This is a genomic window from Variovorax sp. 01N425, assembly GCF_056399465.1.
On sequence record NZ_JBFTRJ010000008.1, the window covers coordinates 115,343 to 172,053 of the forward strand.

Annotated in this window: 47 protein-coding genes and 2 pseudogenes (2 of these 49 running past the window's edge); 22 read left to right on the forward strand and 27 right to left on the reverse strand. The window is 64.0% G+C overall.

Annotated elements, in window-relative coordinates:
- The 7 genes from AC1DSC_RS16035 to AC1DSC_RS16065 form a co-directional block, all read left to right on the forward strand.
- Window positions 1–1,283, forward strand: partial view of an aldehyde dehydrogenase family protein gene (locus AC1DSC_RS16035; protein WP_049826203.1) — the 3' portion only. Its footprint begins 154 nt before the window's first position; the window shows 1,283 of its 1,437 coding nt (coding positions 155–1,437); its start codon lies beyond the left edge, outside the window; it ends in the stop codon at window positions 1,281–1,283.
- Window positions 1,284–1,327: 44 nt separating this feature from the next.
- Window positions 1,328–2,677, forward strand: a complete 1,350-nt coding sequence (locus tag AC1DSC_RS16040) for an amidohydrolase (protein ID WP_015865930.1) — start codon at window positions 1,328–1,330, stop codon at window positions 2,675–2,677.
- Between the two features lie 278 nt (window positions 2,678–2,955).
- Window positions 2,956–4,194, forward strand: a complete 1,239-nt coding sequence (locus AC1DSC_RS16045; RefSeq protein ID WP_015865929.1) for a serine hydrolase domain-containing protein — start codon at window positions 2,956–2,958, stop codon at window positions 4,192–4,194.
- Window positions 4,195–4,245: 51 nt separating this feature from the next.
- A complete protein-coding gene (locus tag AC1DSC_RS16050) occupies window positions 4,246–5,076 on the forward strand; it encodes an alpha/beta fold hydrolase (RefSeq protein ID WP_436042075.1) in 831 nt (276 codons plus the stop codon).
- Between the two features lie 99 nt (window positions 5,077–5,175).
- Window positions 5,176–6,153, forward strand: coding sequence for a LysR family transcriptional regulator (locus AC1DSC_RS16055; protein ID WP_015865927.1), 978 nt, complete (start codon window positions 5,176–5,178; stop codon window positions 6,151–6,153).
- Window positions 6,154–6,383: 230 nt separating this feature from the next.
- Window positions 6,384–6,956 (forward strand): carboxymuconolactone decarboxylase family protein, encoded by a 573-nt coding sequence (locus AC1DSC_RS16060; protein ID WP_015865926.1) that lies wholly within the window; start codon window positions 6,384–6,386, stop codon window positions 6,954–6,956.
- A complete protein-coding gene (locus tag AC1DSC_RS16065) occupies window positions 6,956–7,813 on the forward strand; it encodes an amidohydrolase family protein (protein ID WP_015865925.1) in 858 nt (285 codons plus the stop codon). The genes AC1DSC_RS16060 and AC1DSC_RS16065 overlap by 1 nt, the downstream gene beginning before the upstream one ends.
- A 32-nt stretch (window positions 7,814–7,845) precedes the next feature.
- On the opposite strand, the gene AC1DSC_RS16070 is transcribed toward AC1DSC_RS16065, so the two are convergent.
- The 3 genes from AC1DSC_RS16070 to AC1DSC_RS16080 are packed head-to-tail and all read right to left on the reverse strand — an operon-like array spanning window position 7,846 to window position 10,782.
- Window positions 7,846–8,451 carry a glutathione S-transferase family protein gene (locus tag AC1DSC_RS16070; RefSeq protein ID WP_015865924.1) on the reverse strand — a complete coding sequence of 202 codons (606 nt, stop codon included), beginning with the start codon at window positions 8,449–8,451 and terminating at the stop codon, window positions 7,846–7,848.
- 48 nt (window positions 8,452–8,499) lie between these two features.
- A complete protein-coding gene (locus tag AC1DSC_RS16075) occupies window positions 8,500–9,483 on the reverse strand; it encodes a Bug family tripartite tricarboxylate transporter substrate binding protein (RefSeq protein ID WP_015865923.1) in 984 nt (327 codons plus the stop codon).
- A 30-nt stretch (window positions 9,484–9,513) separates the two neighbouring features.
- Entirely contained in the window at window positions 9,514–10,782 is a 1,269-nt protein-coding gene (locus tag AC1DSC_RS16080) for a CaiB/BaiF CoA transferase family protein (RefSeq protein ID WP_015865922.1), read from the reverse strand.
- 323 nt (window positions 10,783–11,105) lie between these two features.
- On the opposite strand from AC1DSC_RS16080, the gene AC1DSC_RS16085 reads away from it, so the two are divergent.
- Window positions 11,106–11,903: an enoyl-CoA hydratase/isomerase family protein gene (locus AC1DSC_RS16085; RefSeq protein ID WP_436045208.1), complete on the forward strand. Its 798-nt coding sequence runs from the start codon at window positions 11,106–11,108 to the stop codon at window positions 11,901–11,903.
- Between the two features lie 374 nt (window positions 11,904–12,277).
- Here AC1DSC_RS16085 and AC1DSC_RS16090 read toward each other — a convergent pair whose 3' ends face one another.
- Complete coding sequence (locus AC1DSC_RS16090) at window positions 12,278–12,934, reverse strand: TetR/AcrR family transcriptional regulator (RefSeq protein ID WP_015865920.1); 657 nt, start codon at window positions 12,932–12,934, stop codon at window positions 12,278–12,280.
- 211 nt (window positions 12,935–13,145) lie between these two features.
- Here AC1DSC_RS16090 and AC1DSC_RS16095 point away from each other — a divergent pair, with 211 nt between their 5' ends.
- Complete coding sequence (locus tag AC1DSC_RS16095; RefSeq protein ID WP_478129111.1) at window positions 13,146–13,490, forward strand: hypothetical protein; 345 nt, start codon at window positions 13,146–13,148, stop codon at window positions 13,488–13,490.
- Between the two features lie 44 nt (window positions 13,491–13,534).
- On the opposite strand, the gene AC1DSC_RS16100 is transcribed toward AC1DSC_RS16095, so the two are convergent.
- From AC1DSC_RS16100 to AC1DSC_RS16110, 3 genes are read right to left on the reverse strand one after another with little or no spacing between them, the layout of a single operon-like run.
- Window positions 13,535–15,619, reverse strand: coding sequence for a 3-hydroxyacyl-CoA dehydrogenase NAD-binding domain-containing protein (locus AC1DSC_RS16100; RefSeq protein ID WP_015865919.1), 2,085 nt, complete (start codon window positions 15,617–15,619; stop codon window positions 13,535–13,537).
- Window positions 15,620–15,624: 5 nt separating this feature from the next.
- Window positions 15,625–16,830, reverse strand: coding sequence for an acetyl-CoA C-acetyltransferase (locus AC1DSC_RS16105; protein ID WP_015865918.1), 1,206 nt, complete (start codon window positions 16,828–16,830; stop codon window positions 15,625–15,627).
- Window positions 16,831–16,847: 17 nt separating this feature from the next.
- Window positions 16,848–17,777 carry a crotonase/enoyl-CoA hydratase family protein gene (locus AC1DSC_RS16110; RefSeq protein ID WP_015865917.1) on the reverse strand — a complete coding sequence of 310 codons (930 nt, stop codon included), beginning with the start codon at window positions 17,775–17,777 and terminating at the stop codon, window positions 16,848–16,850.
- 477 nt (window positions 17,778–18,254) lie between these two features.
- On the opposite strand from AC1DSC_RS16110, the gene AC1DSC_RS16115 reads away from it, so the two are divergent.
- Both AC1DSC_RS16115 and AC1DSC_RS16120 read left to right on the forward strand, forming a co-directional pair.
- The gene (locus tag AC1DSC_RS16115; RefSeq protein WP_015865916.1) at window positions 18,255–19,892 is read left to right on the forward strand and encodes an AMP-binding protein; all 1,638 of its coding nucleotides are present in this window, start codon (window positions 18,255–18,257) and stop codon (window positions 19,890–19,892) included.
- A gap of 37 nt (window positions 19,893–19,929) precedes the next feature.
- On the forward strand, window positions 19,930–21,162 hold the full coding sequence (locus tag AC1DSC_RS16120; protein ID WP_015865915.1) for a branched-chain amino acid ABC transporter substrate-binding protein: 1,233 nt from the start codon (window positions 19,930–19,932) through the stop codon (window positions 21,160–21,162).
- 132 nt (window positions 21,163–21,294) lie between these two features.
- Here the strand turns inward: AC1DSC_RS16120 and AC1DSC_RS16125 are convergent, their stop codons facing one another.
- Both AC1DSC_RS16125 and AC1DSC_RS16130 read right to left on the reverse strand, forming a co-directional pair.
- A complete protein-coding gene (locus AC1DSC_RS16125; RefSeq protein WP_080515788.1) occupies window positions 21,295–21,669 on the reverse strand; it encodes an FAD-dependent oxidoreductase in 375 nt (124 codons plus the stop codon).
- 117 nt (window positions 21,670–21,786) lie between these two features.
- Window positions 21,787–22,101, reverse strand: coding sequence for a MoaF-related domain-containing protein (locus AC1DSC_RS16130; protein ID WP_015865914.1), 315 nt, complete (start codon window positions 22,099–22,101; stop codon window positions 21,787–21,789).
- 274 nt (window positions 22,102–22,375) lie between these two features.
- Here AC1DSC_RS16130 and AC1DSC_RS16135 point away from each other — a divergent pair, with 274 nt between their 5' ends.
- On the forward strand, window positions 22,376–23,293 hold the full coding sequence (locus tag AC1DSC_RS16135) for a LysR family transcriptional regulator (RefSeq protein WP_015865912.1): 918 nt from the start codon (window positions 22,376–22,378) through the stop codon (window positions 23,291–23,293).
- Between the two features lie 89 nt (window positions 23,294–23,382).
- Here the strand turns inward: AC1DSC_RS16135 and AC1DSC_RS16140 are convergent, their stop codons facing one another.
- Window positions 23,383–23,733: a hypothetical protein gene (locus tag AC1DSC_RS16140; RefSeq protein ID WP_015865911.1), complete on the reverse strand. Its 351-nt coding sequence runs from the start codon at window positions 23,731–23,733 to the stop codon at window positions 23,383–23,385.
- 79 nt (window positions 23,734–23,812) lie between these two features.
- On the opposite strand from AC1DSC_RS16140, the gene AC1DSC_RS16145 reads away from it, so the two are divergent.
- A complete protein-coding gene (locus AC1DSC_RS16145; protein WP_041945794.1) occupies window positions 23,813–24,100 on the forward strand; it encodes a hypothetical protein in 288 nt (95 codons plus the stop codon).
- A gap of 6 nt (window positions 24,101–24,106) precedes the next feature.
- Here the strand turns inward: AC1DSC_RS16145 and AC1DSC_RS16150 are convergent, their stop codons facing one another.
- Complete coding sequence (locus AC1DSC_RS16150; protein ID WP_015865909.1) at window positions 24,107–24,514, reverse strand: hypothetical protein; 408 nt, start codon at window positions 24,512–24,514, stop codon at window positions 24,107–24,109.
- A 31-nt stretch (window positions 24,515–24,545) separates the two neighbouring features.
- The gene (locus AC1DSC_RS16155; RefSeq protein WP_478081921.1) at window positions 24,546–25,022 is read right to left on the reverse strand and encodes a hypothetical protein; all 477 of its coding nucleotides are present in this window, start codon (window positions 25,020–25,022) and stop codon (window positions 24,546–24,548) included.
- Here AC1DSC_RS16155 and AC1DSC_RS16160 point away from each other — a divergent pair.
- On the forward strand, window positions 25,021–25,221 hold the full coding sequence (locus tag AC1DSC_RS16160) for a hypothetical protein (protein WP_015865907.1): 201 nt from the start codon (window positions 25,021–25,023) through the stop codon (window positions 25,219–25,221). The genes AC1DSC_RS16155 and AC1DSC_RS16160 overlap by 2 nt on opposite strands.
- 21 nt (window positions 25,222–25,242) lie before the next feature.
- Window positions 25,243–25,683, forward strand: coding sequence for a helix-turn-helix domain-containing protein (locus tag AC1DSC_RS16165; protein WP_015865906.1), 441 nt, complete (start codon window positions 25,243–25,245; stop codon window positions 25,681–25,683).
- Window positions 25,684–26,020: 337 nt separating this feature from the next.
- Here AC1DSC_RS16165 and AC1DSC_RS16170 read toward each other — a convergent pair whose 3' ends face one another.
- Both AC1DSC_RS16170 and AC1DSC_RS16175 read right to left on the reverse strand, forming a co-directional pair.
- Window positions 26,021–26,725 (reverse strand): hypothetical protein, encoded by a 705-nt coding sequence (locus tag AC1DSC_RS16170; RefSeq protein WP_015865905.1) that lies wholly within the window; start codon window positions 26,723–26,725, stop codon window positions 26,021–26,023.
- Window positions 26,718–27,320, reverse strand: coding sequence for a hypothetical protein (locus tag AC1DSC_RS16175; RefSeq protein WP_015865904.1), 603 nt, complete (start codon window positions 27,318–27,320; stop codon window positions 26,718–26,720). Before AC1DSC_RS16175 ends, AC1DSC_RS16170 begins: the two co-directional genes overlap by 8 nt.
- Window positions 27,321–27,464: 144 nt before the next feature.
- On the opposite strand from AC1DSC_RS16175, the gene AC1DSC_RS16180 reads away from it, so the two are divergent.
- The 3 genes and pseudogenes from AC1DSC_RS16180 to AC1DSC_RS16190 form a co-directional block, all read left to right on the forward strand.
- The gene (locus tag AC1DSC_RS16180; protein ID WP_015865903.1) at window positions 27,465–27,983 is read left to right on the forward strand and encodes a hypothetical protein; all 519 of its coding nucleotides are present in this window, start codon (window positions 27,465–27,467) and stop codon (window positions 27,981–27,983) included.
- The gene (locus tag AC1DSC_RS16185) at window positions 27,980–28,384 is read left to right on the forward strand and encodes a hypothetical protein (protein ID WP_015865902.1); all 405 of its coding nucleotides are present in this window, start codon (window positions 27,980–27,982) and stop codon (window positions 28,382–28,384) included. Before AC1DSC_RS16180 ends, AC1DSC_RS16185 begins: the two co-directional genes overlap by 4 nt.
- A 198-nt stretch (window positions 28,385–28,582) precedes the next feature.
- A pseudogene (locus tag AC1DSC_RS16190) lies at window positions 28,583–28,828 on the forward strand (pyridine nucleotide-disulfide oxidoreductase); the annotation flags it as partial.
- A gap of 18 nt (window positions 28,829–28,846) precedes the next feature.
- Here AC1DSC_RS16190 and AC1DSC_RS16195 read toward each other — a convergent pair.
- From AC1DSC_RS16195 to AC1DSC_RS16210, 4 genes and pseudogenes are all read right to left on the reverse strand, one after another.
- Window positions 28,847–31,933, reverse strand: coding sequence for a TrlF family AAA-like ATPase (locus AC1DSC_RS16195; protein ID WP_015865901.1), 3,087 nt, complete (start codon window positions 31,931–31,933; stop codon window positions 28,847–28,849).
- Between the two features lie 190 nt (window positions 31,934–32,123).
- Window positions 32,124–32,309 (reverse strand): helix-turn-helix domain-containing protein, encoded by a 186-nt coding sequence (locus AC1DSC_RS16200; protein ID WP_041945792.1) that lies wholly within the window; start codon window positions 32,307–32,309, stop codon window positions 32,124–32,126.
- 89 nt (window positions 32,310–32,398) lie between these two features.
- Window positions 32,399–32,599: pseudogene (locus AC1DSC_RS16205) on the reverse strand (AAA-type ATPase lid domain-containing protein); the annotation flags it as partial.
- Window positions 32,596–33,255, reverse strand: coding sequence for a hypothetical protein (locus tag AC1DSC_RS16210; RefSeq protein WP_150106892.1), 660 nt, complete (start codon window positions 33,253–33,255; stop codon window positions 32,596–32,598). The pseudogene AC1DSC_RS16205 and the gene AC1DSC_RS16210, both read right to left, overlap by 4 nt.
- Before the next feature lie 764 nt (window positions 33,256–34,019).
- Here AC1DSC_RS16210 and istA point away from each other — a divergent pair.
- The 4 genes from istA to AC1DSC_RS16230 all read left to right on the forward strand — a co-directional run bounded on the left by istA (window position 34,020) and on the right by AC1DSC_RS16230 (window position 38,121).
- A complete protein-coding gene (gene istA / locus AC1DSC_RS16215) occupies window positions 34,020–35,561 on the forward strand; it encodes an IS21 family transposase (RefSeq protein ID WP_015865898.1) in 1,542 nt (513 codons plus the stop codon).
- Window positions 35,558–36,307, forward strand: a complete 750-nt coding sequence (istB, locus tag AC1DSC_RS16220) for an IS21-like element helper ATPase IstB (protein ID WP_015865897.1) — start codon at window positions 35,558–35,560, stop codon at window positions 36,305–36,307. The genes istA and istB overlap by 4 nt, the downstream gene beginning before the upstream one ends.
- A 669-nt stretch (window positions 36,308–36,976) precedes the next feature.
- Window positions 36,977–37,468 carry a helix-turn-helix domain-containing protein gene (locus tag AC1DSC_RS16225; RefSeq protein WP_026284050.1) on the forward strand — a complete coding sequence of 164 codons (492 nt, stop codon included), beginning with the start codon at window positions 36,977–36,979 and terminating at the stop codon, window positions 37,466–37,468.
- Window positions 37,465–38,121 carry a nucleotidyl transferase AbiEii/AbiGii toxin family protein gene (locus AC1DSC_RS16230; RefSeq protein WP_015865895.1) on the forward strand — a complete coding sequence of 219 codons (657 nt, stop codon included), beginning with the start codon at window positions 37,465–37,467 and terminating at the stop codon, window positions 38,119–38,121. The genes AC1DSC_RS16225 and AC1DSC_RS16230 overlap by 4 nt, the downstream gene beginning before the upstream one ends.
- Before the next feature lie 351 nt (window positions 38,122–38,472).
- Here AC1DSC_RS16230 and AC1DSC_RS16235 read toward each other — a convergent pair whose 3' ends face one another.
- The 9 genes from AC1DSC_RS16235 to AC1DSC_RS16275 all read right to left on the reverse strand — a co-directional run.
- The gene (locus AC1DSC_RS16235) at window positions 38,473–39,225 is read right to left on the reverse strand and encodes an amino acid ABC transporter ATP-binding protein (RefSeq protein ID WP_015865894.1); all 753 of its coding nucleotides are present in this window, start codon (window positions 39,223–39,225) and stop codon (window positions 38,473–38,475) included.
- Window positions 39,226–39,227: 2 nt separating this feature from the next.
- Entirely contained in the window at window positions 39,228–39,815 is a 588-nt protein-coding gene (locus AC1DSC_RS16240) for a TAXI family TRAP transporter solute-binding subunit (RefSeq protein ID WP_015865893.1), read from the reverse strand.
- A gap of 14 nt (window positions 39,816–39,829) precedes the next feature.
- Entirely contained in the window at window positions 39,830–40,510 is a 681-nt protein-coding gene (locus AC1DSC_RS16245) for an ABC transporter permease (RefSeq protein ID WP_015865892.1), read from the reverse strand.
- A 4-nt stretch (window positions 40,511–40,514) separates the two neighbouring features.
- The gene (locus tag AC1DSC_RS16250; protein ID WP_015865891.1) at window positions 40,515–41,186 is read right to left on the reverse strand and encodes an ABC transporter permease subunit; all 672 of its coding nucleotides are present in this window, start codon (window positions 41,184–41,186) and stop codon (window positions 40,515–40,517) included.
- Window positions 41,187–41,201: 15 nt separating this feature from the next.
- Window positions 41,202–41,915, reverse strand: a complete 714-nt coding sequence (locus AC1DSC_RS16255; protein WP_018904959.1) for an ABC transporter substrate-binding protein — start codon at window positions 41,913–41,915, stop codon at window positions 41,202–41,204.
- A gap of 739 nt (window positions 41,916–42,654) precedes the next feature.
- Window positions 42,655–50,847: a GH36-type glycosyl hydrolase domain-containing protein gene (locus tag AC1DSC_RS16260; RefSeq protein WP_015865889.1), complete on the reverse strand. Its 8,193-nt coding sequence runs from the start codon at window positions 50,845–50,847 to the stop codon at window positions 42,655–42,657.
- Between the two features lie 94 nt (window positions 50,848–50,941).
- Complete coding sequence (locus tag AC1DSC_RS16265; protein WP_018904957.1) at window positions 50,942–51,163, reverse strand: hypothetical protein; 222 nt, start codon at window positions 51,161–51,163, stop codon at window positions 50,942–50,944.
- A gap of 981 nt (window positions 51,164–52,144) precedes the next feature.
- Entirely contained in the window at window positions 52,145–55,828 is a 3,684-nt protein-coding gene (locus AC1DSC_RS16270; RefSeq protein WP_015865886.1) for an autotransporter outer membrane beta-barrel domain-containing protein, read from the reverse strand.
- A 507-nt stretch (window positions 55,829–56,335) separates the two neighbouring features.
- Window positions 56,336–56,711: the 3' portion of a hypothetical protein gene (locus tag AC1DSC_RS16275; protein WP_015865885.1), read on the reverse strand. 140 nt of this gene lie beyond the right edge of the window; only the last 376 of its 516 coding nucleotides appear in the window; its start codon lies off the right edge, out of view; its stop codon occupies window positions 56,336–56,338.

The window sequence follows — 56,711 nt, forward strand, 5'->3', positions numbered from 1 at the left end:
TGCCTGGATGGGCCGGCACGCCCATTGCCCAGCGCGTCGAGCTGCTGCGCGCCGCCGCGGCCGTGCTGGACGAAGAAGCGCCGAAGATCGCCGAGTTGATGGCGCTGGAATCGGGCATGCTGATGGCCACCTGCCAGGCCGAGGTCGAAACGGCGGCCCATGTGGTGCGCGACAACGCGGACATGGCGGCCGAATTCCTGCAGCCCCGCCAGTTCGCGGATGCGAACGGTTGGGTCAGCGTCGAAAAGCGCCCCTTCGGCGTGGTGGCGGGCATCGTCTCGTGGAACGCACCAGTCATCCTGACCATGCGTAAGCTGGCGCCTGCGCTGGCCTGCGGCAACACCCTGGTCATCAAGCCTTCGCCGAGCGCCCCCTTGGGGCTGGCGGTGCTGCTCGCGAAGATGGCCGCGCTTTTCCCACCTGGTGTCATCAACGTGCTGCACGGCGGTGCCGACGCTGGCGCGGCGCTGACCGCGCACCCGCTGGTGCGCAAGGTGTCCTTCACCGGCGGCGGCAAGGTGGCCGGCATCATCATGCGCGACGCTGCGGCGTCGATGAAGGATGTGCAGTTCGAGCTGGGCGGTAACGATCCGGCCATCGTGCTCGACGACGTGGACGTCGAGCACGCAGTGACCCGCATCGCCATCGGCGCTTTCCGGCGGGCCGGGCAGTTCTGTTTTGCGGTCAAGCGCGTGTACGTGCCCGAATCCATCTACGACCGCTTCTTCGACCGGCTGTCCGCCGAGGTCGGGAAATTCAGGATCGGGCATCCGCTGGACCCGCGCAGCACGATGGGGCCGATGAACAACCGCGCGCAGTGGACCTTCGTGAAGGACCTTCTAGCGCGGGCGCGCGCTGAAGGCGCCGACATCGTCGAGCTGGGCGAGTTGCTCGACCCGCAGGCCACGAACGAAGGCTACTACCTGCGCCCGACGCTCGTGCGCCGCGCGGCGCCGCAGTCGGAAATCGTGGCTGTGGAGCAGTTCGGCCCGGTACTGCCGGTCGTCGCCTATCAGGATGAGGCGCAGGCCGTGCGCCTGGCCAACGACAGCGAGCTGGGCCTGGGTTCGAGCGTCTGGTCTGCCAGCCGCACGCGCGCCCTCGGGATCGCGCGCCAGCTGGAGGCGGGAATGACCTTCATCAACCAGGCGGGGGCGTCACGCGTCGGCCAGCGGCACGCACCTTTCGGCGGCGTCAAGCAGAGCGGTATCGGGCGCGAAAGCTCGGAAGTTGGCATGGCTGAGTACGTGGAATACCACAGCATCCACGGCGATGCGCTGTGAGGCCAAAGTGAGCTGGATTCATTTGAGATGAAGGAAATAGAACCATGACAAGACCGATTCATCCGTTGCTCGCTTTGCTGACCAGCGCCGCGCTCAGCGTCGCAAGCCTGGAAGCGAAGGCCTCGACGACATCGCCCGTGCCGCTCCATCTCACAACTGTCGAGCAGCGCAGCGCCGGCCTGCAGCCTCGGCTCGTCGAATGGCGTCGCGATTTTCATCGGCACCCCGAACTGTCGGGCCAGGAGGAAAGAACCGCACGGAAAGTCGCCGAGCACCTGCGATCTCTCGGACTGGAAGTGACCACGGGCGTTGGCGGGCATGGCGTGGTCGGCCTTCTCAAGGGCGCGTTGCCAGGAAAAGTCGTGGCACTGCGTGCCGACATGGACGCGCTGCCAGTGGTCGAGGAAACAGACTTGCCGTTCGCTTCCCGGGTGGTCGCCGACTACATGGGCAAGCCGACGCCGGTGATGCATGCATGCGGCCACGACGGACACACTGCCATCTTGATGGGGGTGGCCGAATTGCTGTCTCAGATGAGGTCCCAACTCAAGGGCACCGTGAAGTTCATCTTCCAGCCGGCGGAGGAAGGAATTCCTGACAGTACCGGGGCTAGGGAAGGCGCGTCCTGGGGAGCGAAAGCCATGATCGAGCAGGGTGTCCTTCAGAATCCCCGCGTCGATGCGATCTTCGGCCTGCACATCAATCCCGGTCTGCCGAGTGGAAGTATTGGGTATCGAAGTGGACCGCTCATGGCCGGCGCCGACGAAATCCACATCCACGTCGAAGGAAAGCAGGCCCACGGCGCCTCACCATGGAATGGTGTGGACCCGATCGTGGTGTCGTCCCAGATCATTCTGGGCCTCCAGACCATCGTCAGCAGGCAGCTCAACATCAGCCAGGAGCCCGCGGTGATCAGCATCGGAGCCATTGCGGGTGGCAATCGGTCGAATATCGTCCCGGAATCCGTCAAGCTGCTTGGAACCCTGCGAACGTTCGACGAGCCGATGAGGAACGATGCCAAACAACGCATAGCCCGAACCGCTAACCTGATCGCTGAGTCTGCGGGCGCCAGAGCCAAGGTCAACTTCGGCCCCCTCAACTATTCGGTAACGACCAACGATGCCTCCTTGACCGAGGCGTCCCTGCCGGTTCTCAACCAAATGACGGGCAACAGGGTGTCGGTGATTCCCAAGCGGAGCGCATCAGAGGATTTTTCCGAGTACCAGCGATTGGTACCGGGAATGTTCTTCCTTCTTGGCGCGATGCCGGAAGGCAAGTCACTGGAGACGGTTGCACCCAATCATTCACCGAAGTTCGATTTCAACGAGGACGCGATGGCGGTCGGAGTGCGGTCCTTGTCCGCGTTGGCGATCGACTATTTGAACCGGCACTGAGCTCCGGGCACTTGGGAAAAGTGGCTGTCGCCGATCCGACTCCCAGTGCACGCCAGCGTCGACGCTGTACGGTATTTGGGGCCTGGCTGGAGCGGCATAGCAGGTCTGATCCGCGCGGCACTAGCACTGGTGCACTTGGATTCTTAGTCTCGAAGCTCTTGAGGAGGCGCGTGACCACGCGCACTAAATCAGGAGAAGCACCATGACCGAGGAGAGGTATGCAACCTTCCTGAGCCCATGCGCGCCGAATCAGAAAAACCTATTCCATGGAGACAAAGATGACTATTCGACCTTCGACCGCCACCGCCCGCACCGGGCTGTCCGTGCTTCTGAGTTGTGTGTTGCTGGCGGGTTGCGCGACAGCGCCACAGGCCACGGCCGACCTGCCGTTCGTCGAGGGCACGCCTTCGGCGACGCTCCTGGCCGTTCGCCGCGCCAAGTCGGACCCGGCGGTGAATTATCTGACCTATCAGCACATGGACCAGCTGTTCGGGGTCTCGCGCTTGACTGCGTCACCTCGGCCGACACCGATCGCCGGCCGCGCGCAATGGTCCAGTGGCGACTTCCGTCTATCCACCGGCGGCACGACTGAAAGCTTCGACACCTTTCTCGAGCGGCACCGCATGAACGCGATCGTGGTGCTGCAAGATGGGAAGATCGTCAAGGAGACCTACCGCAACGGCAGCGGGCCGGCGACGCCCTTCATCGGCTACTCGATGTCCAAGTCAGTCATCGCCATGTTGATCGGTATCGCCATCCAGGAAGGACGCATCAAGAGCGTCAACGACCCCATCGTCCAGTACCTGCCGGAACTCAAGGGCACGGGCTACGACCCGGTCACCGTGCGCAACCTGCTGATGATGCGCGCTGGCACCGACTGGAAGGAAATCTACACACCCGGCAGCGAGCTCGACCGGCACCGCGACCAATCGCTCAACGAGGCCAAGGTGTACTACGAGGACTATGCATTCAAGGCCAAGTCGCTGCTCCCGCCAGGCACGCGCTTCAACTATTCGACGCTCGATACCAACCTCGCAGGCTGGCTGCTTGAACGTGCCGTTGGCATGCCGTTGTCGACTTACATGGCGACGCGGCTCTGGCATCCGATGGGGGCCGAGGCCGACGCCTATTGGGTGAACCAGGGGCCGGGTCAGGCGCAGCGTCCGTTCTACGGTGCCGGAATGGCGGCCAGCCTGCGCGACTGGGCTCGCATCGGGCAGGTTGCGCTGGACGATGGTCGGGCACAAGGAGCCCAACTGGTCCCGGCCGCCTGGATGAAGGAATCCACCTCGCGCCTGAACGATCAGCCCGGCTATGGCTACTTCTGGTGGACCATCGGCGACAAGGGTTACGGCGCCCTCGGCGTCAACGGCCAGGCGATCTACGTGCAGCCTGCCACGCGCGTGGTGATCGCGGTCGCTGGCTATTGGAAGGGCGCCACGGACGACACGCTCAGTGACGAACGCACTGCCTTCTTCGAGGCCGTCGCGGCCTCCGTGGCCAAAGGAGGCCGCTGAGTGGTCACGCGACAAGGAACACGGGGCGGGCGCCGAGGATGGCTAGCAGCGTTGAGTCTCATCGCGGTGCTGCCCGCGTGCGCGCTGCGTTCGGGCGAAATTGCGGCGCGCCGACGCGAGTTGGTACGCGATGGAGATGTGCAGTTGGATGTGATCGTCGAGGGCGCCGGGCCGACGATCGTGCTACTGCCTTCGCAGCAACGCGACTCGGAGGACTACGACGAACTTGCGCGCCAGCTCGCCTCGAAGGGATTCAAGGTGCTGCGCCCGCAACCGCGCGGGATGGGCGCGAGCCGCGGTCCCCTGGAGGGGATCACGCTGGACACTTTCGCGGCCGACGTGGCGCTCGTCGTGCGACGCCTGGGCGGCGGGCGCGCGGTGATCGCAGGCCATGCCTATGGCCACTTCGTGGCGCGCGTGGCCGACCTTCGCTATCCGGAGCTGGTTCGCGGCGTGGTGGTGCTCGCATCTGCGGCGCGAACGATTCCGCCGGGCGTGCAGGCGTCGCTGATCATCGCGGGCAATCCTAAGCAATCCCGCGAGGCACGGCTGGCGGCGCTGCGCCACGCCTTCTTCGCGCCTGGCAGTGATCCCACGCCATGGCTGGAGGGCTGGTACCCCGAGCTTCTGCCCGCCTACCGCGACGCGATGACGAGTCCACCCAAGGATCAATGGTGGCCGGTCACTCACGCCCCCATCCTGGACCTGCTGGGCGGCAGCGACCCGTGGCGGCCGCCGTCCAGCCGGGACGAGTTGAAGGCGGCGCTGGGTAGCAAGGTGACGGTAGAGGTCATCGCCGGTGCCAGCCACGCGATGGTGCCGGAGCAGCCGCAGGCGGTGGCGGTGGCCATTGCGCGATGGGCGAACGGGCTTGCGCCTTGAACGCGTGCGCGCACGGTCGATGTCCCGACCCTGCGCCAGGCCGGGTTGCCTGGGGTGCGCCGGCGACGCAGCCGGATAATCCGGCTGCAGGAGACATGCATGCAGACAGCAAAAGCCACAGACATACGACTCGCCCTGGCCAGCGACCTGACGATCTGGCGCTCGTTCCTGGCGATCGCGGAGCTGGGCAGCCTGACCCGCGCCGCGCTCTATCTGGACAGCAACCAGTCGCTGCTGAGTCGGCAGATCAACGCGCTGGAACGCCAGTGCGGCTGCCGCCTCTTCACGCGCACAGGGCGTGGCGTGGAGCTGTCGGAAACCGGCACCCGCATCCTGGAACAGGTGCGAGAGTTGCTGCAGGGCGCGCAGCAGCTCGAGACCGATATTCGCAGCAACCTGCAGCAGCCAGCCGGGCGTGTCACCCTGGGACTGCTGCCCTCCATCTCGTCGGCGCTGGTCGGGCAGTTGTTCTCGCACATGCGTGAGCACCACCCGGCGGTGCAGCTGAAGATCCTGGAAGGCTCCAGTGGCCAGGTCGAAGAATGGCTGACGGATGCGCGCGTGGACTTGGCCATCCTGTACCGGTACGCTACGCTGCCCGAGCACGAGCAGAAGCTGGCGACGGTGGACAGCTACCTCGTCGGCCCAGCGGGCGATGCACTCACGGGCGGCGGTGACATCCCGGTGTCGGCCCTGGCCGGTTTGCCCTACATCCTGCCCAGTGCGCCCAACGGCCTGCGCAACGCGCTCGATGCCGTAGCACGCCAGGACAAGCTGGCCGTCGTGCCGGTGATCGAGGCTGATTCGCTGCCGCTGTTCAAGTCCCTGGCTGAGCAGGAGCACCTGTACTCGGTGCTCCCGCTGCATGCGGTGTGGCACGAGATCGAGGAAGGCCGGCTGCAGGCCGCCAAGATCGCCGATGCGCGCCTGCAACGCAGCATCACCATGGCCATGTCCAAGAGCAAGGGGCCGGCACGCGCGGTGCAGGTGGTGGCCGCGGCTATCTGCACCATCGTCGACGAGTTGGGGCGCCGCGGCATGTGGCATTCCACGGCGCAGGACATCTCCATGGCCTGATGCTGCCAGGCGTGCGGCGCTTCCATGTCCCGGCACGCAAGCCAGCTTTGCACGGCGCCCGCTAGCGGCTGACCGGGGCGCGGCCTAGAGTAGCGCTTCCCGCACCCGGCGGGCCGAACGAACGCCTGCCCGACAGCGTCGACCAAAAGGAGGGCATGAACGTGTTCCTGGAAAAACGCCAGCCGGCCTATCGCGGCGCCTGAGCCGACCCATTTCCCCGAGAAAGACCCATGCCACGCATTTCCCTGCCCACTCCCGACACCATGACGCCCGAGCAACTGGCGGTCCATCAGAAGGTGGTCTCCGGCCCGCGCGGAGAAATCAAGGGCCCACTGCGCGCCGCGCTGCACAATGCCGAGTTGGCCGACCGCTGGCAAGCGTTAGGCGCGCTGCTGCGCTATGGCACCTCGATGACACCGCGCCAGTCGGAATTGGCCATCCTGGTGACCGGGCGGCACTGCCGCTCGCCTTTTGAATGGTTCGCGCACCGGCCCGAAGGTGCCAAGGCCGGGCTGTCGGACGACACGCTGGACGACCTGCTAGCGCAGCGCCAGCCGCGCGGGCTGGACGCCACTGACCAGGTCATCTACCGCTATGCGCTGGAGCTCAACCGCTCGCACTCGGTCAGCGACGCCACCCATGCCGCCGCGGTGCAGTTGCTGGGCGAAAAAGGCGTGGTGGAACTCACGGCCTTGGTGGGTTACTACACCATGGTCGCCATGACGCTCAACGCGCACGAGATCCCGTTCCCGCCCGGCGCGGAACCGGCGTTCAAGCTGCCGCAACAAGAAGAATTGAAGTGATGGGCGAAGCCATCGACACCGAGGGCGGCTGGGACTGCCACGCCCACGTCTTCGGCCCTTATGGCCGCTATCCGCTGGCGGCCGAGCGCGCCTACACTCCGCCCGAAGCGCCCCTGCCCGCGTACCGGGCGCACCTTGCCACGCTGGGCCTGACCCACGGCGTGCTGGGCCTGACCCACGGCGTGCTGGTGCATCCCAGCGCCTATGGCGTGGACCATGGGCTGGTGCTGGACACCCTGGACGCGCAACCGAATCTGCGTGGCGTGCTGGTGGCGCGGCCTCACACCCTGCCTTCGCTCGCCGGACTGCATGAACGCCGCGTGCGCGCCTTGCGCTTCAGCGCGCGCGGTGGCGCGGCCCGCAACTTCGGCGGCAGCGCCAGCTTCGAGGAATTGCAGGCCATGGCCGGCAAAATGGCCGACGCAGGCCTCCACGCCGAGCTGTGGACCGACCGCCATGTGCTGCCGGGCATCGCCGCCCAGATCCGGGCGCTGCCAGTGCCTGTGGTCATCGACCACATGGCCGGCTTCGATGCTGCCGCCGGCGTGGACGAGCCGGGCTTTCGCAGCCTGCTCGATCTGCTGGCCGAAGGCCGGGTGTGGGTGAAGCTGTGCGCCTACCGCAACCTGCTGGCCATACTCGACCGCACGCGCTGGGCGGAGCTACTGGCGCCTTTTCAGCAAGCCCTGCAGCAAGCCAACCCGCGGCAGTTGGTGTGGGGCAGCGACTGGCCCTACCTCAACGTGAAGGAACCGCCGAGCGGCGGCGACTTGCTGCAGCTGCTCCACGAGTCCGTGAGCGATGTGGCCATCGGCCGGGCCATCCTGCAGGACAACCCGGCGCGGCTCTACGCCTGATGGCTGCCCCACCTGCATTCGAGGGTGACGACTTAGCCTTCTGCCACCTCGGTCGCCACGAAAGATGGCCGCTTCGAAAGTTCGGCGAACCAGTGAGTCAGCTGGGGCGCGCGGCTGCGCCATTCCAAGCTTGCGAACCGGTAGTCGGTATAGCCCAGCGCGCAACCGATAGCGACGTGACCAATGGACAGCGGGGCCTTGGCAAGCATCTCCACTTCCTGCTCCAGCAGCATCAGGCTGGCCTTGGTCTTGAGCGCGAAGGCGTCCTGCAGTGCGCCCAATGGCACCTCGCGCTCACGCTCGTTGCGCCAAAGGATCAGCACATCCAGCAGGCCGTTGCCCAGCGCATGCCAGCGCAGCGCCCGCCAGCGTGCGTCGCCTTCGCGCGGAAAAAGGCTACCGCCGGCCAAATGGTCGAGGTACTCGCAGATGACGACCGAATCGAACAACGTGCGGCCGTCGTCCAGCATCAGCGTCGGAATCTTGGACAAAGGGTTGTCCGCCATGAGTTGAGGATTGGGTTTGAGCATGGCCGCCACCGAGCGAACCAGCGTGAGCTGGCCGGCGATGTCCAACTCATGGGCGCAGACCATGACTTTGCGGACGAACGGTGACTTGGGGGACCAATGGAGTTTCATGGTGTGTGTGTATTTTCTGAGCTCATTCGTCTTTGTGATCCATTCGAATTATTCGAGCTGAACCTTGACCGCCTTGACAACCGCAGACCACTTACGGCGGTCCTGGTCGATGACCTTGGCGAATTCTTCAGGGCTGCTGTACAGCGGCTGGATGCCCAGGGGCTTGAGCGAGGCTGCCATGGCCGGCTCGCGCATCACCGTGACCAGACGTCGATTGAGGTAGCGCACGATCTCGGGCGAGGTACCGGCTGGCACCAGCACGCCCAGCCACAGCGACACGTCGTAGTCGGTGAAGCCCGGAGTTTCGGCCATGGCGGGCACTTCGGGCATCGTGTCCAGGCGCTTGCGCGAGGTGACGGCCAGCGGCCGCAGTTTGCCGGCCTTGATGTGATCGACGAAATTGGACGCGGTGTCGAAGGTCATCTCGATACGGCCGGACAGCAGGTCCGGCAGCCCGGCGGCCGTGCCCTTGTAGGGAACATGCAGAAGGTCGACTTTGGCGACCGACATGAACAGTTCGCCTGACAGGTGGCTGCTGGTGCCGTTGCCCGCCGAGCTGAAGCTCAGCGTGCCCGGTTTGCTGCGCGCCAGCGCCACGAGTTCGGCGACGGACTTCGCGCCCACTTGCGGGTTGACCACCAGCAGGTTGGATGTGACGTGAGTCAGCGCGACCGGGCTGAAGCTGGTGGCCGGGTCGTACTTCGGGTTGCGGTAGAGGCTGGGGTTGATGGTGAGCACGCCCATCGTTGAATACAGCAGGGTATGGCCGTCCTTTGGTGCGGCGGCAGCGGCCTCGGCACCGATGCTGCCACCAGCGCCCGCGCGGTTGTCGATTACCACCGGCTGGCCGATGGCCTCGGACAGCTTCTGCGCCATGCCGCGGGCCATCAGGTCGGTGGCTCCGCCCGCCAGGAAGGGCACGATCAGCCGGACCGGCTTGTCCGGGTAGCCGCCGGGGCCGTCACCGGCATGAGCGCTCGTCAGTGCCAGTGAAGCCAGCATCAGGCTGGACAGGAAGGTCTTGCGTTGCATGCCAGTTCTTTTTTTTCTGCGGCGGCAACTTCAGATAACGCCCGCGCTGCGCAAGGCCGCAATGCGCTCATCGTCGTAGCCCAGTTCGCGCAGCACCTCGTGCGAGTGCTCACCCAGCAGCGGCGGCGGGCGGCGGTATTGGATGGGGGCATCGGCAAAGCGCATTGGGCTGGCCACCTGCGGCACGTCCACGCCGGCCGGGTGCGGCAGTTTCATGAGCATGCCGCGGGCCTGCACCTGCGGCTCGTCGAAGACCTCAGACACGCTGTTGATGGCGCCGCTGGGCACGCCGGCCGCGTCCAGCGCTGCGATGACTTCGGCACGCTGGCGTGCACCGAAGGCCTGGCGCAGCAAGGCCGACAGTTCGCCACTGTTTCGCACGCGCTGGGCATTGGTGCGAAAGCGCTCGTCCTGCGCCCATTCGCCGTGGCCCAGTACGTCGGCCAGCTTGGCGAACTGGCCGTCGTTGCCTACCACCAGGATCATGTCGCCGTCGGCGCAGGCGAACACGTCCTGCGGCTGGATGTTCGGATGAGCGTTGCCGTTGCGCTGAGGCGTCTTGCCCGACACCAGGAAATTCATCGCTTGGTTGGCCAACGTGGCCACCTGCACGTCGAGCATGCCGATGTCGATGGTGTCGCCAGTTCCGGTCTGGTTGCGCCGCGCCACCGCCGCCAACACCGACACCGCGGTGTACATGCCGGTCATTAGGTCCACGATGGGCACACCCACCTTCTGCGGCCCGCCGCCAGGGCGGCCGTCCCGCTCGCCGGTGACGCTCATCAGGCCACCCATGGCCTGGATCAGGAAGTCGTAAGCGGGTTGGTCGCGGCGCGGGCCGGTCTGGCCGAAGCCGGTGACCGAGCAATAGATCAGACGCGGGTTGATCTTGCGCAGGCTGGCTTGGTCCAAACCATAGCGCTCCAGTGTGCCGGCCTTGTAGTTCTCCAGCACGATGTCTGCCTGCGCTGCCATGTCGCGCACGATCTGCTGGCCTTCGGACGTGTCGATGCTGACGGTGATGGAACGCTTACCGCGGTTGACCGCCAAGTAGTAGCCGGCTTCGCAGGTGTCCTGGCCGCTGGCGTCCTTCAGGAAGGGCGGCCCCCACGAACGGGTGTCGTCGCCGGCGCCGGGACGCTCGACCTTGATGACCTCGGCGCCCAGGTCGGCCAGGATCTGACCGGCCCAGGGCGCCGCGAGGATGCGGCTGAGGTCCAGCACCCGCAGGTGCGACAACGGACCGCTGCGGTTGGATGTGGAAGGGGCTGTGCTTTCAGCGGCGGAAGCTGCGCTCATGCTGTCTCCAGGCTGCTTGTATCGGGTGGATGCCCGCACCGCGCTCATGAGAGTCGGGGTGCGGTGCGGGCTTGCGACAGACTGTAGGCGGTCAAAGTGGGCCGACCTAGGTGTGCCGGCGGCAATGCAGACATGCTGCTGGGAGCACAACGCAGCGCGCGCATAGCAGCTTTGCCTTCAGACGGCTATCGGGCGGGGGCGGCCGGCGCTAGAGTCATTTGGCCGGCCATATCGACACCCGCACGACGCCCTTGGCATCGCAGGAGGTTGGCGTACGGTAATTTTGCGGCCTCTTTTCCCTCCATATCCATCCGATGCCCACCATGCAAGAATCATTCGCCTCTCTCGCAGAACTCCAGGTACACATCGTGGATCAGCACATCGCCGTGCTGACCCTGAACAGCCCACCGGTCAACGCACTCACCCGACGCCTCAACGATGAATTGATCTGGGCGCTGGACCGTATCTCCGAGCTCGACGAGCTAAGGGCGGTCGTGCTGACCGGTGCGGGCAAGATTTTCTGCGCTGGCGCCGACCTGAAGGGCCGCGCCGAGGTCATCAAGGAGCCAGGCGATCTGCGTGCGCATTCGCGCCGCACCCGCGAGTGCTTCCACGCCATCCGGGAATGCTCCAAGCCGGTGGTGGCCGCCATCAACGGTGCCGCGTTGGGTTCGGGGCTGGCCATGGTGGCGTCCAGTGACGTACTGATCGCCTCCGAACGCGCGAGCCTGGGTCTGCCCGAGGTGGACGTGGGCCTGCTTGGCGGCTGCAGCCACGCGATGCGCTTGTTCGGCCATTCCCGCGTGCGGCGCATGATGCTGACCGGCTGGCGCGTTCCGGCCGACGAGCTGTACCGCACCGGCGTGGTGGAGGTTTGCACGCCCCATGACGAGCTGATGCCCACCGCGCTGGAAATGGCCCGCACCATCGCCGCGAAGAGCCCGGTGTCCACCCGCATGGGCAAGCACGCGCTCAACACGCTGGAAGACATGGGCGCATCCTTGCGCGACGGCTACCGCTACGAACAGGACATGACCGCGCAGATCGGCCAAACTGCCGACGCCAAGGAAGCGCAAGCTGCCTTTCGCGAAAAGCGCGCCCCTGTTTTCATCGGCCGCTGATCCCTTTTGCATACGCCTGTGTCTTGGAACGAGCCGCCGGTTGCCATTACCTTTTTATGACGCGCTTCCATACCGTCCAACCCATGTATAACGCCGCTGCGTTGGAAGTTGGCGCGATACATAGCGCCGCCGCAAGGACTACCCGGGAAGTGCATCGAGAATGCCAGCTACGTGCGTGATGAAGAGGCCATAGCCGCCGATGAGGTTCCGCCACCGTCGAACTTGGATTTTGGCGGTGTCATCATGAATATTCGTGCGTACGAGTGTTCTCAGGGGCCAAGCGGGTGCAGCTCTCCATAGTCGTTGTCATGGGCTGAACTCATCCCGCTGTGACGGGCCGTGGAAGCCTAAAGAAGGCGGTTCGAGCTGAGCGGTCAGGTGGTGGAGGTATCGTCCAACATGATCCGAATCGCTCTCAGCCAGGTGGTCATCTGCTTCTGTCGCTGAGATGGCCTTCCGCTGATGATTCCGGTCACCGCCTGTCCCCGCAAAAAGGCGAGTGTCGATCCCATTACCTCAGCGGCGTCAGGGCGTTCTGCTATGGAGGGAAACAGCATCCGCATCACTCGGTCACTCTCTTTGCGTGCGCCGCGCTCTGCAGCCTGAAGGGCGGTGCGAAGTTCGATGTCCGTACGGGAAATCGCCCACAGTTCCAGTTCGGCGAGATAGGCCGGTTTTGCCATCGTGGTGGCCAGCACCTTCACCGCCCTCTCGAATGGATCTTCAGCAACACCGACTTTGGCAAGCGCCTCGTGGACTGCTGCTTCGTTTCTTCGGACAAGTTCCTGCACCGTCGAAGACAGCAACTCCGCATGAGTTGGAAAGTGATGGAGTAGGGCGCCGCGGCTTACACCTGCGCGTCGCTGGACCGCCAAGGTGGTGGTGCGAGCCGTGCCTTGCTCAATCAGCAGCTCGACAGCAGCGTTCAGGATTCGGGGTTTGATTGCAACTTCTGGAGCTGCCAATGCATTTGCAAGCTGACTACTGACAACCCCGCTGCTTCGCATTCGAATAGGTTTAATTGCTTCCATACGAGTCTCTGAATCAAACCGACGAACGTGGCTTGCCGGAGGGAGTTTACAGGTGCATCGCAGTACGGAAGATGAAAGTACATATCAGCCGAGTCCCGCCTCACAAGGTTCAAGAATGCAAGTTACCTATGACCTGAACACATTGTGAACCGAGGCTCTTGGATTCCGTCGATCTCTGCCCCTACGTGTGCGTGATGGGCGTTTGAAGGACATGATCATCCGCGGCGGTGAGAACATCTACCCAGCAGATCTCGAGGTTCGACTGCTCGAACATTCGGACATCGTCAACGTTACTGTGATTGGAGCAGACCACGATGGAGGGAGATTGTGTGCGCGGCCAGCAGAACTGCTGCGACACGACGTGCTGCATGCCGACGAGACCCCTGTGGCGATGCTCAAGCCCGGAGCGGGCAAGACGCGGGCCAATCGCGCTCGGTCGCTAGAACTGGCTGTTCGCCGGATCCCTGCGCGCAGGCAAACGAGCCGCCGCCGTCATGAGCCTGGTCCACACGGCGCTATGCCGCGCACGGCATCGCCGATTGCACAAGGTTCATGACAATCGCCGTGCGCGGGCCAGCCAATTCGCCGACCGGTGTGCATTCACGGCGTGAATCGCCCACCATGAGCTGCAGCAAGCGCATGGGCTTGCGCCATGAACCTGTCCCGGCCCATTGCTGCGACGTATTGGAGTACGCCACCTGTCCATGCGGGGAATCCGAAGCCCAAGACCGAGCCGACATTGGCGTCATGTGCATGCGTCACCACGCCTTCGGCCTCGCAGCGCAACGCCTCGACAGCCTGACGCATTAGTAGGCGCTCGCTCAATGCAGCGAGCGTCCACGACGTTTCGGGGCGCTCAAACGCTTTCAAGCCCGGCCAGAGTGTCTTAGGTGCGTCCTCGGTATAGTCGTAGTAACCGCCCCCAAGAACGCGTCCCTTGCGACCGTGTTGCCTGCATAGCGCAATCATGAAGCGCTCGCCCACGTCCAACGCATCACTGGCGTTCTGCTCCATAATTTTCGCCAGCGTGACCAGCGAAATCTCGTCCGCCACGGTCAGCGGACCCACCGGCATGCCGGCGTCACGGCCGGCCAGTTCCACCACCGTCGCCGGAATGCCCTCGGCCAGCATCTGCGCACCTTCAGCCATGTAGGAGCCGACGGTTCGGCTGGTAAAGAAGCCGCGGGCGTCACGCACCACGATTGGTGTCTTGCCGATCTGCAGCACGAAGTCGTAGGCCCTGGCTAACGTCTCGGCACTGGTCTTCTCGGCAACGACGATCTCCACGAGCTCCATCCTGTCGGCAGGTGAAAAGAAGTGCAGGCCGATGAAGCGCTCGGGCATGCTGACCGCTTCGGCTAGCCCGGTGATGGGCAGGGTCGACGTGTTGCTCGCGAAGACGCCGTCTGGACGCAGGCACGGCTCGGCTTCGCCGGTCGCGCGGCCTTTGAGCGCGCGATCCTCGAACACCGTCTCGATAATGAGGTCGCTGCCGTCCAACGCCGACACCTCGGCGGCGGGCTCGATGCGCTCCAGAATCGCAGCCTGCTGAGACGGCGTCATGCGCCCCGCATGCACACGCTGATCGGTCAGACGGCGGACACGCTCCTTGCCGGCCTCGGCAAATTCGATGCTCACATCCTTCAACACCACGTTCAGACTGTGCGCTGCACAGACCTGCGCGATCCCGGCCCCCATCATGCCCGCCCCCAGGATGCTTACCTTGCCCGCTTGCCACGGCGCGACACCCTGTGGGCGTGACCGCCCCCGCCTGACGGCATTGCGGTCGAAGAAGAGTTGGATCAGGTTGCGCGTGACAGGGTGTGTCAGCAGGCCGACGAGCGCTCGCGTTTCCAGCCGCAGCGCGGTGTCCACATCCAATTGCGCCCCTTCCACCATGCAACTCAAGGCCGCTTCAGCGGCTGGGTATCTCCCCCTCGTCTTTTGGAAAAGCATCGCCGGCGCCAGCATCTGCAGCGGTGCCAGCTTCGGACAGCCCGGCGCGCCGCCGGGGATGCGGTGTCCCTTGACCTCCCAAGGCTGCTGCGCCTGTGGATGGGCCTCGATCCACGCCAATGCAGCCTCGCGCAGCGCTGCGGCGGCGCCGAGACCGGACGGCACCACGGCGTGTACGAGACCAGCATCTCGTGCTGCGCTCGGACTCATCACTCGGCTCTCCAGGATGTACGGCATGGCGGACTCGAGCCCTAGCAGACGCACGAGTTTGGTCACGCCTCCCCCCGCGGGAATCAGGCCGAGGCCAACCTCCGGAAAGCCGAGTTGCACTCTGGCATCGTCGACAACCACGCGGTGGTGCGCGCACAGTGCGAGCTCGAAGCCGCCGCCCAGTGCGCTGCCGGCAATGCACGCCACCACCGGACAGCCCAAGGTTTCCAGTCGGCGCAGCAGCTTCTTGCCCGCCTCGGTGCGCGCAAACACCTGCGCGGGATCGGCGGGCCACTGCGCAAGCACGTCCTTCAAGTTGGCGCCGGCAAAGAACGTGTCCTTGGCGGAAGCGAGGATGACACCGCGTGGCCGGCTGCCCCCTTCGCTCATGCGATCGAGCGCGGCTTGCATGTCGGTCCGCCAAGCATCGTTGAAAGTATTGACAGAGGCATCGAGATCGTCGAAGGTCAGTGTGACAACGCCAGTGCCGGTGTCGAGGTCGTACTGAAGAGTCTTCATGGAGTTCAGATCCGTTCGAAGATGGAGGCGATGCCCATGCCGGCGCCGACGCACAGCGTGACCAGTCCATAGCGCAGCTGGCGCCGTTCCAGCTCATCTAACAGTGTGGTGACGAGGATCGCGCCGGTAGCGCCCAGCGGGTGCCCCAATGCGATCGCACCACCGTTGACGTTGACCTTCTCGTGCGGCACCTTCATGTGCTTCATGAAATGCAGGGGTACGCTCGCAAACGCCTCGTTGACTTCGAACAGGTCGATCTGGTCGACCGTGAGGCCGGCGCGCTGCAGCGCTTTGCGCGCGGCTGGCACCGGACCGGTCAACATGAGGGTCGGTTCACTGCCGGTGAGCGCAACTGCCACGACGCGCGCGCGCGGCGTCCATCCCAGCGCAGCGCCCACACGCTCATTGCCGACCAACACCGCAGCGGCGCCATCCACGACGCCCGAACTGTTCCCTGGGGTGTGTACGTGCCGGACGCGGTCGAGCTGCGGATAGCGGCGCAGCGCGACGGCGTCGAAGCCCATATGGCCGGCCTGCTCGAACGAAGGCTTGAGCGCCGCCAAGCCAGCCATCGTGCTGTCAGGCCGCACGAATTCATCGTGGTCCAGGATCATCAAGCCGTTGCCATCGCGAATGGGTACGACGCTGCGTGCGAAGCGTCCTTCGGCCAGCGCCCTTGCGGCGCGTTGCTGCGAAGCAAGTGCATAGGCATCCACGTCCTCACGGGTGAATCCCTCAGTCGATGCAATAAGGTCGGCGGAGATACCTTGCGGCACAAAAGCGTTGTCGATGCTCGTGCGCGGGTCCAGCGCCCACGCTGTTCCATCGCTGCCCATGGGCACCCGACTCATGCTTTCGATGCCTCCCGCGACGATCAAGTCATCCCATCCCGAGCGCACGCGCTGCGCGGCTTGGTTGATGGCATCCAGGCCGGAAGCGCAGAAGCGGTTGATCTGGATGCCACTGGCGTTCCAGTCCCAGCCCGCCGCAAGCGCCGCGATCTTCGGCAGACAGCCCCCCTGGTCTCCTACGGGTGTCACGATGCCCATGACCACATCGTCCACGCGAGCCGTGTCCAGGCTGGTGCGCTGCTGCAAGGCCCGCAGCAATCCGACAGCTAGTGTGATCGGCTTGACCTCGTGCAGCGAGCCGTCGGTCTTGCCCTTGCCGCGCGGAGTGCGAACGGCGTCGTAAACAAAGGCCTCATTCATAGGAAGTGCGGCTGAAGCTATTCGCCACGCCGGGCTTCGATGTCACGAATCAAGGCACGCGCCTCGTCGCCTTCCGGGATGGGCTTGCCGCTGTCGCGCCACTGGATTGCAGCCTTGAAGCCCGCCTCCTGCGCATAACGGCGGAACCATAGGCCCTCGGGGTTGTGGCGCGTGACGCCGTCGAACACAGTCGCGAACATCTGTGTCTGCTCTAGGCCCATCGTCAACATTGCCTGATTCACTACCATCTTGTGCATGGCCAGATGGCTGCGCGGCACGCCGGCGATGCGCAAGGCCAACTGCATCGTGCGCTCCTCGAGTTCGACGGGCGGAGCCACGAGATTGGCCAGGCCCCAATCCGCGGCCGTGCGGCCGTCGAGCACATCGCCGGTGAACATCAACTGCTTGGCCCGCGCCGGCCCGAGTCGGTAGGTCCACATGGCGGTGGTGGGACAGCCCCACACCCGCGTGGGCATGTAGCCGATGCGCGCGTCCTCGGCCATGACCAGCAGATCGCAGCACAGGGCGATGTCGCTGCCGCCGGCCACTGCCGCGCCGTGCACCTTGGCAATCGTGGGTTTGGGGCTGCGCCACAGACTCATGAAGTCCTCGGTGTAGCGCTTCATGCAGGCGTAGTCCACCATCGGATCCCACGGGTACCGCTCCTGCTGGCAGGGATGATCGGCCTGCTGCTCGGCAGTGTCTACGAGGTCGTAGCCACCGCAGAAGCCCTTGCCGGTTCCCTCGACGACGATGACATGCACCTCGTCGTTCGCATTGGCCCATTCGACCGCCGCTCGGATTTCACCGGGCATCGCATGACTGATGGCGTTGAACCGCTCTGGGCGGCTAAGAAGCAGACGGGCGACACGCGGGGATTGCGCGTCCTGTTCGATGGTCAGGGTGGAAAAGGTGGGCACGGGATTCCTGTCTCTGGGATGGTTCATTTCAGCATCAGGCCACTGCGCCTCCGTCGGAGAGCAACTACGCAGTCAGCTATGACTGTTTTTAACAGTCACTTGTGACTGTTATCGTCTCTTTTGTGACATGTCGATGTGGTGGTACTTCATAAACTGCCCCACGATGACAGTTCAATCACTCCTCCCAGTGACGGCATTGCCCAAAGGCCGATTCCGATACCGCAGTGCCAGCGGTCCCAATCGAGACTATGGGCGGTCGCACGTGCCGAGGCAGGGGTGGCGCGATGCTGAAGGCCGAGCGCAAGGCCCGCAAGTACGGCGATGGGGCGGTGCATTCAATGTTTTCATCCATCGATGCGTGCCCCGCCCAGGCGGCTATCGCGACCATGACCTGGAATTCCTGCGCAGCTTGGCGCTGTCCAGCGTCCTGCGCAGTCCTGTGAAACGGCAGCAACTGATCACGCAATGGGTCCACGCGGCCCGGATTCTTCTGGAGACAATGCCATGAGCCACGACTTTCCCGACCCGACACTGTCGCACCTGCCTGCTGACACTTCGGTACCTCTGCTCCTAATGACCACCGGCGATGCCTTGCGGGACGCGGCACGACGCCATCCGGAGCGCATCGCCTTGGTCGAAGTCATGCCGCCGGGCCTGCCGTCGCTCACAGGCGCGAGCGACACGGCGCGCCGCTGGACGTATGCGGAACTGCTTGCTCAGGCCGAACAATGCGCGCACTGGTTGCTTACGCGCTTCACTCCTGGCGAGCGCGTCTGTCTCTGGGCGCCCAACGTGCCTGAGTGGGTCATCCTGCAATACGGCGTGGCACTGGCAGGTCTGGTGCTCGTTACTGCCAACCCGGCGCTGCGCAGCGCCGAACTGCGCTACGCGTTGCGCCAGTCCCGCTGCACCGGGCTGCTGTACACGGCTGAATTCCGCGGCACCGACATGGCCGCAGTCGCGCGTGAGGTGGCAGGAGAAGTGCGCGAGACCTTCTGTCTGCTGAATTGGCAGACCGAGGTCCGCACGCACTCAGCCCGAGGCGAGCTACCGCATGTGCAAGCGCTGGATCCGGCCCAGATCCAGTACACCTCTGGCACCACCGGCAACCCCAAAGGAGCACTGCTGCATCACGCGGGCCTGGTTACAAGTGCCAGGCTGACATGCAACCGGGCCGGCATCGAGGCCAGCGTCGTAATCAGCCCCATGCCGCTGTTCCACACCGCAGGTGCAGTACTCAGTTCCCTGGGCTGTGTGACAACCGGATCGACCTACGTGCTGCCGCTGCTGTTTGAGCCTGAAACGCTCATGCGGGCGATCGCATTAGAGCGCTGCGACGTGTTCTATGGTGTTCCGACCATGCAGATCGCGATGCTTGATCACCCCAAGCGCGACCAGTACGACCTCAGCACTCTGCGTGTTGCCATCTCCGGCGGCGCCCCCGTTCCGCCCGAGCTGCTGCACCGCATCGAAACCGGCTTTCATTGCGATCTGCTGACGCTCTACGGACAGACCGAATGCAGCCCGACGATCAGCATGGTCGGCCCCAACGACAACCAGGAGGACAAAGCAACGACAGTGGGCCAACCTCTGCCACAAGTCGAAATTCGCATCGCGGATCCCGCCTCGGGAAAAACCCAATCCGTCGGAGCTGAAGGGGAAATCGAAGTGCGCGGCCCTCAGTGCATGCTTGGCTATTTCGAGATGCCAGAGGAAACTGCCCAGACAATGCGGCCCGATGGCTGGTTGCGCACTGGCGATCTCGGCACCCTGGACCGGCGCGGCTATCTACGGGTCACAGGCCGACTCAAGGACATGATCATTCGCGGTGGCGAGAACATCTATCCCGCCGAGGTCGAGGCGCGTCTGATGGAGCATGCCACCGTTGCCATGGCTGTGGTATTCGGCATCCCTGACGCCAGATGGGGCGAGGTGGTGGGCGCGGCCGTGCAGATCCGAGCGGGTATGCCGCTGCCGGCGGCCGAGGCGCTGCGCGCGCACTGCCTCTCAATGCTTGCGCCTCAAAAGCTGCCGACTGTCTGGTTCAGTTGCGACGCCTTTCCGCTGACGGCGTCGGGGAAGGTGCAGAAATTCCGCCTGCGGGAACTCGCCGAGACGAATCAGCTGACTCAAATGGTTTAGCCCAGACCAGATCAACTTTCTTGACAGGAGACATCCCATGAAGCTTGCCATCAAAATTGCTACGGCAATCGCCGCCTTAGCCTATGCCACTGCTGCCTCCGCGCAGAGGGGAGAAACCGTCAAGATCGCCTGGATCGACCCCCTGTCAGGTCTGATGGCACCCTCGGGCTCGAACGCGGTCAAGACCTTCCAGTTCTTTGCCGACAAGTTCAGCGGCTCGAACAACCCGGCTGGTGTGAGGTTCGAGGTAGTGCCGTTCGACAGCAAGCTCAGCCCCGCCGAGAGCCTCAATGCGCTCAAGAGTGCCTCAGACAAGGGTATTCGCTACATCACAGCCGGGGGCGGCTCAGCGGCGGTCGCTGCGTTGATAGATGGCGTGAACAAGCACAACGCTCGTAATCCGGGCAAGGAGGTTCTGCTCCTTAACTATGCCGCAGTCGATCCGGATCTCACCGACAGCAAATGCAGCTACTGGCATTTCCGCTTCGACGCCAACACCGCCATGAAGATGGAGGCGCTAACCACTTTCCTGAAGGACGACAAGGACATCAGGAAGGTCTACCTGTTCAACCAGAACTACGCGCACGGCCACCAGATGGTGCGCCTCGCGAAGGAAAACCTGGCGCGCAAGCGGCCCGATGTTGAGATCGTCGGTGAAGACCTGCACCCCTTGGCGCAGGTACGGGACTTCGCACCCTACATTGCCAAGATCAAGGCCTCGGGTGCAGATACGGTGATTTCCGGCAATTGGGGCTCGGACCTAGCGCTGCTGATCAAGGCCGCCAACGAGAGCGGCTTCGACGGCAAGTTCTATACCCTTTACGCCGGCATGACGGGCACCCCTGCCGCTTTGGGAGAGGGCGGCGGCGGCCGTGTGTTTCAGATCGCCAACAACCATTACAACATGGGCGGCGACATAGGCAAGTGGACAGCCGAGTTCAAGGAACGGTTCAAGGAGGATCTGTATTTTTCCCAGGTCAGCCACGTGTTCATGAGCCTGGGCGAAACCATGGCCAAAACCCGATCCACGGATCCTGTAAAAGTCGCCGCAGCGATGGAGGGCCTGCGCTTCAAGGGTTTCAACGGAGAGGTCGAGATGCGCAAGACCGATCATCAAATGCAGCAGTCGCTGTTTATGACGGTCTGGCAGAAAGCCGACGACAAATATCCTTACAGTGTCGAGAACACTGGAATGACGTTGGCACCGGCCCGAGCGTTTCCGGCCTACATCGCGAGCACACCGACTAGTTGCCAGATGAAGCGGCCCTGATGCCAGCGACGGGGCCGGTGCAACGCTTGGGCGTAAGCATAGATAGGAATCGCGTGCCGTGGTCACGCAGCTACGGGCGTAAACGATGTCAATTGGAACCGGCGTGCCGGTCGATCTTTTGCCAACCATCGGTCATCTTCCCGTTTTTGGACGAGACAAACGCCGAGGCGAGATGAGCACCCAGAATCGATCGATGAACCTGTTCGATTTTTTCGACGACCGACGCCCCACAAAACGGTAGCGATTGCTGTGGTACGGCATCAGATCGATAGCCGGAGCACGATCTAGAACCAAGTCAGAAATTACCTGGGCTGAGCCGCATGCCATCGTCCAACCCATTGCACCGTGGCCGCAGTTGAGCCAGAGATTTCGATGCTTCGCCGATCCAAGAAAGGGCAGATTGTCCGGACTCATCGGGCGCCTGCCGACCCATTTGGAAGGCGCGCCACACGCGGAAGAGGAGAAGGTCGGAGAAGGTCGTCCAATACCCGTGGCGCGCGCAGCAATGTGATGTCGGGAAAATCGTTCATATGGATCGAGAGATTGCGAGCGGCAGACGTATGACTGGTTCGACCAACTTGTCGCCGCTACCGCTCGGCTGCGTGCGAAGCCTCGTCGAGGTAGCTAAATTCTTTGTACCGTGCCCTGAAGCACCACGCGTTGGCCGCCGGGAAGCACCAGGACTGTGTTGACCGAGCCTGCGTCGTAGTTGACAACCTGCGCCACGACCAGACCGTCGGCCTCGGTCCATGACAACAGATGCTGTTCGGGGTGCAGCGGTACGCGGTCGACGACTTCCTTTCCCTCACGGCCCTTGTTCTCGCCGGCTACGCAGCGCCAGCGCAACGCATCATCGTCGTCGACATCCACTTCGTAGACGACGCCCCCTGGGTACTCGAAACGGAAACGGCCCAGATGCGGGGCTGCAGGTGCGGTCATTATTTTTCTCCTATTAAGAGGCAAGATTGGAAGGCCCGGCGATCCATGCTGGTGCCTTTGCGGGGCGTGCAAGGCAACTACGTCAACCTCGGCGAGAGGCTCACTGGCACCGCAGTCAGAAGGCAGGAAGGACCGTTTGTCGCCGCGGGCGCCACGAGAATCAGAGTCGGTCAAACCTTCTTCCACCCTGTGAAGTCCCGAGTGTTCACGAAGAGCCTTTCTTGAACAATCAGCTAATATTGATCGGTCTTCAACCTGTGCTTGATAATCCAACATGCCGCTGACCCGATTTACGTTGCGCCAGTTGGAGGCTTTCACGTCGGTCGCCGAGATGCGCAGTTTCAGCACAGCGGCAGGCCAAATGGGACTGACAGTTCAAGCTGTGAGCCAGCTGGTTGCAGAGCTCGAGGCGACTGTGGGTTTCAGGCTGTTGGAGCGCACCACGAGGCGCGTGGAACTCAGCAGCGCGGGGCGGGACTATCTCGCCTCGGCCAAGACCGTGCTGCGCCACGTGGGAGACGCAGAGATGGCGGCCAACGATGTCCGGAACCGCGCGTCTGGGCTGGTACGGGTGGGCGCTCCGCTGGTGCTCGCTTCCATGGCACTGCCGCAGGCAATCTCCCGATATTCCCGTGATCGGCCGAAGGTTGTCGTTCGCATTCGGGACGTGGCTGTGGATCGTCTGGTGGACGCCGTCTCTTCCGGTGACGTCGACATCGCCGTCGGTCCTGATCGCGCACTTGGCGGCGCCGTGGCGGCTCAGACGCTGTTTGACAGTCCCTGGGTGCTTTGGTGCGCACCGTCGCACCCCTTGGCATCGCGCAAGCGCGTTCGCTGGGCCGATCTGCGCAATGTTCCTCTGGTCGTTACGGGAAGAGATCACGAATTGGGCGTGGAACGCATGCGGCTGAACGCACCTGACGAAGAGCGTGTAACACCAGTCGAAATTGTCGATAACACCACCACGGCATTTGGTATTTCGGCGCAGGGCTTTGCCGCCACACTGGCCCCCGACTACGTCGGCGTGCTGGCGACAGCATTCGGACTGGTCATGCTGCGTGTGGTCGAACCAGAGACAGTGCGCAAGGTATGTCTGTATCGGCCTCTTGGAAGGTCGCTCTCGCCGGCGGCGCAGGACTTCGCAGATTTTTTGGCGATGGAGTTGAAGCAGCAGAACGTTGCCAGCTCCTAGAACCCCCGTGTGCGGCGGATCCTTTTTTTTGAAGGAGACTTAGCTCCTGCCCAGGCAAAGACAACGGACAAGCGTGATCGCTATCCGTGTTAGCCGCTGTCGCTGCTCACGCCCAACTCCAATCCGCCGCCTCGCAACGCAGCTTGCAGCGATGCGCTTTCCTCAGCAGAAAATCCATCGAAGTAGATCTGCAGCGTCTCCCCGCAGCTGAGAAACAGATCCTTGTCCGGCGCGGCCCAAAGCTGGATCCCATGTCCGGCCGCCGCTGCAAGGAAAGCGAAGGCTTCTTCTGGCGACATCAGGATGATTTCCTCGCCTTGATTGCTCCAGCCCGTGATCTTGGCGCTGATGGGATGCTCGAACCTCCATCCCAATATTTGCAGGACCTCAAGCAGCTGTGCGCAGCTCTCCGGCGGGAGACGGGCAATCTCTTTGGTCATGGCCAGAAATCGTAGCTGCTACGGCGCGACGCGCGAAAGTTGACCGCATCGTGAACGATTTCCAGCAGGTTGACGAACGTTGACATTCCTGTCGGCCGCGCCCGCTTACAACATCTTCTCGACAACAGGGGAGATCAAGATGAGTCAGATGGCGGTCATGGTGAGCGAGTCGGAGCCCGGCGAATTCCGCTTCTCGCTCTTGGGTTCGGTCAGCGGTCCGACCGGGCTGTTGAGCTTTCGGCCGTTCGTCTCCGACCAGACAGCGCACTCCAGCGAGATGGAAGCCTGGATTGCCGGCGCGTGCGCGGTCGCAGACTACCTTGTGCGTCCAGTCACGCGCCCAAATGAGCCGGCGCAAATTGATTGAGCGTCCTCACACAGGACGTACCGCGAAATAGGCTTCGTCGGTATCGCCCAGATCGCGAAAGCCCGCCGTTCTGGCCACGTCGAAAGCTTTGATCCAGCGCTTGGCCAGCGCGATCTCGTCTTTGGTGAGATCGCTCTCGCCCGACTCGCTCGCGTTCTGGAACGCGCGCAGCGCCGGCACCAGCTCATGGCCCAGTTGCCGGTCGAGCTCACGCCGGAAGCGCTGCTCCGCCACCTTGACCGCCTCGGCCGCCGAATGCGGATAGTCCGCGAGCCGCACCAGGTAGGCGACGCGCGGTTCCGGTTCCACCTCTTCGAACCGGAATGGCACGTCGTCATCGCTGGCCTCCTGCGGCGCGACATTAACCGGTGCCGCAGGCACCGGCCGCGGGAAGAAGAGTTCAGCTTGGTCCATGGTCATCTCCTTGAGCAAGTTCGGCAACGCGTTACGCACTTCCACCGAGCCCGGAACCACCGCGGCGCGATGGCCAGCGCTGCAGCGCCTTGGCGATCATTTCGCCGTGGCGCTGCGCCTCCAGCCGAGCCGCCTTCGCATCGGGCGGGGCGGGCCGCGGCACCGGCCGGCAGAACCAGCGCTGCGGGTAGGTGTCCGTCTTGATGTTCTTGAGCGCCCGTCCGCGCGGATTGATCTCGGTGCCTTCGATGAAGAAGCCGCCGCGTACCTCGAGCATGGACGCGCGGTTGAGCAACGGGATCACATAGCTCTCCTGGTCGTCGGCCAGCAGCATGGCGATCATCAGGCTGCGGCCCGGGCGCGGGTCATGGATGCGCGGCACGTAGAGCAGCTCTCCGATGCGGCGCGTGTGCTTCACCGCCTCCTTGGTGGACAGCGCCTGGCCCTCGAACCGGTATCTAAACACTTCGCAGTACACCTGTATGAATATACAGTAGTATGGCGGCATGGAAGACGACATTCCGACCGATCTGTGGATCTACTACTGTGCGCAGCAGCTCAAGCGCCATTGGCGGACGGTGGATCCTGAGCAGCTAGAGGAGCTGGCCACCGACCTGGCTTGCGAGGCGCATCTGCGCACGCTGTCGCCGAGGGCGGCGGCACTCAAATGGCTCGAGCCGGTGATGACGCCAGGAGAGGCCAGGTAGCTGGAACGGCACAATGCGCCGATGCCAAACATAGCCTCGATCCTCAAAGCCGAAATCTCCCGCGTCGCTCGCAAAGAAGTGCGCGTCGAGATCGAAACCCTCAAGAAAGCATCAGTCGCGCATCGCGCCTCGATTGCCGAACTGCGTCGCCAGGTGAGCGCGCTTGAGAAGGAGCTGCGTCGTGTCGCGAAGGGCGCGGCGCGGTTCGAGGCGGCGCCTGGTTCAGACGCTGAAGCGGCAACGGGCACGAAGCGCCGCTTCAGTGCAACCAGGTTGGCTGCGCATCGGGCCAAGCTCGGGCTGTCCGCGGCGATCTATGGACGGCTGGTAGGCGTCTCCGGGCAGACGATTTACCACTGGGAACAAGGCAAGGCACGACCGCGGACAACGCAGCTCGAAAGCCTTGCGGCAGTAAGGGACCTGGGTGCACGCGAAGTTCTGGAACGGCTAGCCACGCGTTAGCGCGGGAAGACACGAAGAGTCAGATGTCTGATTCGAAGCTACGCGCTTCAGTTGCTACTCAGCGGATTCGCATCCACTGGCAGCACATTAGGGTCGTTCGCACTTATCGACGTTGCTGGCAGGACCGATTGGGCATGTTGTACTCGTGCCAGCGGTTGTACTGTCCAGGTCTGCGGCGTGGATCGGCGTCCCAGAACTTGAAAAGAGTGTCGGTTCCAAGCGCGACGTGGTTCAGCGCGAGCCGGGATCGCCCTCTGCAAGCTCAGCCAGGGGCGTTGACCAGTCAGCGCCTCGAGCGGCGGGCCCGCGAGATTGGAAGTCTTCATTTTGAATCGAGCTAGCCGAAGACGGCGCGGCCGAGCTTGTACAGCACGACCACTGTTGCACTGCCGGCGATGACTACCGGCCACACCAGCGACATTGATGACTTCGAGTTTGCCAAGGCGAACCGGCGCGCGCTCCAAATCATCGATTTCAGCCGCCTCGTGTCGATATAGATGTTCACCTGTTGCTGATTCACGTACACGCCCCCGCCGCCCGGCAGCCACTCAGCCGTCATAGTCATCATGTGATTACCTTGGTTGATCGCAGGCATGGGTCCCGTGAAGGTCACCTTCTCGGGTCCACGGCCCAGCTGTTGGGCCAAGGTGTGCGGAACGAGTTGCGCGTACGCGGCAGAGAGTTGCGGGTGAACGTCCGCCGGAAAAGCCCCGCTCTGGAACCACTTGGTGACGTCGGTCATGTAAACATCGCCAAAGAGTTTCTTGTACCGCGACACGACGCTTTCTGTGAAGAGTCTTGTCGCTTGCTCGACCTCATCAGACCATCGATACCGCCAGCTCATGTAGCCGAGTACCACCAGCGCAGCAACCCAGACTTTCCAGGTCGATAGCTGCACCACGGCTCCGGGCGTTCCTGCTTGGCTCTTGACCGAGAAGAGCCGTTCGAGCACATCAGGTAGTGACACATCGAACCAGGCGACGCCGATGATGATGGCGCTGGTGACAACGAGGTTGCGGCGGATCTTGTCATCGTCATCCATTTTCTGCACCTTCCCCGGCCTTCAACTCGTTGGTCTGCTTCATTGAACGCTCTTCTGCCTGAGTCAGTCCGGGCAACTGCACCGCCTGCACGAGTACATCCCCCGCTCGCATGATCTCTTGATGGCGAGCTTCCATGGTTGGCGTGTGCCCGGTTCCATGGTTTCTCATACCCCCAACATCCTGCCGGACAGAAGGCGCAAGGAAGTAGGCGATCGAAAAGGCATTTCTCGCCTCAGGCTCGAGGTACAAGCAGTTTTCGTCCCACCATCGTTGGCATTCTTCCACCACCGAATTGACGTCGCCGTTCCATAGAACGCCGACCAGCTTTCTCCACAGCGTGAACGCCTCTTGATGTGCCTGCAACCTCTTATCGATCGCGGCCACGCGAAGCTGGTTGTGCGACTTCAAGGACTCCAACAACTGGGCGTTCTGGTGCTTGATGTCTTCGACGATGCGCGTGAGTTCTGGCAAGTCTTCGCGATCCGCTGCGTTTCCGCCCTTCTTCGTTCCATATCCTGTGCCGAAGCTGCGTAGGACGAGGTACGCCATGCCGATGAGGTTCAGCACGATGAGGGTGATTGCGGTAGCGACCATGTTCGAGATTCTCCTGATGCGGCATTGTCCGAGAGCCTTTTGCAGTCACCGTTCCTCGCACTGTCGCAACCCCCGAGTACACCATTTTGTTACGAGTTGCTGCACAATCCATCTCAACAAGACTCACGCAGCAGATCATCGAAAATGAAAGACCATCTCCTGCGAAATTTTTTGAGCTTCTCCGGCGCGTCGGTAGTGATCGGCGTCCTCGGATTTGTGTCTGCTGCAACGGGAATGTTTGTAGACGTGAACTCAAGTATTTCCGTCAAATGGCTTCTCTTTTTGCTGCTTGTACTCGGCACGATAATTGTCATCTTACTTAAGGTGATATTTGACATCTCAAGTCAAAACACCATCCCTGACAATTTTGAGAAGCCTTTCAAATCAATCGCTTCGGAAGAAATATTTCTTATTCACCGAAACGAAAACTTCGCGACAAGCATCGTGGTGGGCGGCTATATCGAATCCGACGAGATCGAGAGGCTCGCGTACATAGCCGTGGTCCATCACGTTCAGGCCAAGTACATCCAAATCAAGGTTGTGAAGGACATGGGTCTGCTTACGAAATTGCCAAGTACGACTGAAGAACTCCGCAATCTAACCTTCCGATCCGTGATACCAACCGACGCAATCCCTCTTCTCACCGGAACACTCACGTCATGACCCGATACTTAGGACAAGTTGTCAAGGTGCTCGATCCTTTCACGGTGGTAGTCAACATAGGCACAGATCAAGGCGTAAAGCCAGACAGCAAGTTTTTAATAGTTGGGCTTGCGGATTTGATAGTCGACCCGACTACAGGAAAAGAACTCGAGCGGCTCGAAATTGTTCGAGGCAAAGTCGGGGTGCAGCATGCCCAGCCTTCGATTGCGACATTGCGGTCGATCGAATGGGATAGATCACCAGACAGTCGAGAAATCAAGAAGGTAACGGGCCGTGGCGCAGGCGGGTTGAGTAACATTTTTGGAAATCAAGACACCGTCACGGAACTGATCACTCCAGGCGACGAAAAATTGCGCCCACTGAGTGAGATCCAAGTTGGCGATCATGTTCTTCGCGCTTAGGTTATATATGGGCGGATGCCGCACGCCGGCCCTCCCATGACGGTAGGCCTAGGGGCCAACTCCCTGCTGCGATCCTCGCGCGAGTCAGAGCTGAATAGCGTTCTTCAAGAGCCCGGCGCTCTTCGCGCGTAAAAACACGCGGTGCTGTCGATCAGGTGGTAGCACCCAGGGCTGCAGCCGTGCGGCCGCATCTCGGCCACCGCTCGCGAATTCGACGCTGTGATCTGGTGCACAGGCTTTCGCGCGGCCTTGGACCATCTCATATCGCTCGACGCTGTCGGGGACGGAAAGGTCCCGGTCGCAGGAACTCGCTCGCGCGACGTGCCCGGCCTGTGGCTGGTGGGTTATGGAGAATGGACCGGCCCGGCCTCGGCAACGCTCATCGGAGTCATGCGCGCGGCCAGAAGCACCGCGGTCGAGATCGGCGGTTTTTTGGGAGTTTGAACAGGCAGCTGCGCGCGCTCAGTGGTACTTGATGCGGCGATTGTTGAACGCCGGCATCGTGCCTTCCAGAACATTGACGACGTGCCCGTTGATGGCTGGGTTCTCGATGGAGCCGGCGAGATAGGAGATCTTCGATGCATTCTTCCGATCGAATACCGACCAGATAACCTGCTCCGCATCACAGACGACCGCGAGATTCGGATTGTGGGTGACCATAATGATCTGCCGACGTTTCTTAGCCTCGGTCAAGACTGGGACCAGTAAGCTCACCACAGTCTCGTTGTCTAGATTCTCCTCAGGCTGATCCAGAATGATCGGATTGCGCCCCTTATCGACCAGCAAATAGAAGATGAGAAGTAGCGCGCCGCGTTGACCAGGTGACAGTTGCTCGATTTGTGCATCTTGGAAAAGCAACGAGTAACGCGGCTCAAGGAATGAAAGCCCGAAGAGCAAATCGTAAACATCGCTTGCCAGCTTGTCTTTTCTCAACACAGGGCCGATGCCGACGGTATCCTTGTTACCGCCGGACGCAGCCACGACAATCTTTCCGTGCAGCGCTTCAACGAAGCTGAGCACGTCTGCTCGCGTGTTGAAGTCGTACTCTTCGGCCAGTTTTCGTACGGTGCCGTAGCTCTCGTCTTCGCCCCGAAATTCCTTTGAGTTCTGTTTAATTAGGTCGAAGAGAGACGTCGCAACTCCGTCTGCTGAGCCACCCAGTGTCGCTTGGAACTGGAGCTTGTACTCGTCGCGGATCAGGCTGTTGCTATGGATCAAGTCTTGAACGGGTTTGAAGAGAGACTCGCGCGCCTTCCGCTGAGCATCCAGAATGTCAAAAATCTCTCCAGCCAACGTCGCGCGATGTTCCCTGTGCGTTTGCAGAAGGTCGGGCAGGCTATCAATCTGCGCGATACGCGTTTGCAACCCCTTCAATGTCTCTGGCGCATCAGGTGTACCAGTCAGCTCTGCGAGTTTGGCCTCCCAGTCGACCAAGGATTTCAGGTTTTGCTGGTACAGAAGCTGCGGCGCATTGAGTTTTGCGTTGAGCGCTGTCTGCTCCGCAAGCAAATTGGCTCGCTGAGTGACGACATCGCCAGCCGACGCCACAGTTTTTGCTTGCTCGTCAGGAATCGAAACCGAAATCTTGTCGAGTGGCTGGTGATTCAGTTCAATCGTCACGAGGTCAGACGCCTGCAAACCGAGAGTGGTGAGATCCGTCGCCGTGTCTTCGAGAAATTGCGTACGAGAGCGGTCGAGTAGGCGCAAGCGCTCGCGCACGTTCTGGATTGCCTTGAGCTTGCCGGCAAGTGCCAGGGCGGTGGCGGCATTCGAGGCCGCGGATTTCTCGAGGTTTTGCATCTGGTTCGAGATGGCCTCCAGCGAGGCCGCCGCTTGCTGCTGCTCGAGCGACAACTCGACGGCAGGTTTTTCCATCACCGCTGGCTTGATCTTGATGTGCTCCTCAATCTGGCGATTCTTGATGGCCAGTTGCTCTTGGATCGCACTTCGAACCTCAGGTTGAAGCTGCGTCTCGTAGCCCGCAATTTCCTGGTTCACTCTTCGCAGGTCTTTTCTGAATTCGTTGAGCTGATGTCGAAAGCTGCTCTCCTGCTCCTCGATAAGCTGGTCAAAGTCGAGTGCACCAAGGCGGATTGAAGCATCTGTGTGGGAGAAGATGACTGCTCGCAGTTCGTTTTCGAAGGCATTGGAACGACCAGTGACATGCGCGTTGCACAATTCTTCGAAATGACCTTGGGGAATGTATCGGACGAGTTCCACCTTTTCCTCCGGTGGATCGTCGTTAAGGTTTCGATCCTCCGTGCTGCCATCGAGCCATGACAGCGTTGCGGTGAAGTGCTTTGCAGGGTCCCCAGACTTCCCCCTGAATCTCTCCTTCTTCAAGAAGGAGAAATGAGCTTTCTGTCGCGAGTTGCCAAGCAGCGCGATCACGTCAGCGAGCGCGCTTTTCCCGCTGCCCTTGTTTCCGATGATCGCCACCAGATCAGGGTTCAGCGGCAGATTGGTGCCAGCAAGCCACGCTCCACCTGTTGTGGATCCCGGGATCTTAGTGATTGAGACGCTGTCGATGAAGAACGTCTTGTTTTTGGAAATTTCGGTCTTCTTTTCCGGGCGCTCGCCGATGTAGGAACGTTTTGCCGGCTCCATGATGGCCTGAAGAAGACCATGAAACGAAGGGTCAGCCTTGATCCAGGTCGCCTTTCCGGACGGGTAATCCCCATAGCCACGTCTGTCGTTGTCCCCCTTCACGCCCACGAAGCAGTGGGCGTCACTTCCAGAGACGACAAGCCTGGGAACGTTGCATAGGGCGTTCTGAAAGCTCTTGATGAACTTCGAATTGCCGGGCGTGACCTCACCGACGAAAGCGCCGCGGAGGTCGATGTTCCGAGACTCGAAGATAGGCGAAGTCTTGAACAGGCCTAGGAAATACGCATAGTGCTCATGCCATTTGACCTCGGCGAGACCGTCACTTGTATCCCATGGCATGAACCCGATCGCATGCCCGTGTGGCACCTTCTCGATTGCGTTCTTGTAGCTGTCACAGTTGATCTCCGCAATCTTGGAGCCGGCCAAGAGCGCCTTTTCATCGTCGGCATCGACTTCAACTTTCTTGAAACCATGGATCTTCAGCTTGTCGTCCGACGCGGCGCGCCCTAGCAGCACAAGGGATGCATCCGACAGCGGCCGACCCACGACTTCGACGAGCAGCGCCGCTTTGAAATCGTGCAGAACCTGATCTGCAACGGCATCAGAGAAAAGAACGTGAGCATTGAGGCGGCCCGGCATCGGAGCTACTAGCCGCAGTTCGATTCCCGGAAAGATGGTCTTCGTGAGTTTGGGAGCCCCTGGTTCTTTGAGCCGTCGTCGCAGTGCAAACCAGCCGTCAAAGGTCCAGTAATCCATCAACGCGAAGACCGTTGGTTCTGCGGCATTGAACGCAGCGATCATTTCGTCGATGAGCAAGCGGTTCTCATCCGAGTTGGGGTCGGCATTGAACCTCTTTCCTCGCCAATGAAACGAGGCGGGCGTATGGACATGCAGATCCCACTGCCGCCACTCGGAGCCTCGCTCAAATTTTTCTTGATTCATTACCTCATGCCTGCTCGTTGTTTTTCGTTCTAGGTGGCTACATGGGACTCGGACTGCCAGACGATCTCCATCGCACCGGCAGCTTGACGAGTCTCAACCCGCGTACTCCCATCAACTCCCAAAGTCGATGGCAATCTAAAGTTCTGGTGCAGATTGTTTCGGGCTCGAGCCTCTCACTGTGCTCAAGTCGTCAGCGTTCTGCCCCAGGCTGACTCAATTCGAATTCAACCGTCTTCATCTTGAGTCGTTTCATCTTTTCCCAGAGTGTCTTGCGGCTGGTGCCGAGGAGATCGGCAGTCTCGGAGATGCTCCCGCCTGTGCGCTCCAGTGCCCGTTGAATGTGCAGCCGTTCCGCCTCCTCGATCCTGGTTTGCAAGGGTGCGAAGGCGCCGCCAAGTTCACCAGACCGCTCTTCAGCGCTCGAGCCCGTGCCTCCGATCGGGAGATCGATAATTCCTTCATCGCCAGCGCGACCGCTTGCTCGAGGTAACAACGCAGTTGCTTGGCATTGCCCTTCCAGGTTCGGCCGAGCACATCGCGCATGAACGGGTCTGAGACGGCGCTGGGCCTTCGGTGTTCCCGCCTAAGCTGCGCGAGAGTTCGCTCGGTCTGCCAACGAATGTCTTCGGGCCGTTCTCGTCGCGGCGGGAGCCACAGATTGATCATCGCTGCCTTAGAGCACCGCGATACCAGCTCGAAAAGGGTCCGTCGAGAGGAGTGCTTTTTGACATCCCAACCCACTGAAAATCCCTTCCACGCAGAAGTTTGGATTTTGCTGGCAAGGCTAGTTGCATTTGATCGTGGACTCCTACCCACTGCTCATATCGTTCGTCAATAAGCTCGATGACCGCCTCAATCACGGGAGGGATTTCCGGGTTTTTGAGCAGATAGTTTTGCATCATGAAATAACAGGCGTGCGCCGCTCTTCGAAGCCCGATCGAAGGTGGCTTTGCCTCGGCCTTAGCCAGCAGCACCACGACCGCTGTCAGCGCTTCGAAAGTTCCCACCTCGGCAAGAGCCTTCGCAACCTTGCCGTCGAGGTAATACAGCCGTTTAATAAACTGGCGGTGTGGCCGGCCCGGGACGGCCCTCGACTCGAAAATCAATTGCCGAATGTCGTCAGACATGGCCCAAAGCAGATCGTCAGCCTCGGCGACTGTGAGCGCACGTCCTTTGAGTAGGGGCCAAATGACCGAATCAAAAAAGAAGGCCGTTCCGGGGAAGGCCTCTTCAGCCAGGTCGACGGGGTAGCTTTTTCCAACGATCCTGCTGGGGACTCGCGAGCCATCCTGGTACCGACAATATTTGCTGGGACGAAGCATTCCGTCTTCGCGAGGGCGGACGAGGTCTGGCTGCAGCCGTCGCTCGAGGGCGTCGGAGGACGGAAGGCCGCTCTTTATCAGGGTCCCTCCAAGCCAAAACTGTGTGCGCACCTGATCCACCGGATCGCGGCAAGGACGCCCAACACGTGTCCGCTCAGGATTAGAGGCCATCCCGGAAGCGTACAGAAATTCCGGATTTTTAGCGAGGTGGACTCCAAACGAACTCCGGCGAACACTACGAGACCTCGCCGCACTAGAAAAGAACTCATGACGCCTTCCGCCCTGGACTCGTCTTCATTCGAGGCACTTCACATGGAACTAAGGGAAGCACTCGAGGCGAAGCATGGTCCTCTGCTGGGCGGGCGAGCACTGGTGACGTCTATGGGTCACAACACCTCGGCGGGCCTGCGGCAAGCCCAGAAACGTGGGCAGGTGCCGGTTGCATTGTTCAACTTGCCCAATCGACGGGGGTATTTCGCCCTCACGAGTGATGTCGCGGCATGGCTCGCAAGAGCACGCCTCACCGGCGCCCCTGCGTCCAAGAAAGGACAGCCTATAGAGACGAGTTAAAAAACATCCGTCCTAAACGCAAAAGCCCGAGGCGGCAACCACGGGCTTAAGCGTCCGGCCGAGCCAGACAAGGTGAAACATGTATGGCAGGAGTATCGGTCGGCGAATTCCGCGAGTCAAGTACCCGCGGATGCTGAGGGCTAAGCTCGTCTCGCCACCTGCCTCCGGTGGCCTAATCGCCGGAGGAAAGCCCAATGAGGCTTGACATTCGTCTGCAGCGCGAAGTCGCGCGCTTGCACTTTTACGACACGTCTCAGTCGAACCGTGCCATCGCAAAGAGCGTCGGCATATCTCCTGGCGCCGTCGCCAGCGTACGGACCTTGCTGAAAGCGCAAACACTCGGTTGGAACGCGCTGAAAGAGCTCGACGACGAGCAATGGTGTCGCGCCATCGGTTCAGCCGACCGATCAGTACAGCGCCAGAAGGCCACCCCGGATTGGAGTTGGATCCACGAGGAGATGGGGCGCCCTGATGCCACGAGGCATCAACTGTGGCAGGAATGGAAAGAGACTTGCCCGGATGGAATCGAGTACTCACAGTTCACCGAGAAATACAGAGAGTGGATCAAGGCGCAACACATCGTGTTGCGGCGCACGCACCGCCCCGGAGAGGAGCTCTTCGTCGATTTTGCGGGGCGGACGGTTGAAATCCGAGATCGTGCGGGTGGACCTTCGAAGTTTGCCCAGATCTTTGTCGCCGTACTCGGCTGTTCCAACTTCACCTACGTGCAAGCCACAGCGAGTCAGACCACGGCCGACTGGCTGCTCTGCCACATCAACTGCTTCGAGGCGATGGGTGGGGTGCCCAAGTGGGTCGTGTGCGACAACCTTAAGGCCGCAGTCGTGCGGCGTACCCGGGATGACATCACCCTAAATCCGGCCTATCGCGAGATGCTTCGCCACTACGACTGTGTGGCGAAGCCTGCGGGACCCCGCAAACCGAAACACAAAGCGAAGGCCGAGGTCGGTGTCCAGATCGCGCAACGAATCATTCTCTTCAAGCTGCGCAATCGCGTGTTCTTCAATTTAGAAGAACTCAACAGTGACCTCCGGCACCTCACTGTTTCGCTCAATGATCACCCTTTCAAGAAGATGTCGGGTTGCCGCCGCGAGCGGTTTGAATCAACTGATAGGCCCGCGTTAAAACCGCTGCCAGAGCAGCCGTTCGAAATTTGCGAGTGGCGCTACGCTGTGCGTGTTGGTGAGGATCATCACTTCGAACACGCTCGCTGTTTCTACTCGGTTCCATTTGCTTACGCCCGAGATCGTGTCGACCTGCGCATCACTTCTACCGTGATCGAGGCATTTTCCAAGGGGCGCCGCATTGCAATGCACGCGCTCCTCCAGACGGACGGTGAAGTCAGCACGGTACAAGATCATCGCCCGATTGTTCACATGCACGTCCTCGAAGGTGAGCCCAAAGCCTTGAGTTCATGGGCCGAGTCTGTCGGGCCAAACGCCGCCAAGATGATTCGCTACCACTTGCAGGAACGCAGCGACGCAACCAATGGGATCAAAGCCGCTCGCCGGATGCGCGACTTGGCACGGACGTACGGCGAAGAGCGCTTTGAAGCGGTTTGCGCGTATGCGCTTCCGCTAAATATCACCGCATTGCGCAGCATCACCTCAATCCTGTCGAATCAGGCGGATCTGCGGGTCCGGCCTCTGCCGGCTGCCACACCTCGCCCTGAACACGTCAACCTTCGCGGCCCACATTACTTTGGAGACGAATCATGAGCACGACAGAACAGACGACTTCCCGGTTGCGCGAGCTTCGCCTGACGACAATGGCGGAGACATATGAGCTTCAGGCGGAGCAATCCAAGCTTCATCAGCTAACGTTTGACGAGCGATTTGGACTATTGGTAGAAGCAGAAATAGCGGCGCGGGAAAGTCGGAAGCTGAACCGCCTTGTACGTGGGGCTTCGCTGCCAGAGAACGCAGCGTTCGAGGAGTTGGACAATCGCCCGACTCGTGGAATGGACAAGGCACTTCTGTCTTCGCTCTCTAGTTGCGGCTGGATCCGCCATCAGCAAAATCTGATCATCGTCGGAGCAACTGGTGTCGGAAAGACTTGGCTGGCGTGCGCGTTTGGTCATCAAGCCTGTCGCCTGAAGATCCCAGCGGCCTTCTATCGAGCCAGCGATCTGTTTTCCTCTATCGGCGAGGCAACCCATGATGGCTCGTTGCCCAAGCTCCGACTGGCGCTCTCCAAGCCGAGTTTGCTCATCCTTGATGATTTCGGGATCGGTGAAATGTCTTCAACCGCGGCTCAGGTGTTGTTGGATGTCGTTGATCGTCGGATGCGGACCGGTTCCCTGCTAATCACTTCGCAGTACCCAACAGACAAGTGGCATTCGTTCTTCCCTGATCCCACCATCGCTGATGCCGTCCTCGATCGTGTGGTCCATCAGGCGCACCGCATACAGCTAAAAGGTGAGTCGATGCGCAAGTTGCGGGGGCGCAAGCTGCTAGAAGGTTGAGGACGCAACCTAATACGTCATGCTTGACCAACCCAGAACAGAGACGGTAATTAGTTAAGGCTGAAATCGGTGACCGACTCCGACGGAAACCGACGACCTCGTCGTATCGGAATCGGTGACCACGTCGAACCGGAATCGGTGACCACGTCGAACCGGAATCGGTGATCACGTCGGATCGGAATCGGTGACCACGTCGGATCGGAATCGGTGACCACCTCGGATCGGAATCAGTGACCACCTCGGATCGGAATCAGTGTCCACGTCGGACCGGAATACGCACTGGGCCAAGTTGCTGGCGACCGGGAGCTCCGTGCCTTGGGACGACGCGAAGAAATATCTGGCTGCTCGAGGGCGAGGCGAGAAACCCGTAAAGCCGACCGCGCGAAAGCTCGAGTAGCAAGGCATGAGGTCCATGAGATCCTCGGCCGCGCTGGACTTGCGCCGTCTCGCCATCGATTCCCCTCCTCCGAAACCGCCGATCAGCGGATTTGGTAAACATTCAGCAACAAAGCTGAAAGGCATTTGCCAGTGAATCGAAGGGAGTTCCCCCATCAGTGCATTTCCAAATGCGCGTCAGGAGGCGGGGAAGACATGGCCCTTGTTCTTGCAAGTGGGGATGGCAGGCGTAATATGTCTAATATTTTAGACAACATCTGGCTGTGCTCTGCCATGAACCTCATCGACATCGGCCATGCCGTACGAGCCCGACGTGCCGAACTGGGCTTGTCCCAAGCGCAGTTGGCGCACCTGAGCGGCCTGTCCCGGCAAACCCTGGTTGGCTTGGAAACCGGCGTCCTGGGCGATCTGGGTGTCAATCGCGTGGGACAGGTGATGGCAGTGCTGGGGCTGGACAGTCTCAAGCCGGATACGCTGGCGCGGCGCAAGAAGCGTGGCCTGTGGATGGCGGCCAAGACGGCCAGTGTCAGCTATGCGAGTGAAATGGCGCCCGAGGCGCTCGAGCAAGCCCTGGCGAGCGGCGACGTGCCGCCTCCATTCGCCCCGCACCTGACTCATTTGCTTGACGAAGCGCCTGTGCCGATCATCGTGATGGCAGTGGAGGAGACGGCCTCGCGCGCGCACCTGCCGCCGCGGCAGATCTGGCGCAACGTGGCGAAGTTGGCCGAATCCTTGTCCGTGCACCGGCGGGCGCTGTGGGCATGAAGCCCGAGGCATTGCCCGGCGGTCCCTGGGAAAAGCTGTTCCCGCGGGCACTGGCGCTGATCGACGAGATCAGCCGATACGGTGGGATCGCCGATCCGTTCTGGACCTTCGGCGGCGGGACTGTGCTGATGTTCCGCTACCACCATAGGTTGAGCAAAGACATAGACATCTTCGTGCCCGATCCGCAGTACCTCGGCTTTGTCACGCCTCGGTTGAGCGACACGGCGGCGGACCTGACGCAGGACTACACCGAGCAGCCTGGCACCTTTGTCAAGCTGCAATTCGAGGAAGGCGAAATCGACTTCGTGGCCGCTCCCAACCTGCTGGCCGAGGCTTGGGAAACCTGGGACATCGGTGGCCGCTCCGTGAAGGTGGAGACGGCCGCCGAGATCATTGCCAAGAAGATGTACCACCGTGGCGACCGGGCCACGGCGCGCGATCTGTTCGACCTTGCGCTCGTGATCGAGCGCGAGCCGTCCCAGCTCCGAGCGGCAACGCCGTTCCTGCTGCGCCACCGGGAGGCATTCCTGTCTCAGATTCGGCAGCCGCATGCCGGCTTGCGCGCTGCGTTCGACGCCATCGCCACGCTGGACTACACGCCGGGCTTCGACCATTGCGTGACCGTCGTTGGGGAGTTCCTGGTCAGCATGTAGTTTCGGACAGTGCGAGATCGACCTTCGCGCAGGCCATTGCTGGGTTTGAAGTGGTAGCACACGACTCTCTGTCGCTTTGTGCTGAATGGGTCTGGTGTCCTGGCCGAGCGAGCCAATACCTTCTTCAAGGTCCCTTCGGGGCTGATTCTTTTTATGCCTTCGATCGAAGGCCGGGACTTGGTTCAGTCATCCGGCCGATGCGCGGGCGCCGCGGCGCAGGGCCTTCGCATCGCGCGCGGCATGTCGATGCGCAGGGGCCGTCGCCGCTGCGCTGTTCGCGACCGGGCTGGACCGCGGCCTGGCACGCGTGTGCGCCGAGTGAGCGCACGAATTTGCGGCAAGGACCTCGGGTCAGAAGACCTTGCTGAGGAATCGCTGGATGCGCGGGTCCGCGCAGTTGCCGAAGAACTCGCCGGGCGGCGCGGCCTGCACGATGCGCCCGCCGTCCATGAACGCGACCTTGTCGGCGACCGCCCGCGCGAAGCCCATTTCGTGGGTGATGCAGATCATCGTCATGCCGTCCCGCGCCAGCAGGATCATGGTTTCGAGCACTTCCTTGACCATCTCCGGATCGAGTGCCGACGTGGCCTCGTCGAACAGCATGACGGAAGGATTCAGGCAGAGGGCCCGCGCGATGGCGACGCGCTGCTGCTGTCCGCCCGAGAGCTGGGCCGGATAGGCCGATGCCTTCTCGGCGAGCCGGACCTTGTCGAGGTACGCGAGTGCGGTCTGCCGGGCCTCCTGCCGTGAGCGGTGCCGGACCCAGCGCTGTGCCAGGGTGCAGTTCTCGAGCACGGTGAGGTGCGGAAACAGGTTGAACTGCTGGAACACCATGCCGATGTTGGCGCGTACCAGATCGGCATGGCGCATGCGCGGCGAGACCGCGACGCCGTTGACCGTCACGGTGCCGCTTCCGTAGCCCTCGAGTCCGCTGATGCACCGCGCGAGCGTCGACTTGCCCGAACCCGAGGGGCCGCACACGACCACGCGCTCGCCGGCGGCGACGCTCAGATGGACGTCGCTGAGCACCTGGTGCGCGTGGAAATGCTTGGACAGCCCCGCGACCGAGACCATCGGGTCGAGAGAGCAGATGGCTGTGCCCATGCTCAGGCTCCCCGCCGATAGAGCAGGGCGGCAGGGCTGTCGCGCCAGGCGCTCAGTTCCCCGGTGCTCACGCGGGTGCGCCCATAGACCATCCAGGCATCGTCGACCGTGCCGATGAACTGCTTCACATAGAGGCGCTCGGGGTGCTTTTCCGCGGCCGAGGCATAGCCGAGGCCGACCGCGTACTTTCCGTCCAGCACGCCCTGCGTGACCTCGGCGACGGTCTCCACGAATTCGATCTGCGGCCACTGGCGGCGGTCGATGTACGGCAGGGTGGGGCGCATGACCGCGAGGGACGTGGGTTGCGCGGCATCGTGGCGCTGGAGGATCGCCAGATCCTGACTCGGCGAGATGAAGGTGTCGATCAGGTGGAGGCCGACGAAGCACTTCGCGACCGTCGAGGCGGCCGCGGGATGCACCGCGCACTGGATCATGAAATCGGCCTCGCCCCGAAGCACGGCACCGGCGCCGCGCTCGAAATCGGGGACCAGGTCCAGGATCGCGGTGTCGCGAAGGCCGTGAAAGTCGAGGTAGCGGCGCGCCACGAATTCGTGGTTGCTGCCTGCCGGGCCCAGGGTGAGGAATTTCATGCGTTTGCTTGGGTTCAGTGGGGACGATGCAACGAGGCCTCGAGCGCGCGCACGCCGCGCAGCAGGACGTAGTTGATGGCGAGATAGACGAGGCCCGCGCCGAGAAAGATCTCGTAAGGCGCGTAGGTCTCGGCGGTGAGCAGGCGGGCGCTGCCCGTGAGCTCGAGCAGGGTGACGGTGCTGGCGAGCGAGGTCGCCTTGCAGGTCAGGATGATCTCGTTGCCGAAGGCCGGCAGCGCCGCGCGCACCGCGAGCGGCAGGTCGATCAGGCCGAAGGCCTGGGCGCGGCCGAGCCCCAGGACGCGGGCGGCCTCGCGCGTCCCCCGCGGGATCGCGGCCAGTGCGGCGCCCAGTGTCTTGCCCGTGTAGGCGGCCGAGTTCAGTCCCAGGGCGATCACCACGCACCAGTAGGGATCGCGCAGCACGGGCCAGAGCACGGAATGCCGGATCAGGTCGAACTGGCCGGCCCCGTAGTAGAGCAGGAACAGCTGGACCAGCGCGGGGGTCCCGCGAAAGAAGAGCACGTAGGCATGGGCCGCCGCGCGCAGACCGGCGGCCCGCGCGTTCCGGCCGAGGGCAACGGGGATCGACAGGGCCGTGCCCAGGAGGATGACCCAGGCCGTGAGTGCGAGCGTGAGCCCGGCGCCCTCGACCAGCGCGGGCAGCACGGACCACAGAAGGGTGATGTCGAACATGGGATCAGGCGGCCAGCGGGCGGGCGGCTCGGCGCTCCGCCCACTCGAGGCACAGCGTGGCGAAGCCGGTCAGCGCAAGATAGATGCAGGCGGCGGCGAGGTACATCGTGAACGGCTCGCGCGTCGCGCCGGAGGCCTCCGCGGCCTTGCGCATGAGTTCGTCGCACCCGACGATGGAGACGATCGAGGTCTGCTTGAGCAGAACGATCGACTGGTTGCCGAACGGGGCGAGGGCGAAGCGGGCCGCCTGCGGCAGCACGACGGTCCACAGCGCCTGGGCGCGCGACAGTCCGAGCGTCCTCGCGGCCTCCCGCTGGGTTTTCGGGACCGCCAGCAGCGCGCCCCGCGCGATCTCGGCGGCATAGGCGCCGAACGAGAGCGCCAGCGCGGCCACGCCGGCGAGGAAGGTATCGATCTCGACATAGCGGCCGGTGAGCGCGGCGAGCGTGAGCGAGCCGCCAAAGAAGACGGCGAAGACGATCAGCAGGTCGGGAATGCCCCGGACCACCGCGGCGTAGCCGTTGCCGGCGGCCCGCAGAACGCGGTGGCCCGAGAGCTGCAGGCCGCAGACGGCGGCGCCGAACAGCGTGCCGAGCAGCAACGCGGCGGCCGCGAGCTGCAGCGTCGCGAGCGCGCCCAGGAGCAGCTGCCCGCCAAAACCATGGAGGATGTTCATCGGGGGTCGCGGCGCCTACATCAGCTTGAACGGGAAGTACTTCGCCGTGATGCGGTCGTAGGTGCCGTCGGCCCGGATCGCTTCCAGCGCGGCGTTGATCCTCGCCAGGGTCTGCCCATCGTCCTTGCGCACGGCGATGCCGTTGCCTTCGCCGAGGATGCCGCCCTTGAGCTCCGGGCCGACGAACGCGAAGTCCTTGGCCTCGGGCGTCTTCAGGAAGCCGACATGGTAGGTGACCATGTTGCCGAGGATGTACTCGACGCGGCCGGCGACGAGATCGAGTTCGGCGGCCTGCGGCGTGTCGTAGAACTTGAGATTCGCGGCCTGGTAGTTCTGCGCGAGGTAGGCCGCCTGGACCGAGCCGCGCTGTACCCCGATGCTCTTGCCTTTCAGTGCCGCGGGGCTGACGTCCGGCGGCATTCCCTTGCGCGCGACGAAGCGCGAAATCGTGTCCTTGTACTTGGCCGAGAAGGCCACGCGCTCGCGGCGTTGCGGCGTGATCGCCATGCTCGCCACGATCATGTCGTACTTGCGGGCGACGAGGCCCGGAATGATGCCATCCCAGTCCTGCGCGACGATCTCGCACTTGGCCTTCATCTTCTCGCACAGTGCACGTGCGATGTCGACGTCCCAGCCCTGCAGCATCCCCTGCGAGTCCTTGAAGCTCCAGGGCGGGTACGCGCCTTCGGTCGCGATGCGGTAGCTGCCCTCGGCGTTGGCTGCGGCCATGCAGAGGCATGACAAGAGCGCCAGGCAGAGGGGCCGGCGAAGCAAGCCGGGAAGCGAAGCGTGGAAGCGCATGGACATTGTCTCCGAGACGAATCGTTGTGATGCGCGAATCGTCGGGGAGGTTCGTGGCGTGCGCAATGCTTGCATCGGACGCAATTGCCCGTTCGAAGGACCGCCCTGCGGGCGCAGAGGGGCCAGCGCACCGGGGGGCGCGCACATTGCATCGCGGGCAATTCGCTCGGTGCCCGCGAACGTGCCTGGCGGCGCGCCTGGACATGGCGCGGTCGCGTCGCGGTGCAAGCATCGCGCCGCCGCCGGCGAGCCCGTTCCACTCGCCAATCCATGACATGAAGCAGCGCCGGCGCGAAGTCGCGTGCGACGTGTCTCGCCTGTGCAGCGGGCCTACGGCGTGTCCGACCAGCCGCCGCTGCGTTTTTGTCCTTTCTTGCCGTCGTCCCGCGTGGGCTTCCCCTTGAATGTGGTCGAGCGTGCTGCCACGGTGGATGGGCCGCCGCCGACTTGAGCGGCCGACGCGGTCGTTCCCGTCTTGGACGACCTACGCAAGATTGCGCCCCGCTCGTTTTCAGAACAGGGGCCTGCGAGTGACTGGCGCAGCTGCATGGCGTGTCATCGCACGCGCAGAACCCTGCCGTGTGGAGCGTCCCTTCGCAGGCTCGCAAGGCGAAGAGGCCCGCCTGTCGCATGGTCAGGAAGTCCCTGCGAACGCGCGACATGCAGGCTACGCCAAGACCCGCACGATCGCACCGGGGGGCAGTGAATGCCAATCGAGCCATTCGCCGACGGCCGCATGGTGCGTGGGCGTTGCGGCGGCATCGGGCGCTCCCCATTGCAGCGTCAGGCGCCGATGCCCGAGCCGCAGCGCAATCTCGAAGCCCGGCCAGTGCGCGGGCACGCGCGGCGTCAGCGAAAGCATGCGGCCCTTCACGCGCAGGCCCAGCAGCGTTTCGACCGCGGCGCGGTGCAGCCATGCGGCCGAGCCGGTGTACCAGCTCCAGCCGCCGCGCCCGACATACGGCGCGGCGCCGTAGATGTCGCCGGCCATCACGTAGGGCTCCAGTTCGTAGGCGGGCCCGCGCCCGGGATGGATCGCGCGGTGCGCCGGGCTCAGGCCCTCGAAGCTCTGCCATGCCGCTTCGTGGTCGCCCTGCAGTGCCTGCGCCATCAGTGCCCACACGGCGCCGTGCGAATACTGGCCACCGTTCTCGCGCACGCCGGGCGGGTAAGCCTGGATGTAGCCGGGATGGTTGGCCGAACGGGCAAAGGGCGGCGTCAACAGGCGCAGCAGGCCGGCCGGTTCGTCGCGCAGATGCTCCTTCACGGCGGCCATCGCCGGGCCGGTGTGGGCATCGTCCGATGCGCCCGAGAGCACCGACCACGCTTGCGCGATCAGGTCGATGCGGCACTCGTCGCTGGCCGACGAACCGAGCGGCGCACCGTTGTCGAAGAAGGCGCGGCGGAACCAGGCGCCGTCCCAGCCGGCATCGTGCAGCGCAGCGATCCAGCCGCGCCGCGCCTCGTTCCAGCGCGCGGCCCGGCCGTGCTCGCCGCGCGCCTGCGCAATCGGCGCGAAATGCTCGACCACGCTGCACAGGAACCATGCAAGCCAGACCGATTCGCCGCGGCCTTCGTGGCCGACGCGGTTCATGCCGTCGTTCCAGTCGCCGGTGCCCATCAGCGGCAGGCCGTGCACGCCGGTCGCCAGGCTGCGGTCGATGGCCAGCGCGCCGTGCTCGAACACGGTGGCCGTGCGGCCGCTGTGCTGCGGCGCGTAGTAGGCGTCTTCGGCGCCCTCGGGAATTGCGGGGCCTTCGATGAACCCCACCGCATGGTCGAGCAGCGCTGCATCGCCGGTCACTTCGACATAGTGCGCCGTCGCAAAGGGCAGCCACAGCAGGTCGTCCGAAAAATGCGTGCGCACGCCGGCGCCGCCAGGCATGTGCCACCAGTGCTGCACGTCGCCTTCGGGAAACTGCCGCGCCGCATTGGCCAGGATCTGCTCGCGCAGCCGCGCGGGATCGGTGAGCGCGAAGGCCATCGCATCTTGCAGCTGATCGCGAAAGCCGAAGGCGCCCCCGGCCTGGTAGAAGCCGGCCTTCGACCAGAGCCGGCAGGCCAGCGTCTGGTAGATGAGCCAGCGGTTGGCCATGGCGTCGAACAGCGGATCGGGCGTGCGCACCTGCAGGCGGCCCAGCAGCTCGTCCCAGAAGCCGCGCACCTGCGCCAGGGCTTCGGGCACGTCGCGCTGGCGCCAGCGGCGGGCCAGAGCGAGTGCCGCATCGGCGTTGTCGGCGTGGCCCAGCACGAAGCTGAAGCTGGCGCTCTCGCCGGCGCCGACGACCAGCTCGCCGCCGATGGCCGCGCAGGCGTCGAGCCCGCCGCCGGCGCGCCGCGCCAGCGTGTCCGGCACTTCGACGATGCCGCGCCCGGCGAAGAACTCGTTGCGGTCGCAGGTCCATTGGGTGGCGCCCGGCAAACCCGCCAGCAGCAGGAAAGCCGTGCTGCCGCCGAAGCCCGCGCTCGATTCACGCTGCTGGCCGAACACCGCGGGCTGGTCTTCGGGCTTCCAGCAATGAACGGTCCGCCGTTCGCCGCGCGCGGCGCCGAGCTGCCACTCGGCCATGCCGAGCGCGCGCAGGCGCCGCGGGCCGGCGCCCTGGTTGTGCACGCGCACGTGCACCAGCTTGACGGCGTCGTCCCGGTCCGCGAAGAAGGTGGTCTCGAGTGCGAGTTCCTGTTGCCGGCATTCGAAGACCGTGTAGCCCTGGCCATGCCGCACGCGGTGGCGCACCTCGCCGCCATCCCCTGCACCCTGGCCCGCCGGCGTGAGCGGCAGCAGCGCGCCCGAGGCCAGGTCCTGCAGCAGGTAGTGTTCGAAGGCCGGGTCCTGCACCGGGTCGTTCGACCACGGCGTGAGCTGGTGCATGCGGCTGTTGCCGGCCCAGGTGAAGCCGGTGCCCCATTCGGACACCTGGAAGCCGAAGCCGGCGTTGGCGATCACGTTGATCCACGGGCGCGGCGTGCGGGTTCCGGCGCCGACCTCGAAGCGGAACTCGCCGCTCTCGGCATCGAAGCTTCCCACGGGCGCTTCCGCGGAAGGCGCCGCCGCGGGCCGTGCCAGCAGGGCGGCACGCGACGCTGCGGCCGGGGTCTCGGCGTCCGCGCCGGTGTCGACCCGCGCCTCGTGCAGCGCCGCCACCTGCGTTTCGAGCGAGCGCCCATCGGCGGTGAACACCACGCGTGCCAGCTTCGAAAGCGCGGCCTTCTCCGAAGGCGCCACCTCGTGGTCGCGCAGCAGGTGGAAGCCCGCCGTGTCGTTGCGCGGAAAGCTGTTCTGGGTCTGGTGCGCAACGCGCAGGCGCAGGGTTTCGATCTCGCGCTGCAGCGGCATCAGGTAGGAGTTCGGCTCGCTGTTGAGCACCACCAGGTCGCAGGCCACCCCGCCAAAGCCCCACCACGGCTGTGCGCGCAGCAATGCGTTGATGAGCCCCATGCCGCTCATCGAATGGATCGCGACCAGCACGATGGGCTTGTCGCCCGAGATGCCGAAGCGCCAGATCTGCCGCAGGTCGACGAGGCCGCGGTCCTTCATCCCGCGCGGCGTGGTGTAGGTGAGGATGGTGGTCAGGTCCTGCAGCGCGAAGGTCTGCGCGGGCGCGATGCTCAGGTCGCGCAGCCGCACCTGCGCCAGCGTGGCCGCCATGCGCGTGGCGCGCTCCACATGCATCGGCTCCAGGTAGCGGTCGATCCTGGGCATCAGCGCCTCGATGCTTTCGTCGGCGGCGGTCGCGAAGCTCAGGCGCGCTGTGGCCCCTGGTGCGATCGACAGGCGCACGCGCAGGCAGGCGATGGGATCGAGGCCGTTCACCGGCGTACCGTCGGCCGCCAGCGGCTGCGCATCGAGCGCGGGGTTCGCGAGCGAGCGGTTGCGCCCGATGAAGGCGCGCCGGTCGGTCATGCAGTCGATGGAAAGCACATGGGCATCGACCGAGGCGAGGAAGTGCGCTGCCGCCACCATCGGGTCGCCATGCAGGCGCGGCTTGCGTGTCAGCAGCAGCGCGCGCCACGCGGGCTCCCAGCGCGATTCGACGAACAGGTTGGCGAAGGCCGGATGCGCCTCGTCCGCCTTGGGGTACGACAGCACCGGCTCGAAGCAGGAGACGAGCTCGAGCGTGCGGGTCTCTCTGCCGGCGTTGTGCAGCGTGATGTTGCGCAGCTCGGTGTCGTCCTCGGGGCTGATCAGCACCGTGGTGCGCACCTGCAAACCGTCGCCAGATGCATCGAACTGCACCTGCTCGGCGAGAAAGCGGCTGCGGTAGGTCCAGCCGGTGCCGGGCGCGGGCAGGGCGGTGAGCGAGACGAGTTCGTGCTTTTTTCCATCCTTCTCAATATCGCGCAGGTAGAAGAAAGTGCCGTGGCCGTCGCGCAGCGGGTCGTCGCGCCAGCGGGTCACGTTGAACGCGTGCCAGCGGCTCACGCCTGCGCCGTTGGCGCGCAGGGCCACCGTGTAGCGCCCGTTCGACAGCAGGTGCGTGGGCTGGAAGCCGGACACCTTCGGGTCCACCGAGCGGGGCTGGAACAGCGGCGCCAGTTCGGCCAGGCTGGGTTCGGGCGGCGTGCGCGGATCGGCGCTGCCGATGATCTGCCGCGGCGTGCGTTCGTGCAGCAGCGACTCGTGTGCCTGCACCAGCGCGGCGCTGCCGAACCAGCGGCGCGGTGCCTCTGCGCGCAGCACATGGCACAGCGCCACCAGCGACATGCCCTGGTGGTGCGCCATGAAGTTGCGCACCACGGTGAAGTCCTGGCCCTCGGCCTGGCGCGAGATGGTGAAATCCACCGCGTCGTGAAAGCCGAACTCGCCGCGCGCGCCAAGCGATTCGAGCAGTTCCAGGTTGGCCACCGCCGCGGCCGGTGCCAGCACGGCGGCCATGGCGCTCGCATAGGGCGACACCACGCGGTCGGCGGGCGGCGTGCGGCGCAGCGCGAGGCGCGGCACGCCGAAGGGCGAGTACTGGTAGGCCAGCGAATGGTCCTGCGCGAAGTAGGCCGATTCGGAAACGCCCCACGGCATGTTCAGCGAGCGGCCGAAGGCCTGCTGCTCGGCGATGGCTGCGCTGTTGGCCACCTGCAGCAGGCCGTCGTCCGGTTCTGGCATCACGAGCGTGGGCATCAGGTACTCGAACATCGAGCCGGACCACGACTTGAGCCCGGGCTGGAAACCCACCAGCATGAATGGCCGGCCCAGCGCCATCCAGTGGCGGCGGGGTACGTCCCCCTTCGCAATCGCCAGGAAGCTCAAGAGGCGCGACTCGGAGGCCAGCAGGTCGTAGTAGCTCGCGTCGAGCACGTTCTCCTCGACGCGCAGGCCGATGTGGAACAGGTGCCGCTTGGGGTCGTAGAGGCCGCTGAAATCCATGCCGGCATGCAGCGCATCGCAGCGCTGTGCCAGCGCCTCCAGCGCGGGTTCCTCATGGCCCTGGCAGCCCTCGGCAGCAAAGGCGCGGCAGGCCTGCGCCACGGCCACGAGGTGGCCCGCGAGGTTGCCGCTGTCCACGCTGGACACGTAGGCCGGCGGCAGCAGCTGCAGCGTCTGCGTGTCGTACCAGTTGAAGAGATGGCCCTGGTGCTTCTGCATGCGGTCGACGGTGTCGAGCGTGGCCGTGATGCGCGTGAGCAGCACTGCGGTGTCGATCCAGCCGAACTCGCGCGCGCAGCAGCCGGCCAGCAGGTACATGCCGATGTTGGTCGGCGAGGTGCGGTGGGCGATGGTCGGCTGCGGCTCGAGCTGCAGGTTGTCGGGCGGCAGGTGGTTGTCTTCCGGGCCGACCACGTGCTCGAAGAAACGCCAGGTGTCGTGCGCCAGTTTCTCGAGGTAGCTGCGTTGTTCGGCGCGCAGCGGATCGGGCACCTGCGCATCGACCCGGCTGCTCCACCAGGCTGCGAACGGCGCCAGTGCCCAGGCCACGAACATCAGCGGCCCGGCCACCGGATAGGCGCTCCAGCGCGCCGCCACCACGGCCAGCGCCAGGCACAGCAGGCTGCTGAGGGCCGCGTTGCGCAGGAAGGGCGGCAGCTGCTGGCTGGCCTGGGCCTGGGCCTGCGCTGTCGTGGTCCATTGGAGCAGGTGCCTGCGGCTGACCGTCAGCCGCCACGTCGCCAGGAACATCGCATCGAGCAGCAGGCGCGTCTGCGCCGCCAACTGCACGAACTGCCAGGCTGCGCCCGCCGTGGCCCGCAGCAACTCGACCGCGCCGACGTCGAGGAAGTGACGCAGCTCGATGGCGCGGCGCGTCGGCACCAGCCCGGCCAAGGCACCGAGCAGCGGCCCGAGCGTGAGCGCCGAAGCGACCGCGGCCAGCGCCCATCCGAGCGGCATGGCCTGCGTGAAGACCACGAGCACCAGCAGCGCGAAGGAGGCGGGCACCACCAGCGAGCGGCGCAGGTTGTCGCCCATCTTCCAGAGCCCGAGCGCGTCGATGCCGAAGTGCCTGGCGCGCCACAGCAGCGGCAGCAGCTGCCAGTCGCCGCGCACCCAGCGGTGCACGCGCGATGCGGCCACGCCCGCGTGGTGCGGGTGGTCCTCGATCAGCACCACGTCGCTCACCATCGCGCAGCGCGCGACCGTGCCTTCGAGCAGGTCATGGCTCAGCACCGCGCCGTCGGGCAGGCGCCTGTCGAGCGCGGCGTGCACCGCGCGCACGTTCAGCAGGCCCTTGCCGGTGAAGGAGCCGCTGCCGAACACGTCCTGGTAGATGTCGGACGCGCCGCTGCCGTAGGGATCGAGCCCGCACTGCCCGGCAAACATCCAGTGGAAGAACGAGCGCTCGCTGCGCATCGGGAACGGCGTCACGATGCGCGGCTGGAGGATGCCGAAGCCTGCCACCATGCGCCGACTCTCCGCATCGATCTCGGGCGCATTGAGCGGGTGGGCGGCAATCGACACCAGCTCGCGCAGCGCGCCCGGCGGCAGGCCCGTGTCGCTGTCGAGCGTCAGCACATAGGGCGTGGGTCCCGGGGCCAGCTGCTGGCCCGACGCCAGCGGCAGAAAGCCGCTGGCGTCGCCGGCGGCCAGCAGGCGCAGCAGCATTTCGAGCTTGCCGCGCTTGCGCTCCCAGCCCATCCAGCGTTCCTCGGTACCGCTCCAGCTGCGCGGCCGGTGCAGCAGCAGGAAGCGCGAGGCCGCGCCGGCGGGCGCCGGGTATTTCGCATTGAGCGCGGCAATGCGCGCAATGGCATCGTCGAGCAGCGGCGCGTCCTCCGGCAGCGAGGCTTGGGGCGCGTCGGCCCAGTCGGTCAGCAGCGCGAACTGGGCGTGCGCCTCGCGATTGGCGAGCCAGTGCAGTTCGAGCCGATGGGCGAGCTGCGCGGTGTTCGCGGGCGAGCCCAGCAGCGTGGGAATGACGACCAGCGTGCGATGCCGCTCGGGAATGCCGGCCGCGAAGTCGAGGCGCGGCAGCGCCTGCACCCGCACCGACTCGGCCATGATGCGCTGCACCAGCGCGATCAACGCCTCCGAGAGCGGCCATGCGAGCAGCGCCATCGCTGCGAGCGTGGTCCAGCCGCGAGGCTGCGGCAGGCCGTGCGCCACGGCTGCCAGCAGCCACGCGGTGCCCAGGACGATGAAGAGCACATAGGCCGGCAGGCGCCAGCCGTGGCGGCTGCGGCGCGGCCGGACCCCTGCCGGACCGCCGGCACGGCCCATCGCTGCGTCGGATTGCAGTGCCGCGAGCAGCGCGCCACGCCCCTGCCCGAACAGGTAGCAGCCGGCGGTGCCGTCGGCGCGATCCCTGCCGGCGCTTGCGTCGTCGGCCGGCGCAGCGGCCGCGAGCCGCACCACGGCCTGCGCCACCTCGCGCTCGGAGCGGCCGCTGTCGCGCGCGATCCGCTCCATCGCATGCGTGATCTGCTGGCGCGTAAGCTCGCTTTCGCCTGCGAAGCTCGGCAGCTCGCGCAGCACGCGCAGCGAACGGCTCACGGGTTCGATCAGGTCGCTCCACTCGACCTGGCCGATCATGCGCAGCGTGGTGATGATGTTGCCGACCGTGAGGTTGGCCGCGGCCTGCGCGTTCTGCGCCTCGCCGATCAGCGCCGGCCCGTTGGGGCAGTGCTGTTCGGTCCAGCGCACCAGCGCCGGCACGTTCTCGCCATGCTCCACCGGCAGGCGCTGCCAGAGCTGCGTGAGGTAGGCGTCCTGCAGGTTGTGGCTTTGCAATGCGCGGTACAGCGTGCCGAGGTCTTGCGTCGACAGGTGCGGCGCTGCGTCCCACACCGCATGTGCTATTTCGCATGCCACCTTGTTCTCCGCGATGCTCTCGGCCAGGCGGCGCAGGTTTTCGAGCAGCACCACGCGCATCGTGGTGGGCAGCGCCCACAGCTCGCCGAGCGTGAGCTCGTCGATGTCCTGGTAGGCGTTGAGAAAGGCGGTGAACAGCGTCTTGTCGAGCACGCTGTCGGTGTGGGCCACGTAGGCCCACGCCATGCCGTAGACGCGCGGCAGGCCCGCGAGCGGCGGCGTGGCGAGCTTGGGCAGGCGCGCGTAGTAGCTGCGCGGCACGCCGTCGTGGATCTGCTGGAGCTGCGCTTCCACCAGATGGAAGTTGTCGAGCAGCCATTCGGCCGCGGGAGATACATAGCGCCCGCTCTGCGAGATCAGCGCGATGTAGTCGAAGGCGTTGCGCAGCGATTCGAGGTTCTCGTCTACGCGCGGAAAAAAGGGCGTTCCCTCGCGTGCGTGGTGCGGGTCCAGTTCGATCGCCTGGGCGCGGGCCAGGCTGTGGCCGTGCTGTTCGAAGCGCTGGGCTCCGAAGAATTCGGCGCGGATCGGCGGTGCCACCGGCTCATGGGGAGCAAGGAGCAGCGTGCGCGCGTAGCTGCTGAGATCTGCGAGCCGACCCACGACAAAGGCGGCGCTCATCGCGCCGCCTTTGTCCGGAATTCGAAGGGGGTGCCGCCTGTTCGCCCCCTCTCGGGCGAATTTGCAGCCCGGGTCGGTTCAGGCGCGGCCACCCTCAAGCAAGGGCGAGCAGCCCCATACCAACGAAGGCAACCGCAACGCAGGCCATCGTGACGACCCGGCCTGCAAGGAGTGCGCGCACCCGCTGCATGTGGCTTCGCACCGGAAACCATCGCCCGTGGGCGCGTGCGCAATGGCGCATGTGGGAGGCCAGGGCTTCGACATCGCGCCCGATGAAATCGATCTGAGAATGAGTGAGAGACTGCGGTAGCGACATGGCGACGGCTCCTGTGTTACGACTTCGAGCTGCCGCGCGATTGCGAGAGGACTGTGAACGTCTCCCGACCGTACGCTCTTTAATGACCTTACGGGGCTCTGTTTTGATGATGTGCCGTAGGACGGGGGCTCCATGTTCGATTCAACGCCGCCGTGAGCGATCTTTGTCGCCTGCGATCGGAGTGGGGCGAACGACGCAAGGGGCGTCTTCTTGCGCGCCAACAGACCGTTTGCATCCGGCTGCGCTGCAACAAGATGGACCTGGTGGCCAACCGCTCCAGGCTCTCCTGCGACGGGGTCATTGGGCTGTCCTGGTCGTCGCTCCATCAGGACGCGCGAGGCGACCTCCCAAGGGATCGCCGGCTGTGGCCGTGCGTATGCGTCTGGCGAAGGAGTTCGATGCGGGGGAAGTGTCCGGTGAGTGCAGCAGGCCGACCGTCGCGGATGATAGGAAAGATCGAGGCCGCACCTGACGGCGCTCGCTGGCGGAGGGCTCGTGCAGGTTTCCTTCCCTGCTGCGCTCGCGCGCGGAGACACCGTGCCATGGACAAATAGGCGTGGCATTTTGCAGGCTCCTTGGATGTTCGGCATGCCGACGCCCACGCTCTTGTGTGCACCTGCGCCTGTGATCGCGGCTCCAGCAGCTCAAGCGCTGAAAAGTATGGGATCCATTCTCGATCTGCAGGCGTTCTTGCGCTGTACTTCGAGCGCCGAGACCAGGATCCATTTCATCGGATCGAGTTGAAGCGCCTCGGCCACCTCGCCCGCGTTCATCGGCGAAGGCGACCTCCCGCAGTGCACCGCACGCCGGGCGTGTTCTGAGAGGCCGATGCTGCGCGGCCACACGTGCATGCCCTTCTGCTCGAGCGCCAGATTCTCAGGCCCGCGGTGGCGGGGTTTTTCGAGGCCGCCGGGGCGAACTTCGACGCTTCTCTCCGGCTGGCTGTTGCTTCGTTCCTGGCAAGTGGCACCCCTCGGAATCTCAGAACGCCCAGTTCAGGTTGACCTTGAATCCATGATCGCTGAGCCCGTCCCCGAACTGGCCTGAATACGAGGCGCTCAGCGCCAGGTTCGGACGCAGCTGCGTCTCGACGCCGGCTTCCAGCACGGCGACGTTCTTCGCCAGCGGCACGCCGGCGATGGTGAACGGCAGGCTGCCGCCGAACAAATGGGTGCTTGTCGGCACTGTGTCGCCGAACGCATGGCGCCAGCCCAGCATGCCGCGCAGCTTCATGCTTTCGCTCGCCTGCATGCTCGCGCGCACGCCCAGGGTCGAGAAGGTCGCATCGATGCTGCCGCCATGGCCGTAGAGCGCGGCGAAGCCGCCGTGCTCCATGAAGGCGTCGCTCTTGAGCGTCACATGGGCGAGCCCGGCAAAGGGCTCGAGCGTGGCGCTGCCCATCGCGAGGCGATGGCCGACTTCCCCGAACACCTGCGTCGTCGTGCTGTCGTACTTGCCCGTCAAGGTGTCGTTGAAGCCCGCAAACGCGGCGGAACGGCTCGTGTCCGTCTTGCTCCAGCTGTGGCTCGCGCCCAGGCGCAGCGCCGTGGCACCCCACTGCGTGCCGCCGTAGACGCCCAGGTGATAGCTGTCGGTCTTGCTGCTGCTGTTGCTTGTGCTGGTGTCTGCGCTCGCGCGGCTGTAGCCACCGAGCGCACCCACGCGCCAACCGGCGCCGATGCCGGTGTCCGCACCGACGAAGAACCCGCCGATGTCGCGCTTGAGCTTGGCCGCATTGCCGTCGCTGTCGATGCGGCCCCAGGAGCCGAACACCTGGCCCCAGCTGGATCGCGCCTGGCCGTCCTCGGGCGTGCAGGCCGTGCCGGCCTGTTGCGGTGTTGGCGCCGCACTGCCGGGTGCGCACGCCGCGCTGCGCAGTCGATCGATCGCGGCCTCGCGCACGAAGCGGCTGTCTTCCAGCGCCGCGGTCTTGGAGGAGGCATGGATGTCCGCCGACAGCTGGTTCAGCGCGTCGCGTGCCGCGAAGTCGTTGGGGAGCCACGCCACGGCGGTGGACAGCGGGTTGGCGCCCGGCAGGCTCTCCAATGCGCCGCCGACGGCCACCTGGTTGGGCGTGGTGGCGGGCTCGGTGAAGCTGCGTGTCTTCTGGGCCAGCAGGTAGACATGGTTCGCGTCGTAGCTGTCGGTCACGCGGACGAAAGCGCTCTCGGTGTCGCCCGTCAGGTTGTAGGTGCCGATGACGCCGCCGTCCGCGCTCAGCACCGTGTAGCGCGTGCCGATGCCGAAACTGCCGTTGCCCGTGCGGACCACCTGCAGGCGCGCGCCGCTTGCGATGCTCGCGCTGCCGCTCACGCGCAGCAGGTCCGAAGCCGTGGAGGCCGGATCGACTTCGACCTGGTAGGTCGAGCCCGCCTGCTGCGCGAAGTTGCCGTTGACGCTGAGCGTGCCGATGGAGTTGCCCGGTGCGACCGTGCCGGCGACCGTGGTGCCGCCGACCGAGCCCGAGCCCTGGAGCCGGCCCGCCGCCAGCACATTCATGCTGCCGCCGAGCGCGCCGTTGACCGCCAGCGTGCCGGCTTCGACGGTGGTCGCTCCGGCAAAGGCCGCGCTGTTGCCGGTGAGGTTGGTCATGCCCGTACCGATCTGGCGAATAACGCCGCTTCCGGAGATGTCGCCGCCAAGATCGAGCCGGTTCGCGCGGTTGAAGACGAACGTGCCATCGTTCACCACATTGCCCGCAACGGAGCCCGACGTACCGCCGCTACCAAGCTGCAGCGTGCTTGCGCCGTTGATCGTCGTGCCGCCGGTGTAGGTGTTGGTACCCGTCAGCACCTGCGTGCCGGCCGCAAGCACGAAGCTGCCGCTGCCTGCAATGGCGCCGCTGAAGGTGTCCTGTGCGGCGGTCAGCGTGAGGGTCTTGCCGCCGAGCGTGACGGCGCCGCTGCCCGAGAGGCGCCGCACGCTGGTGCCCGCCGCGCTCACGCCGGCAATGTCGAAAGTGCCGTTGGCGATGACCTGGCTCGAATCGGCGAGGGAGCCGGCGCCGGCAAGCGCGAGCGTGCCCGCGGAAATGGTGGTGCTGCCGGTAAAGCTGTTCGCGCCCGAGAGCGTGAGCGTGCCCGCGCCGGTCTTGGTGAGGCCGCCGGCGCCCGTGATGCCACTCGAGAGCGCGAGGTTGGCATCCGCCTGGAAGGTGCCGCCACCCGCGCCAAGGCTCACGGCCCGCGCCGAGGCAAAGTCCGCGCTGGTGCGCAGAGTGCCGCCGTCGAAGCTCAGCGCGCCGGCCGCATCGCCCAGGTTGGCGTCGCTCGACACTGACAGCACGCCGCCGTTCAGGAAGGTTCCGCCCGTGTAGCTGTTGGCGCCGCTGAGCGTCATCGCGCCGCCGTTCACGGTCAGCGTGTTGCCGGCCATGGTGCTGTCGATCTGCGCGGTGCCCGAGTTCATGGTGACGCTGTTCATGCCGCTGATGGCATAGGCTGCGCCGTGGGTGAAGCTGTTGGTGCCGAGGTTGAAGTTCAGCGCGTCGACGCCGTCGCCGGTGAGATTGCCGGCGATCGAGCCGCCCGCGATGTTGAGGGTGTCGGTGCCGCCGCCGAGCAGCACGGCGCCGGTGAGGGTGCCGGCGGTGGTGATGATGGCGTTGCCGCCGACCTCGTCAATGCCGTCGCGGACTAAGTCGCCGTCGCGCAGGGCGACGCCGGAAGCGCTGCCGTCGACGACCGCGCCTGCGCCGATGTTGACGGTGCCACCGGCCTTGGCAGCGGTGTGGATTGCCGCGCCAAAGCCGCTGCTGCCGATGAGGGTGCCGCCGGTCACCTCGACCGCATAGGTGCCGTTGGTGTTCGAAGCGAGGATGGCGTCGCCGTTGATTCCCTTGGACTCGACTCGGCCGCCAGTCATCTGCACCTGAGCCAGCCCCACACTGCCGTGGCGCGCCCAAAGCCCGATTCCTCCTCTGGACAGAACAGATCCGCCATTCATGGTGATGCTCGACGCCCCCGAGTTGTTGAGGCCCGACATGGTCGTGTAGACACCGGTATTGATTGTGTCAACCGTGCCCCCGTTGATCACGACGGCCGCAATGACGTTGCTATTGACGCCGGACGCGGTCGCACTCAGCCCAACACCCGAGCCCGTGTTCAGCACCGTGCCGCCGTTCATCGTCACGAGGGCGTCCGTTCTGTTGGTTCCACCCCCTTGCACCAGCACAGTAGCGGCCGACCCCGTGCTGGTGAGCGTTCCGCCATTGATGGTCACGGCCGCATGCCCGTCGGTCCCGTTGTGATCCACCGACACAGCCGAGCCGGTGGTGGTGATCGAGCCGATATTGGCCACGTTGACGTGGAGGGTCGCACCCACCGGGCCGACCGGCGAAGAAAGCGATACGCCCTTTCCCGAAATCACCATGTTCGGGTTGTCGAGGTTGAGCGTGAGCCCATTGCTGAGGGTGTAGGTGATGCCGCTGAGATAGCTGGTGCCCGAGCAGGTGAGCGTGTCTTGCCCGGCTGCTTCAACGCCGCACTCATTGGCAGCACGCGCCATCTGCGGCGATGCCGCGAACAACGCCACCGCAAGGGCAATGGCCGAAACCGGAAAAGCGGCGACGCTCGCCGATGGCGCGCGGCGCGGTGCGGCTGCGGGGCGTTCGTTCTTGATGGAGACGAGACGCTTGAGCCCCGCTTTGCCGTCGCACGATGTCATCTGAAAACTCCTTGGTACAGAAGCTCAGATCATCACGTGTTGAAACTTTTCTTACAAACAGACACGTATGTGGAAAATACTAACCTGTGCGAATTTCTGCCCGGTATGTGGGCTCATCGAGACAGCCTCACGGTCATGCGCACCAGTTCTGATCGTTTTTGATGTTTTTTCCTCGGTCCGTCCTGCGCGAACCTCCTGGTCTCCCAGGGCGCGCGGTCGAAACCGCGCCGCGCCCGTCCGCTGCAAGCGACATCAGCAACGGCCCCCGGCGACACGAAGAACCGGTCATTCCTGCGGGGTAAGTTCGGATGCGGTGGCCGCCTGACCTATCAGCCCCGCGCGGCGCTTGAAGCGAAACCGGTAGTTGTCGCCGCGGATCGTGGCGACGTGGCTTGCCCCACTCGGCCACCGATCGGTTGCTGGTCACCCGCATCGAGCCGCGCTCGTTACACGGCTTGCCAACTGGAAGAGCAGGTGCACCGTTCGCCTCGAAGGATCAGCCGCTGCTCAGACTGGCGGCACGTCCGAGGCTTCATCGGTGCCGACGGGGCGAAACACGGCCGAGTTCGGCAAGGCGCTAGGCATTTCCACGCGGATCGGAATGGCGCGGCGCGTTGGCCAGCGCTGCAGGGCCTTGGCGATCATTTCCCCGTGGCGCCGCGCCTCCAGGCGGGCGCCCTTGGGGTCGATCGGCGCGGGCCGCGCGACCGGCCGGCAGAACCAGCGCTGAGGGTAGATGTCGGCCTGGATGTTCTTGAGCGCCCGTCCGCGCGGATTGATTTCGGTGCCTTCGATGAAGAAGCCGCCCCGGACCTCGAGCATGCATGCGCGGTTGAGCAGCGGGATCACGTAGCTCTGCTGGTCGTCCGCGAGCAGCATCGCA

Bases quoted from the DNA above. Each gene is read 5' to 3' on its own strand.
- AC1DSC_RS16040 (WP_015865930.1), top strand. From the start codon at position 1,328: ATGACAAGACCGATTCATCCGTTGCTCGCTTTGCTGACCAGCGCCGCG.
- AC1DSC_RS16045 (WP_015865929.1), top strand. From the start codon at position 2,956: ATGACTATTCGACCTTCGACCGCCACCGCCCGCACCGGGCTGTCCGTG.
- AC1DSC_RS16055 (WP_015865927.1), top strand. From the start codon at position 5,176: ATGCAGACAGCAAAAGCCACAGACATACGACTCGCCCTGGCCAGCGAC.
- AC1DSC_RS16060 (WP_015865926.1), top strand. From the start codon at position 6,384: ATGCCACGCATTTCCCTGCCCACTCCCGACACCATGACGCCCGAGCAA.
- AC1DSC_RS16065 (WP_015865925.1), top strand. From the start codon at position 6,956: ATGGGCGAAGCCATCGACACCGAGGGCGGCTGGGACTGCCACGCCCAC.
- AC1DSC_RS16070 (WP_015865924.1), bottom strand. From the start codon at position 8,451: ATGAAACTCCATTGGTCCCCCAAGTCACCGTTCGTCCGCAAAGTCATG.
- AC1DSC_RS16075 (WP_015865923.1), bottom strand. From the start codon at position 9,483: ATGCAACGCAAGACCTTCCTGTCCAGCCTGATGCTGGCTTCACTGGCA.
- AC1DSC_RS16080 (WP_015865922.1), bottom strand. From the start codon at position 10,782: ATGAGCGCAGCTTCCGCCGCTGAAAGCACAGCCCCTTCCACATCCAAC.
- AC1DSC_RS16085 (WP_436045208.1), top strand. From the start codon at position 11,106: ATGCAAGAATCATTCGCCTCTCTCGCAGAACTCCAGGTACACATCGTG.
- AC1DSC_RS16090 (WP_015865920.1), bottom strand. From the start codon at position 12,934: ATGGAAGCAATTAAACCTATTCGAATGCGAAGCAGCGGGGTTGTCAGT.
- AC1DSC_RS16095 (WP_478129111.1), top strand. From the start codon at position 13,146: ATGATCATCCGCGGCGGTGAGAACATCTACCCAGCAGATCTCGAGGTT.
- AC1DSC_RS16100 (WP_015865919.1), bottom strand. From the start codon at position 15,619: ATGAAGACTCTTCAGTACGACCTCGACACCGGCACTGGCGTTGTCACA.
- AC1DSC_RS16105 (WP_015865918.1), bottom strand. From the start codon at position 16,830: ATGAATGAGGCCTTTGTTTACGACGCCGTTCGCACTCCGCGCGGCAAG.
- AC1DSC_RS16110 (WP_015865917.1), bottom strand. From the start codon at position 17,777: ATGAACCATCCCAGAGACAGGAATCCCGTGCCCACCTTTTCCACCCTG.
- AC1DSC_RS16115 (WP_015865916.1), top strand. From the start codon at position 18,255: ATGAGCCACGACTTTCCCGACCCGACACTGTCGCACCTGCCTGCTGAC.
- AC1DSC_RS16120 (WP_015865915.1), top strand. From the start codon at position 19,930: ATGAAGCTTGCCATCAAAATTGCTACGGCAATCGCCGCCTTAGCCTAT.
- AC1DSC_RS16130 (WP_015865914.1), bottom strand. From the start codon at position 22,101: ATGACCGCACCTGCAGCCCCGCATCTGGGCCGTTTCCGTTTCGAGTAC.
- AC1DSC_RS16135 (WP_015865912.1), top strand. From the start codon at position 22,376: ATGCCGCTGACCCGATTTACGTTGCGCCAGTTGGAGGCTTTCACGTCG.
- AC1DSC_RS16140 (WP_015865911.1), bottom strand. From the start codon at position 23,733: ATGACCAAAGAGATTGCCCGTCTCCCGCCGGAGAGCTGCGCACAGCTG.
- AC1DSC_RS16150 (WP_015865909.1), bottom strand. From the start codon at position 24,514: ATGGACCAAGCTGAACTCTTCTTCCCGCGGCCGGTGCCTGCGGCACCG.
- AC1DSC_RS16160 (WP_015865907.1), top strand. From the start codon at position 25,021: ATGGAAGACGACATTCCGACCGATCTGTGGATCTACTACTGTGCGCAG.
- AC1DSC_RS16155 (WP_478081921.1), bottom strand. From the start codon at position 25,022: ATGCCGCCATACTACTGTATATTCATACAGGTGTACTGCGAAGTGTTT.
- AC1DSC_RS16165 (WP_015865906.1), top strand. From the start codon at position 25,243: ATGCCAAACATAGCCTCGATCCTCAAAGCCGAAATCTCCCGCGTCGCT.
- AC1DSC_RS16170 (WP_015865905.1), bottom strand. From the start codon at position 26,725: ATGGATGACGATGACAAGATCCGCCGCAACCTCGTTGTCACCAGCGCC.
- AC1DSC_RS16175 (WP_015865904.1), bottom strand. From the start codon at position 27,320: ATGGTCGCTACCGCAATCACCCTCATCGTGCTGAACCTCATCGGCATG.
- AC1DSC_RS16180 (WP_015865903.1), top strand. From the start codon at position 27,465: ATGAAAGACCATCTCCTGCGAAATTTTTTGAGCTTCTCCGGCGCGTCG.
- AC1DSC_RS16185 (WP_015865902.1), top strand. From the start codon at position 27,980: ATGACCCGATACTTAGGACAAGTTGTCAAGGTGCTCGATCCTTTCACG.
- AC1DSC_RS16195 (WP_015865901.1), bottom strand. From the start codon at position 31,933: ATGAATCAAGAAAAATTTGAGCGAGGCTCCGAGTGGCGGCAGTGGGAT.
- AC1DSC_RS16210 (WP_150106892.1), bottom strand. From the start codon at position 33,255: ATGCTTCGTCCCAGCAAATATTGTCGGTACCAGGATGGCTCGCGAGTC.
- istA (WP_015865898.1), top strand. From the start codon at position 34,020: ATGAGGCTTGACATTCGTCTGCAGCGCGAAGTCGCGCGCTTGCACTTT.
- istB (WP_015865897.1), top strand. From the start codon at position 35,558: ATGAGCACGACAGAACAGACGACTTCCCGGTTGCGCGAGCTTCGCCTG.
- AC1DSC_RS16225 (WP_026284050.1), top strand. From the start codon at position 36,977: ATGAACCTCATCGACATCGGCCATGCCGTACGAGCCCGACGTGCCGAA.
- AC1DSC_RS16230 (WP_015865895.1), top strand. From the start codon at position 37,465: ATGAAGCCCGAGGCATTGCCCGGCGGTCCCTGGGAAAAGCTGTTCCCG.
- AC1DSC_RS16235 (WP_015865894.1), bottom strand. From the start codon at position 39,225: ATGGGCACAGCCATCTGCTCTCTCGACCCGATGGTCTCGGTCGCGGGG.
- AC1DSC_RS16240 (WP_015865893.1), bottom strand. From the start codon at position 39,815: ATGAAATTCCTCACCCTGGGCCCGGCAGGCAGCAACCACGAATTCGTG.
- AC1DSC_RS16245 (WP_015865892.1), bottom strand. From the start codon at position 40,510: ATGTTCGACATCACCCTTCTGTGGTCCGTGCTGCCCGCGCTGGTCGAG.
- AC1DSC_RS16250 (WP_015865891.1), bottom strand. From the start codon at position 41,186: ATGAACATCCTCCATGGTTTTGGCGGGCAGCTGCTCCTGGGCGCGCTC.
- AC1DSC_RS16255 (WP_018904959.1), bottom strand. From the start codon at position 41,915: ATGGCCGCAGCCAACGCCGAGGGCAGCTACCGCATCGCGACCGAAGGC.
- AC1DSC_RS16260 (WP_015865889.1), bottom strand. From the start codon at position 50,847: ATGAGCGCCGCCTTTGTCGTGGGTCGGCTCGCAGATCTCAGCAGCTAC.
- AC1DSC_RS16265 (WP_018904957.1), bottom strand. From the start codon at position 51,163: ATGTCGCTACCGCAGTCTCTCACTCATTCTCAGATCGATTTCATCGGG.
- AC1DSC_RS16270 (WP_015865886.1), bottom strand. From the start codon at position 55,828: ATGACATCGTGCGACGGCAAAGCGGGGCTCAAGCGTCTCGTCTCCATC.